The sequence below is a fragment of the Rhizobium changzhiense genome (genome assembly GCF_013087625.1).
Taxonomy (GTDB): Bacteria; Pseudomonadota; Alphaproteobacteria; order Rhizobiales; family Rhizobiaceae; genus Rhizobium; species Rhizobium sophorae.
Genome location: NZ_JABFCQ010000006.1, coordinates 1 through 57,068, shown reverse-complemented (window position 1 = coordinate 57,068; position 57,068 = coordinate 1). Strand labels below are relative to the sequence as shown.

General features: G+C 60.7%; 51 protein-coding genes (1 of these 51 running past the window's edge). 24 read left to right on the top strand and 27 right to left on the bottom strand.

Annotated elements, in window-relative coordinates:
• The 5 genes from G9X68_RS25610 to G9X68_RS25590 form a co-directional block, all read right to left on the bottom strand.
• Window positions 1-1,044 carry the 5' portion of a PLP-dependent transferase gene (locus G9X68_RS25610; protein WP_171604780.1) on the bottom strand. 129 nt of this gene lie to the left of the window's left edge, so only the first 1,044 of its 1,173 coding nucleotides appear in the window; it begins with the start codon at window positions 1,042-1,044; the stop codon falls past the left edge of the window.
• Window positions 1,041-1,763 carry a FadR/GntR family transcriptional regulator gene (locus tag G9X68_RS25605; protein WP_171604779.1) on the bottom strand — a complete coding sequence of 241 codons (723 nt, stop codon included), beginning with the start codon at window positions 1,761-1,763 and terminating at the stop codon, window positions 1,041-1,043. The genes G9X68_RS25610 and G9X68_RS25605 overlap by 4 nt, the downstream gene beginning before the upstream one ends.
• A 278-nt stretch (window positions 1,764-2,041) precedes the next feature.
• Window positions 2,042-3,700, bottom strand: coding sequence for an ABC transporter permease (locus G9X68_RS25600; protein ID WP_171604778.1), 1,659 nt, complete (start codon window positions 3,698-3,700; stop codon window positions 2,042-2,044).
• A gap of 52 nt (window positions 3,701-3,752) precedes the next feature.
• Window positions 3,753-4,748, bottom strand: a complete 996-nt coding sequence (locus G9X68_RS25595; RefSeq protein ID WP_171605067.1) for a Fe(3+) ABC transporter substrate-binding protein — start codon at window positions 4,746-4,748, stop codon at window positions 3,753-3,755.
• 162 nt (window positions 4,749-4,910) lie between these two features.
• A complete protein-coding gene (locus tag G9X68_RS25590; protein ID WP_171604777.1) occupies window positions 4,911-5,942 on the bottom strand; it encodes an ABC transporter ATP-binding protein in 1,032 nt (343 codons plus the stop codon).
• Between the two features lie 324 nt (window positions 5,943-6,266).
• Here G9X68_RS25590 and G9X68_RS25585 point away from each other — a divergent pair, with 324 nt between their 5' ends.
• A complete protein-coding gene (locus tag G9X68_RS25585; protein ID WP_171604776.1) occupies window positions 6,267-6,545 on the top strand; it encodes a hypothetical protein in 279 nt (92 codons plus the stop codon).
• A 366-nt stretch (window positions 6,546-6,911) separates the two neighbouring features.
• Entirely contained in the window at window positions 6,912-8,537 is a 1,626-nt protein-coding gene (locus tag G9X68_RS25580; protein WP_171604775.1) for a carboxylesterase/lipase family protein, read from the top strand.
• Window positions 8,538-8,609: 72 nt separating this feature from the next.
• Here the strand turns inward: G9X68_RS25580 and G9X68_RS25575 are convergent, their stop codons facing one another.
• Entirely contained in the window at window positions 8,610-9,440 is an 831-nt protein-coding gene (locus G9X68_RS25575; RefSeq protein ID WP_171604774.1) for an SDR family oxidoreductase, read from the bottom strand.
• 111 nt (window positions 9,441-9,551) lie between these two features.
• Here G9X68_RS25575 and G9X68_RS25570 point away from each other — a divergent pair, with 111 nt between their 5' ends.
• Complete coding sequence (locus G9X68_RS25570) at window positions 9,552-10,457, top strand: LysR family transcriptional regulator (protein WP_171604773.1); 906 nt, start codon at window positions 9,552-9,554, stop codon at window positions 10,455-10,457.
• 36 nt (window positions 10,458-10,493) lie between these two features.
• Here the strand turns inward: G9X68_RS25570 and G9X68_RS25565 are convergent, their stop codons facing one another.
• Window positions 10,494-11,384: a LysR substrate-binding domain-containing protein gene (locus tag G9X68_RS25565; RefSeq protein WP_171604772.1), complete on the bottom strand. Its 891-nt coding sequence runs from the start codon at window positions 11,382-11,384 to the stop codon at window positions 10,494-10,496.
• Window positions 11,385-11,686: 302 nt separating this feature from the next.
• Here G9X68_RS25565 and G9X68_RS25560 point away from each other — a divergent pair, with 302 nt between their 5' ends.
• Window positions 11,687-12,262: a hypothetical protein gene (locus tag G9X68_RS25560; protein ID WP_171604771.1), complete on the top strand. Its 576-nt coding sequence runs from the start codon at window positions 11,687-11,689 to the stop codon at window positions 12,260-12,262.
• A gap of 56 nt (window positions 12,263-12,318) precedes the next feature.
• Here G9X68_RS25560 and G9X68_RS25555 read toward each other — a convergent pair whose 3' ends face one another.
• Entirely contained in the window at window positions 12,319-13,134 is an 816-nt protein-coding gene (locus G9X68_RS25555; RefSeq protein ID WP_171604770.1) for an endonuclease/exonuclease/phosphatase family protein, read from the bottom strand.
• Window positions 13,135-13,229: 95 nt separating this feature from the next.
• Window positions 13,230-14,693, bottom strand: coding sequence for a phospholipase D-like domain-containing protein (locus tag G9X68_RS25550; protein WP_171604769.1), 1,464 nt, complete (start codon window positions 14,691-14,693; stop codon window positions 13,230-13,232).
• A gap of 194 nt (window positions 14,694-14,887) precedes the next feature.
• Here G9X68_RS25550 and G9X68_RS25545 point away from each other — a divergent pair, with 194 nt between their 5' ends.
• The 4 genes from G9X68_RS25545 (at window position 14,888) to G9X68_RS25530 (ending at window position 19,308) form a co-directional block, all read left to right on the top strand.
• On the top strand, window positions 14,888-15,529 hold the full coding sequence (locus G9X68_RS25545; protein ID WP_171604768.1) for a UdgX family uracil-DNA binding protein: 642 nt from the start codon (window positions 14,888-14,890) through the stop codon (window positions 15,527-15,529).
• 142 nt (window positions 15,530-15,671) lie between these two features.
• Window positions 15,672-15,926, top strand: a complete 255-nt coding sequence (locus tag G9X68_RS25540) for a DUF2934 domain-containing protein (RefSeq protein WP_171604767.1) — start codon at window positions 15,672-15,674, stop codon at window positions 15,924-15,926.
• A 316-nt stretch (window positions 15,927-16,242) separates the two neighbouring features.
• The gene (locus tag G9X68_RS25535; RefSeq protein WP_164986495.1) at window positions 16,243-16,416 is read left to right on the top strand and encodes a hypothetical protein; all 174 of its coding nucleotides are present in this window, start codon (window positions 16,243-16,245) and stop codon (window positions 16,414-16,416) included.
• A gap of 174 nt (window positions 16,417-16,590) precedes the next feature.
• Entirely contained in the window at window positions 16,591-19,308 is a 2,718-nt protein-coding gene (locus G9X68_RS25530; protein ID WP_171604766.1) for a response regulator, read from the top strand.
• A 31-nt stretch (window positions 19,309-19,339) separates the two neighbouring features.
• Here G9X68_RS25530 and G9X68_RS25525 read toward each other — a convergent pair whose 3' ends face one another.
• On the bottom strand, window positions 19,340-19,717 hold the full coding sequence (locus G9X68_RS25525; RefSeq protein WP_171604765.1) for a hypothetical protein: 378 nt from the start codon (window positions 19,715-19,717) through the stop codon (window positions 19,340-19,342).
• 174 nt (window positions 19,718-19,891) lie between these two features.
• Between G9X68_RS25525 and G9X68_RS25520 the strand changes: the two genes are divergently transcribed.
• Genes G9X68_RS25520 through G9X68_RS25510 form a run of 3 tightly spaced genes read left to right on the top strand, consistent with a single transcriptional unit; the run spans window position 19,892 to window position 21,285 of the window.
• Window positions 19,892-20,206: a plasmid stabilization protein gene (locus tag G9X68_RS25520; RefSeq protein ID WP_171604764.1), complete on the top strand. Its 315-nt coding sequence runs from the start codon at window positions 19,892-19,894 to the stop codon at window positions 20,204-20,206.
• A 51-nt stretch (window positions 20,207-20,257) separates the two neighbouring features.
• The gene (locus G9X68_RS25515) at window positions 20,258-20,548 is read left to right on the top strand and encodes a DUF3175 domain-containing protein (protein WP_171604763.1); all 291 of its coding nucleotides are present in this window, start codon (window positions 20,258-20,260) and stop codon (window positions 20,546-20,548) included.
• 5 nt (window positions 20,549-20,553) lie between these two features.
• The gene (locus G9X68_RS25510; protein WP_171604762.1) at window positions 20,554-21,285 is read left to right on the top strand and encodes a glutathione S-transferase; all 732 of its coding nucleotides are present in this window, start codon (window positions 20,554-20,556) and stop codon (window positions 21,283-21,285) included.
• A gap of 85 nt (window positions 21,286-21,370) precedes the next feature.
• Here the strand turns inward: G9X68_RS25510 and ligD are convergent, their stop codons facing one another.
• The 6 genes from ligD to G9X68_RS25480 all read right to left on the bottom strand — a co-directional run bounded on the left by ligD (window position 21,371) and on the right by G9X68_RS25480 (window position 28,335).
• Entirely contained in the window at window positions 21,371-22,249 is an 879-nt protein-coding gene (ligD, locus tag G9X68_RS25505) for a non-homologous end-joining DNA ligase (protein ID WP_171604761.1), read from the bottom strand.
• Window positions 22,246-23,253: a DNA topoisomerase IB gene (locus G9X68_RS25500; protein WP_171604760.1), complete on the bottom strand. Its 1,008-nt coding sequence runs from the start codon at window positions 23,251-23,253 to the stop codon at window positions 22,246-22,248. The genes ligD and G9X68_RS25500 overlap by 4 nt, the downstream gene beginning before the upstream one ends.
• 15 nt (window positions 23,254-23,268) lie before the next feature.
• Entirely contained in the window at window positions 23,269-25,425 is a 2,157-nt protein-coding gene (gene glgX / locus G9X68_RS25495; RefSeq protein ID WP_171604759.1) for a glycogen debranching protein GlgX, read from the bottom strand.
• 104 nt (window positions 25,426-25,529) lie between these two features.
• Complete coding sequence (locus G9X68_RS25490) at window positions 25,530-26,324, bottom strand: SDR family NAD(P)-dependent oxidoreductase (RefSeq protein ID WP_171604758.1); 795 nt, start codon at window positions 26,322-26,324, stop codon at window positions 25,530-25,532.
• 179 nt (window positions 26,325-26,503) lie between these two features.
• Window positions 26,504-27,718, bottom strand: a complete 1,215-nt coding sequence (locus G9X68_RS25485) for an MFS transporter (RefSeq protein ID WP_171604757.1) — start codon at window positions 27,716-27,718, stop codon at window positions 26,504-26,506.
• Window positions 27,719-27,852: 134 nt separating this feature from the next.
• Window positions 27,853-28,335 carry a GNAT family N-acetyltransferase gene (locus G9X68_RS25480; RefSeq protein WP_171604756.1) on the bottom strand — a complete coding sequence of 161 codons (483 nt, stop codon included), beginning with the start codon at window positions 28,333-28,335 and terminating at the stop codon, window positions 27,853-27,855.
• A 277-nt stretch (window positions 28,336-28,612) separates the two neighbouring features.
• Here G9X68_RS25480 and G9X68_RS25475 point away from each other — a divergent pair, with 277 nt between their 5' ends.
• Window positions 28,613-29,551 carry a transglutaminase-like domain-containing protein gene (locus G9X68_RS25475; RefSeq protein WP_206679869.1) on the top strand — a complete coding sequence of 313 codons (939 nt, stop codon included), beginning with the start codon at window positions 28,613-28,615 and terminating at the stop codon, window positions 29,549-29,551.
• A 196-nt stretch (window positions 29,552-29,747) separates the two neighbouring features.
• Here G9X68_RS25475 and pcaF read toward each other — a convergent pair whose 3' ends face one another.
• From pcaF to G9X68_RS25460, 3 genes are read right to left on the bottom strand one after another with little or no spacing between them, the layout of a single operon-like run.
• On the bottom strand, window positions 29,748-30,953 hold the full coding sequence (gene pcaF, locus G9X68_RS25470; RefSeq protein ID WP_171604755.1) for a 3-oxoadipyl-CoA thiolase: 1,206 nt from the start codon (window positions 30,951-30,953) through the stop codon (window positions 29,748-29,750).
• A 9-nt stretch (window positions 30,954-30,962) separates the two neighbouring features.
• A complete protein-coding gene (locus G9X68_RS25465; RefSeq protein WP_171604754.1) occupies window positions 30,963-31,667 on the bottom strand; it encodes a 3-oxoacid CoA-transferase subunit B in 705 nt (234 codons plus the stop codon).
• The gene (locus G9X68_RS25460; protein WP_171604753.1) at window positions 31,664-32,371 is read right to left on the bottom strand and encodes a 3-oxoacid CoA-transferase subunit A; all 708 of its coding nucleotides are present in this window, start codon (window positions 32,369-32,371) and stop codon (window positions 31,664-31,666) included. The genes G9X68_RS25465 and G9X68_RS25460 overlap by 4 nt, the downstream gene beginning before the upstream one ends.
• A 158-nt stretch (window positions 32,372-32,529) precedes the next feature.
• Between G9X68_RS25460 and G9X68_RS25455 the strand changes: the two genes are divergently transcribed.
• Window positions 32,530-33,288, top strand: coding sequence for an IclR family transcriptional regulator (locus tag G9X68_RS25455; RefSeq protein WP_171604752.1), 759 nt, complete (start codon window positions 32,530-32,532; stop codon window positions 33,286-33,288).
• A 105-nt stretch (window positions 33,289-33,393) separates the two neighbouring features.
• Here G9X68_RS25455 and G9X68_RS25450 read toward each other — a convergent pair whose 3' ends face one another.
• A complete protein-coding gene (locus G9X68_RS25450; RefSeq protein ID WP_171604751.1) occupies window positions 33,394-34,938 on the bottom strand; it encodes an acid phosphatase in 1,545 nt (514 codons plus the stop codon).
• A gap of 198 nt (window positions 34,939-35,136) precedes the next feature.
• Between G9X68_RS25450 and G9X68_RS25445 the strand changes: the two genes are divergently transcribed.
• The 9 genes from G9X68_RS25445 (at window position 35,137) to G9X68_RS25410 (ending at window position 45,472) form a co-directional block, all read left to right on the top strand.
• Window positions 35,137-36,426: a cytochrome-c peroxidase gene (locus G9X68_RS25445; protein WP_171604750.1), complete on the top strand. Its 1,290-nt coding sequence runs from the start codon at window positions 35,137-35,139 to the stop codon at window positions 36,424-36,426.
• A 122-nt stretch (window positions 36,427-36,548) separates the two neighbouring features.
• On the top strand, window positions 36,549-36,674 hold the full coding sequence (locus tag G9X68_RS32225) for a hypothetical protein (RefSeq protein WP_280526522.1): 126 nt from the start codon (window positions 36,549-36,551) through the stop codon (window positions 36,672-36,674).
• A 156-nt stretch (window positions 36,675-36,830) separates the two neighbouring features.
• Entirely contained in the window at window positions 36,831-37,757 is a 927-nt protein-coding gene (locus G9X68_RS25440) for an ArsR/SmtB family transcription factor (RefSeq protein WP_011655028.1), read from the top strand.
• A 210-nt stretch (window positions 37,758-37,967) separates the two neighbouring features.
• A complete protein-coding gene (gene arfA, locus G9X68_RS25435; protein WP_171604749.1) occupies window positions 37,968-39,476 on the top strand; it encodes an arabinosylfuranosidase ArfA in 1,509 nt (502 codons plus the stop codon).
• Between the two features lie 312 nt (window positions 39,477-39,788).
• Window positions 39,789-41,693: an ABC transporter substrate-binding protein gene (locus tag G9X68_RS25430; protein ID WP_171604748.1), complete on the top strand. Its 1,905-nt coding sequence runs from the start codon at window positions 39,789-39,791 to the stop codon at window positions 41,691-41,693.
• Between the two features lie 113 nt (window positions 41,694-41,806).
• Window positions 41,807-42,811, top strand: coding sequence for an ABC transporter permease (locus tag G9X68_RS25425; protein ID WP_020053050.1), 1,005 nt, complete (start codon window positions 41,807-41,809; stop codon window positions 42,809-42,811).
• A gap of 3 nt (window positions 42,812-42,814) precedes the next feature.
• Complete coding sequence (locus G9X68_RS25420; protein ID WP_020053049.1) at window positions 42,815-43,672, top strand: ABC transporter permease; 858 nt, start codon at window positions 42,815-42,817, stop codon at window positions 43,670-43,672.
• A 1-nt stretch (window position 43,673) separates the two neighbouring features.
• Window positions 43,674-44,663 carry an ABC transporter ATP-binding protein gene (locus G9X68_RS25415; protein ID WP_171604747.1) on the top strand — a complete coding sequence of 330 codons (990 nt, stop codon included), beginning with the start codon at window positions 43,674-43,676 and terminating at the stop codon, window positions 44,661-44,663.
• A complete protein-coding gene (locus tag G9X68_RS25410) occupies window positions 44,660-45,472 on the top strand; it encodes an ABC transporter ATP-binding protein (RefSeq protein WP_130671085.1) in 813 nt (270 codons plus the stop codon). The genes G9X68_RS25415 and G9X68_RS25410 overlap by 4 nt, the downstream gene beginning before the upstream one ends.
• Window positions 45,473-45,788: 316 nt before the next feature.
• Here G9X68_RS25410 and G9X68_RS25405 read toward each other — a convergent pair whose 3' ends face one another.
• The 7 genes from G9X68_RS25405 to G9X68_RS25375 all read right to left on the bottom strand — a co-directional run bounded on the left by G9X68_RS25405 (window position 45,789) and on the right by G9X68_RS25375 (window position 54,925).
• Window positions 45,789-48,533, bottom strand: a complete 2,745-nt coding sequence (locus G9X68_RS25405) for a protein NO VEIN domain-containing protein (RefSeq protein WP_171604746.1) — start codon at window positions 48,531-48,533, stop codon at window positions 45,789-45,791.
• A gap of 521 nt (window positions 48,534-49,054) precedes the next feature.
• A complete protein-coding gene (locus G9X68_RS25400; protein WP_171604745.1) occupies window positions 49,055-50,908 on the bottom strand; it encodes an ATP-binding protein in 1,854 nt (617 codons plus the stop codon).
• Between the two features lie 29 nt (window positions 50,909-50,937).
• Window positions 50,938-52,254, bottom strand: coding sequence for a hypothetical protein (locus tag G9X68_RS25395; protein WP_206679868.1), 1,317 nt, complete (start codon window positions 52,252-52,254; stop codon window positions 50,938-50,940).
• A 37-nt stretch (window positions 52,255-52,291) separates the two neighbouring features.
• A complete protein-coding gene (locus G9X68_RS25390; RefSeq protein ID WP_171604743.1) occupies window positions 52,292-52,996 on the bottom strand; it encodes an ImmA/IrrE family metallo-endopeptidase in 705 nt (234 codons plus the stop codon).
• Window positions 52,977-53,357 carry a hypothetical protein gene (locus tag G9X68_RS25385; RefSeq protein ID WP_171604742.1) on the bottom strand — a complete coding sequence of 127 codons (381 nt, stop codon included), beginning with the start codon at window positions 53,355-53,357 and terminating at the stop codon, window positions 52,977-52,979. Before G9X68_RS25385 ends, G9X68_RS25390 begins: the two co-directional genes overlap by 20 nt.
• The gene (locus G9X68_RS25380) at window positions 53,347-53,937 is read right to left on the bottom strand and encodes a sigma factor (RefSeq protein ID WP_171604741.1); all 591 of its coding nucleotides are present in this window, start codon (window positions 53,935-53,937) and stop codon (window positions 53,347-53,349) included. The genes G9X68_RS25385 and G9X68_RS25380 overlap by 11 nt, the downstream gene beginning before the upstream one ends.
• 7 nt (window positions 53,938-53,944) lie before the next feature.
• Window positions 53,945-54,925: a DNA methyltransferase gene (locus G9X68_RS25375; protein WP_171604740.1), complete on the bottom strand. Its 981-nt coding sequence runs from the start codon at window positions 54,923-54,925 to the stop codon at window positions 53,945-53,947.
• Window positions 54,926-55,640: 715 nt separating this feature from the next.
• On the opposite strand from G9X68_RS25375, the gene G9X68_RS25370 reads away from it, so the two are divergent.
• Window positions 55,641-55,940, top strand: coding sequence for a hypothetical protein (locus G9X68_RS25370; RefSeq protein ID WP_171604739.1), 300 nt, complete (start codon window positions 55,641-55,643; stop codon window positions 55,938-55,940).
• Between the two features lie 237 nt (window positions 55,941-56,177).
• A complete protein-coding gene (locus tag G9X68_RS25365; RefSeq protein WP_171604738.1) occupies window positions 56,178-56,612 on the top strand; it encodes a hypothetical protein in 435 nt (144 codons plus the stop codon).
• The last annotated feature ends 456 nt before the right edge of the window (window positions 56,613-57,068 follow it).

The following is a 57,068-nucleotide window of genomic DNA, read 5'->3' as shown; positions in this document are numbered from 1 at the left end:
CTTCTGCTGAAGCACCACCTCGCCCGGTACGATCAGGCTTTCATGTCCACCCCAGCTTACGCCCAGTTTGAAGAGCTTGAGGTGATCGGCGAAGGCGCGGATATCGACGCCTTCGCGGAATATGAACGAAAACAGGCCCGAGGTGCCGTTGAGGCCGGCGGGCAGGCGGTTGGCGAGCCCCGGATGGCAGACTGTCTCCACCACATCGAGCTTCTGCAGGCGCCTGGCGATTTCGAGAGCGGATGCCTCATGGGCCCGCATGCGCAGCGGCAGCGTGCGCAACCCGCGGATCAGGAGCCAGGCGTCGAACGGCGAAAGCTTGCCGCCGAGATAAGGATAGGCCTCTGCCTTGACGCGCGCAATCATCGCCTTCGAGCCCGCGATGACGCCCGCCACCACATCGCTGTGGCCACCGAGATATTTCGAGGCCGAATGAATGACGAGGTCGACGCCGAGCGTCAGCGGCCGCTGGAAGAACGGGCTTGCCCAGCTATTGTCGATCATCGAGACGACGCCATGTTGTCTGGCGAGTGCTGCGAGCGCGCCGACATCATGCGCTTCCATCACCCAACTCGTCGGGCTTTCCATGTAGAACAGCTTGGCGCCGGGCAGCGCCTGGGCGACCGCTTCCTCGTCGCGCCCGTCGACATAGGACACCTCGATCTTCATCCGCTTCAGGATGGTGCCGAACAGCCGGAACGCATCGGGATAGACATGTTTGACAGCGACGATGCGGTCGCCCGGTTCGACGAAGCTTAAGACCGCCGACGAGATCGCCGCCATGCCGCTGGCAAAACCCAGCGCATCCTCGGCACCTTCGAGCTTGGCGAGCATTTCCTCGAAGGCACGTACCGTCGGGTTCAGCCCGCGCGTGTAGATCGGCCGCACCTTCTCGCCGCGGTAGGAGGCGATCATGTCGTCATAATCGGAAAAGGTGAAAAGCGACGTCTGGAAAATCGGCGGCACGACGGCGTCGGCGAAGTTGCCTTCGTCATGCGCGGTGATGAGGGAAGCAAGATCGAACGGTTCTGCGCCGTTGCTCATTTGGACATTTCCTTGATGTCTTCCTCGACGATATCGAGAATTTTCAATGTTTCGGCGCGCGCCGCCTCGGGATCCCCGGCAGCGATCGCGTCGAAAAGGGTGCGGTGAAAGGGAAAGGACCGGCGCGCGAAATCCTGCCGGTCGAACGGATGCTCCCAGAAGCGCTCGAAGGTCTCGCGCATCTGTTCGAGAAGCTGGCGAAACAGCGGATTGTGAGTGGCGTCGTAGACGGCGAGATGAAAGGCCAGATCCTCCGGCCCGGAGGTGCCTTTCTCCAAGTGCACCCGCTCCATAGCATCCAGCTTTTCCTCGATGACGACGAGATCCGTGTTCGTGCGTCGCCGCGCCGCAACCATGCCCGCTTCGCATTCGATGCCGCGGCGAACCTCCAGCGTCTGCAGCAGCACGTCGCGCAGATGAACCGTGTCGAACGACAGCGGCATATGGATCGTTGCCCTGGAAACCGGCTTCAGCAGATAGGTGCCGCTGCCCTTGCGCGTCTCGATGACGCCGAGCGCCTGGAAATGGCGGATCGCCTCGCGAATGGTCGAGCGGCCGACGGCAAGGGCTGCCATCAGCTCGCGCTCGGCCGGCAGCCGATCGCCCGCCTTCAACCTGGCTTCCTCAACATAATCCGCCAGCGCATCGGTCACCTGACGCGCGCGGTCCATGACCGGAAGCGGCCGGATCACCGGCCTGTCGCTACGATTTGCCTTCATGGTTCCCCATTTTCTTATCAGGCAGCCGACCTCTGAATTGGTCTGACATCTTAGCATTTCGCATAGGGCGGAAAACGTCAAGTCGGCAACGTCCATTTTTGGTCCCGCTCCTCCACGACGTCCCTTGGCCCCTCCAAAATGGCCTCTCTCCTGGTGCCGGTGTTACGATTTACAGAGGTCAAGCAGCCATTCGGCCACGACCTTGCCATGGCGATCGATGTGTCGCTTTGCGTTGTTTAATGGAGGTCGCGGAGCCGGCATTCCCATCGGCATGCCTGCTAGCGGATACGTCCGATCCGCGACAGCAAAATGGCCGGCAGGATGCCGATCAGCACGATGGCGAGCGCTGCAATCGAGGCTTCCTCGTAAGTGCCTCTGGCAGCCTCTCCATAAAGATGAGTTGCGAAAGTCTCGACATTGAGTGGCCGCAGGAGGAGCGTCGCCGGCAGCTCCTTTACACAATCGACGAAGACCAGTAGCGCGGCAGCTGAGATTGCCGCCTTTGAAAGCGGCAAATGCACGTACCGCAGGGTGCCTGCGGTGGACTGCCCCAGCGAACGTGACGCATGATCAAGCGACAGGGAAATGCGCGATAGACCGGCTTCCATGCTGCCGGCGGAGATCGCCAGAAACCGCACGATGAGCGCATATATGACGGCAGCACCCGATCCCATCAGGAGCAGACCAGTGGACACATCAAACAAGGAAAGCGCGGTGCGGTCGATAAACTGGTCGAGCCCGCCAAGGATGATCAGCACGCCGATGGCGACCACGGTGCCGGGAGCCGCATAGCCAATCGTGGAACAGCGCAGGAGCCAGGAGGACGGCTGGCCCGGCCGCAGGCGGGTCGCGTAGACGGCGAGAAGGCCAAGGATGACGGTCGTGATTGTCGCCAGGGTGGCGATAACGATCGTATTCACGGCCTCATCGATGATCCGTGGGGATATGCCAGCGAACCGATAGCGTTTTGCCGCTTCGATCAACAGATAGAGCGCGGGCGCGGCGAAGCCTAGGATGACCGGCAGAAGACCGCCGAGAAACAGCAGTACGCCTTTTCCCAAGGATACCCGCCGCGGTTGGAAACTTCGCATCCGGCGCACATCGATCGAGTAGCCCTGCTTGCGTCGCGCCCATCGCTCAACCGCAACAATTGCGACGACGATGAGAAGAAGGGCAAGGGCGATCTGCGACGCTCCCGATAAATCGGAGCGGGTGATCCAGGTCGTATAGATGGAAACGGTGATCGTTCGGACACCGAGGAATTCGGCGGCGCCTATATCGTTCAACGTTTCCATCAGTGCAAGGCTGATACCCACGGCAACAGCGGGGCGCGCGAGCGGCAGAGCGACCCGCCAGAAGACCGCGCGGCGAGATGTGCCGAGCGTGCGTGCCGCGTCGACGAGATTGCCGGATTGCGTGAGGAACATCGCGCGCGTGGGGATGTAGACATAGGGGTAGAGCACGATTCCGAGAAGCAGGATGCAGCCAGCCGTGGAACGGACGTCCGGAAGGCGAAACTGGCGCGGGGTCTCGTAGCCTAGCAACCAGCGCACGGCATCCTGCACGGGACCGATCGGATGCATTATATCCAGATAGGCATAGGCAACGATGTAGGTCGGAACGGCAAGCGGCAGAAGCAGCATCCACTCCAGAGCATGCCTGCCGGGAAAATCATAGGCGGTCACCAGCCATGCCGTCGTCGTGCCAACCACAGCAGTGATGACGCCGACCCCCGCAAGGAGAATGACGGTGTCGACAAGCGCGACGGGAAGGATGGTCGAGAAAAGATGTCCCCAAAGACCCGCCGAACCCTTCGAGGCTTCGATGAGCAAACCCCCGATCGGCAACATGGCAATGAGGGCGATAGTGGCGGCAATCGTCAGCCATGCGCTGCCAGGGCGCTTTGCAGAACGGGCGGGCGCCGAGCTCGGAAACATCACTTGGTCCGTTTTCGGGGGAAGGCGCCTGTCAGCGGCGCCTTCCCTGTCCTTAGTTGTCGAAGCCGACCTTGTCTACGAGTTCACTCGCCTGCTTGCGATGGCTGACGATCTCGGACAAGGGCTTGCTGTCGATCTTTAGTTCGCCAAAGGATGCGATGATCGGATCGGCCGCGACGCCTGCCTTCACGGGATATTCGTAATTGGCCTCAGCATAGATCTTCTGTGCTTCGTCAGAGACGAGATATTCGAGAAGTTTGACGGCTTCAGCCTTGTTCGGTGAATGCTTGGCGATTGCCGCGCCGCTGATATTCACCTGCGTCCCGCCGTTCTTGAAGGTCGGCAGGATGACCTTGATGGCGTCGCCCCACTTGACCTGCTCTTCACCACCCTTGCCGGACCGCATCAGGCCGACATAATAGGAGTTGGCGATACCGATATCGCAAATGCCGCCGAGGATATCCTTGGCCGAATCGCGATCGCCGCCGGCTGCCTTACGGGCGAGATTGGCCTTGACACTTGTCAGCCATTTCTCGGTTTCTTCCGCGCCGTAATGAGCGATGTAGTCAGCAAACAGTGCCGTATTATAAGGGTGTTGACCCGAGCGTATGCAGACCTTGCCCTTCCACTTGGGATCGGCAAGCTCCTCGTAGTCGAATGTGCTAATGTCAATGTCCTTGGCCGCGTAGAGCACACGCGCGCGCATCGAAAGTGCAAACCAGTTGCCCTTGGGATCACGCAGCTGTTCCGGGATTGCCGAATTCAGAACAGGCGATTCGACCGGTTGCGTTACGCCTTTGTCGACCAGATCGACAAGGTTGCCGGCATCGACGGCCATCAGGATGTCAGCCGGGGAGCTGGCGCCCTCGGAGGCGACACGCTCTGCCAGGCCATCCTTCAGGAAAATCGTATTGATCTTCGTCCCGGTCGATTTGGTGAACGCCTCCAGAAGAGGTGCGATCAGAGCCGGCTCTCTCGTCGTGTAAAGGTTGATTTCTGCGGCCGCAGCGATGCAAGGCGACATCAGCGCCGAAGCAGCAAGCAGCATGGATGCGAGGATAGAGCGCGAATTCATTATGTCCCTCCGAATGAATGCGCATCCCTTGAGCAGTTCATGACCCTGAAAGTCAAGTTTTCCCTGGAGCTTGATGCCGAATATCACGGAAACTTGATGAGGAGGTCAGCAGCATGGGCCAGCGCAGGTCAGCTGTCAAAAGGCCAACAGCCGCTCGGGGAGGATTGATATCTGAATATTCTCTGCGTCGACCGGGAGCCGCTCCAAAGCTCTCGCCTTAAGCGGCACATCGAGGCCATCAACCTTCAACGTTATCTGCTCGAATTCGCCATGCAAAACACGGTCCTCGATACGAGCGGCAATTCCCGAGCCGGGGGACAGCGAAATCGCATGCGGGCGGATATAAACGGTCACGGAGCTTGCGGGCGGACGATCAAGCGCATAGGCGAAGTTACCGATCGCGGTCTCGATCCATCCGCCACGGTAAACGCCGGGAACTTTGCTGGACGCGCAAAAGAACTCTGCCGCGTAAGGATTCGTTGGACGGTCGTGCAGATCATAGGCGGAACCGGACTGGACGATTTCACCTGCCCGCATCAGAACCACCTGATCACCGACGGAAAGTGCTTCCTGGGGATCATGCGTCACGATGATCACGGTCGTGCCGAGTGCCCTCAAGAGGCTCAAGGTGTCGCTGCGTACCTTTCCACGCAGGCCCTGATCCAGATTGGAAAAAGGTTCGTCCATCAGGACGATACTCGGCCGAGGCGCCAGAGCCCGGGCTAGTGCGACACGCTGCTGTTCACCGCCCGAAAGGGTGTGCGGATAGCGATGCGTTAGATGTTCGATTCCGACCTTGCTGATCATCTCCTCTGCTCGCGCGGTTGCTTCGCCTTTCGGATGTCGCTTGAGACCAAAGAGGATATTGGCTCGTACAGTCAGGTGCGGGAAGAGAGCATAGTCCTGAAAGACGAATCCGACGCCACGCGCCTCCGGTTCGACGAAAGTGGTCGAACTGGCGACCTCGCGGCCTTCGAGGAGGATGCGGCCGGATTCCGGTATCTCGACACCGGCAATCATGCGCAGGAGCGTAGACTTGCCGCAACCGGAATGGCCCACGAGCGAAACCGCATCTCCGCGCCGAATATGAAGAGAAAGATCCTGCACGGCTGCAGTGATACCAAAGCGACGGGTAACATTTTCCAGCCGTACTGCGATTGCGTTCATTTCAGCTTTCATGCTCGCCGGTGGCTTCCAGTGCAAGTCCTGAAACACCCCTAGAACATACCGAGGCAGGTCGGGACAAGCGCAATCTGTTCCGCAAGCACGGCAAGCTATTTGCCGTTTCAAAGTTGCGGCAAAAACTTCTCGCCGGCATCTTTCCACCCGTCGCCACAGATGACCGTTCCGGAATACCGCGCCAATCGCAACGGCCGCGATCACCTTAAGTGCCGTCACGCCGGAGATTGCACCTTGTCTCGCTTTTCCGAGATACGCAGTGGAACCGGCTCTCTCTTCAATTGTTCCTCTCGATCAGCAGGGAGCTTTCAAATGACCTACGTCGCATCGCCAAGCTACGACCGTAACGACGCCAGCCGCGCTTCGAACCTCCGTCAGTGTCTCGATACCGCCAGACACCACCTCGATGAGACTTCGCACAACTCGGAAACCGAGAAAATCGAAACGCTCGTGGCTTCCGCCATCAAGGCGGGTTGGGAAGAGGATGAAGTGCGCGAGGCACTGAGCGCCGGCGACGAGCAGGGAAGCAAGATACAGGAGCGCAAACCACCCGTCCCAACGATTGGGGTGGTCCCTTCGTCATCTTTCTGACCAGTGGCAGACGCTAACGCGGTCCGGGCAAGCGGCGCCATGTATCTCGCCGCCTAATCACCTGGGCGGATAGTTGGCCAATCGCTACCACTTTGGCGCCGAGTGGTGTTCCGTCGGGCGTGCTCAAGACGCTCGACGTCCGGCAGGACCAAAGCGCGCAGAAGCGGCCCGCGCGTTGGATCTCCTGGCTCATTGGAGGCCGGTCGGCAAGAAGACCCGTTCAAACCCTCCGGTGTGATCCTCTCTCCAGCAAACCATGACTGTGGCCTGACAATCATCGGTGCCGACCTAGTTAGTCACCGACGGCCGGGGATGGCGGCCGTCGGGCTTTTGAAAACTCGAAATCAACGACAAGAGGATCAGTTGATGAAAAGGACGTTCTTATATTATTGCGCTTTGATATCCGCGCTGTCGGCGATGACACCTTCCATCGTCGGCACGCCCGCTCTCGCCGAAGAGTTTGTTGCTTCGCAGAGCAAGACGGTTGTTGAAACCAACAAGGGCAGTCTCGTCGGCGCACTCGACGATGGCATCTACAGCTATCTTGGCGTCCCCTATGCACATGCCGACCGCTTCATGCCGGCGGAAGAGGTCGCGCCCTGGAAAGGCATCCGTCCCGCAGTCACTTATGGCGAGAATTGCTTCATCCCCCGCATGAAGGAAGTGGCCGGCGACGAACTCTTCAATCCGCACCGCTATCTGCCGATGAGCGAAGCTTGCCAGTTCCTGAACATCTGGACGCCAGCGATCAAGGACGGAAAGAAACGGCCGGTCATGGTTTGGATCCATGGGGGCGGCTTCACCAATGGCTCCGGCATCGAACTGACCTCTTATGACGGCCATAATCTGAGCAAGGATGGCGATGTCGTCGTCGTCACCCTCAACCACCGGCTCAACGTGCTCGGCTTCCTCGATCTTTCCGCCTATGGCGAGAAGTTCAAACGGTCGGGCAATGCCAGCGTCACAGATCTCGTCGCTGCGCTGAAATGGGTCCACGACAACGCCGAGGCCTTCGGCGGCGACCCCGGCAACGTGACGATTTTCGGCCAGTCCGGCGGTGGCTACAAGGTGCGCGCCCTGATGGGGACGCCGTCAGCGAAGGGCCTCTTCCAGAAGGCCATCGTCCAGAGCGGCTCGCGGACCGATTCCGTCATCGATCAAGCGTCTTCGCGCAAGGTGGCCGAACTGACGCTCGCCAATCTCGGTCTCAAGGCCAGCGACATCGACAAGCTTGCCGACGCAGACTATTACGATCTCCTTGCGGCGGCCGACAAGGCCGTCAAGGAGGCGACCGCCCAGGGCGCGAAGGACGCCCGCTATGCGCCCGTTCAGGACGGCGACTACATTCCAGCGAACCCTGTCGGGACACAGTGGGTCGACCAGGCCAAGGACATTCCGCTGATGGTCGGCAACACCCTCAACGAGTTCGAGACGGTGATCAATCACAAGGCGGGCGAGCTGCTTGCCGACAACAAGAACGGCTGGGACGATGCGAAGGCTCAGGCCAAGCTGAAGGAGCGCTTCGCCGACAAATCCGACGCGGTCGGCAAGGCATTCATGGCCGCCTACCCCGAGAAAAAGATCGCCGACGCCTATTTCCTCGACCTGCGCTTCCGGCCGGGCGCCATCCGTGATCTCGACCTGAAGGCGAAGCAGAACGGGGCTCCGGTCTACTCCTACATGTTCGCCTACGAGTCACCGGTCCTGGATGGGATTGCCATGGCCTGGCATTGTGCGGAACTGCCCTACGTGTTTGCGAACGCCGCCTTGGTCAAGACGTCGACCGGCGGGGGCAGCGACGCTCTTACGCTTTCCAAAAAGGTGAGCCAGGCCTGGGTCAACTTCGCGCGCAACGGCAAGCCGAGCGCCGAGGGCTTGCCCGACTGGCCGGCCTACACAACCGACAAACCAGCGACCATGGTCCTCGACAAGCAACCCCGCGTGGCGGTCGATCTCGATCGCAAGCTGCTGCAGGCAGCCGGCGCCCTTTAACGCCAATTGGACATACGGCGCCGGCTGACATAGACCCGGCCGGCGCCGGCAGCGGCATTTGCTGGCCGTGCGTCAGCCATCGACATCCGTGGAGATCGTCACCTCCTTGAAGGCGTCGAGCTCAGCCAACCGCTGGACCAGCGCCTTGCGGATCGAGGCATAGCTGCCGGCGCCGAGCGCCAGCCGCTTCGGAGCCGAGTGCTGTTCGGCAGCCTCGATCATCGCCTGCGCCATCTTGACGGGGTCACCCTTGGCTTCGAACGTGCCGTCGGCGATGGCGCGGCGGATTTCGCCGGCCGGCGTCGCGTCATAGGCTTCCATCGGTTGCGGCGCGACCAGGCCGCGCCCAAAATCGGTCCGCGCCGGACCTGGCTCGGCAATGATGAACTCGATGCCGAAGGGAGCGACCTCCTGCGAAACGGCTTCGATGAAGCCTTCGATGCCCCATTTGGTCGCGTGGTAGAGGCTGAAATTCGGATAGGCGATCTGCCCGCCTTCCGAAGACACCTGCAGGATGCGGCCGCCGCCCTGCGCCCGCATATGCGGCAGCGCTGCCCGGATCACCTGGATCGAGCCGATCAGGTTGGTATCGATCTGATGGCGGATCTGTTCGTCGCTCACCTCTTCTGCAGCACCGAACAGGCCGTAGCCGGCATTGCTGACGACAACGTCGATCCGGCCCATCGCTGCAAAAGCGGCATCGACGACCGAGCGCACCGCCCCATCATTGCTGACGTCAAGCGTCGCGATCCAGAGGTTCTCGCCGTACTGCGACTTCAAGTCGCTTAGCGCTTCCGGTCTGCGCACTGTCGCCGCGACGCGATCGCCGCGCGCCAGCAGTTTTTCGGTCATGATGCGCCCGAAACCGGAGGAGGCGCCCGTTATCATCCATGTCCTTGTCATTGTCTTACCCTTTTCACGCCGCGGATTTGCGGCTGCTCTTGAAGGTAAAGATAGATAAGCCTATTCCTGCTTCCATCCGTCGAATACTGCATGAGTTGGTGAATTTTAGCCATGAATTACAAGCCGACCCTTGCCGATCTGAGAGCCTTATCTGCCATCGTCACTCATCGCAGCTTCCGCAAGGCCGCCGACGAGTTGGGCCTGTCGCCTTCGACGCTCAGCCATATGATGCGTTCGCTCGAAGCAAATATGGGCATTCGGCTTCTCAACCGGACGACCCGCAGCGTCGCGGCGACGGAAGCCGGCGAGCGCCTCGTCACCCGTCTGACGCCACTGTTCAGGGATTTCGATCTGGCGCTCGAGGAGGTCAACGAATTCCGCGGCCATCCCAGTGGCACATTGCGGATCAATACCAGCGAGATCGCCGCGCGGGTGCTGCTCGATGCCGCTGTCCCGACCTTTCTCACCCGCTATCCCGATATGTCGCTCGATCTCGTCACCGACAATCGGCTCGTCGATGTCGTTGCCGACGGTTTCGATGCCGGCATAAGACTTCGCGAGGCGGTGCCGCTCGATATGATCGCGGTGGAATTCGGCGGCGATACCCGTTTTGTCGCCGTCGCTTCGCCGGCCTATCTCGCAGCGCATCCGGCGCCGCAGACACCGGACGAATTAAACACCCACGCCTGCATCCGCTTCCGGCTGCCAAGCGGCAAGCTCTTCCGCTGGGAGTTCGAAAAACACGGCCACGAGCTTGCCGTCGACGTTCCGGGCGTGCTGACGCTCGACCATGTCGAGCTGATGGCGCAGGCAGCGGCAAAGGGGCTCGGCATCGCCTATGTCTCGGATCGCACTGCCCGGCCGTTTCTCGAAAGCGGCGCGCTCGTCACCGTGCTTGACGACTGGTGTCCCGCCATTCCGGGCCTCTGTCTCTATTATCCCGGCCACCGTCACGTGCCGCAGGGTTTGCGGGCTTTCATCACGGTGCTGACCGAGGTCGAGCGTCACGGTCGATAGGCCGCCTTGGCCGAGTTCTGCCGATATCGGCGGCCTTCAGAATGTTTCGATCCGGGAGCTGATCCAGCGAACAAAGAGTGAGGCAGGCGGGGCGAGCCGCTCAAAGCTGCGCGCGACCAGCCAGTAGGCGCCGTGGGCAACGGCAAGGTCGGACAGGCGAAGCAACCGGCCCGCCCTGATCTCTTCCTCGGCAAAGATATCGTCCATCAGCGCTATGCCCTGCCCGCGCAGGACCGCCTGCATGACCAGCCCGCCATCGGCATAGACCGGCCCCCGGGCGGTTTCCGGCATGGCGATGCCTGCCGCCTCGAACCAGCGGAACCAGACGTCGCGGGTCTCCTCATGCAACAGCGTATGACGAAGCATGTCTTCGGGGCGGACGATCGCTTGCCCTGCATTGAGCAGCGCAGGCGCTGCGACCGGCACCATCCTGACATCGGCGAGATGTCCGCTCTCCGTCCTCGGCCAGGCGGTCACGCTGGCGCTGTGGCGGATGGCGATCTCGGCCTGGCCGCTGCGGAACTCGGCGAGGCGCGGATCGGAGTCGATCGTCACCTCGATGTCGGGATGCCTCTCGCGAAATTCCGGCAGGCGGGGAACCAGCCAGCACGCCGCGAAGGAGGGTTCCGCGCTGATCGTCACCGTTGCCGTTGCCGGCCGGCTGCGGATTTCTTCCAGGCATTCGTCGATCCGGTCGAAGGATGACGTCAGGATCGCCAGCAGCTTGTTGCCCGAGGTGGTCAGATGGACGCCGCGATGGCGGCGCTCGAAGAGCGCTTCGCCCAGCAACGTCTCCAGCTCGCGGATCTGCCGGCTGACGGCGGCCTGCGAGATGAACAGCTCCTGCGCCGCCAGCGTGAAGTTTTCGAGACGGCCGGCGACCTCGAAACTCCGCAAAGCCGTCAATGGCAAGCGTCCGCGCTTCATCCATAACCTCAAGTCATTCGAAACCAACGATAAGCTCGTTTGAACGTGTGGGGCAAGAGGCGGCATATGATCACAAAGGAGAGATTTCGATGCGTAAGCGGATATTCGGGACCATCTTGGACGTCATCCGGCTAGTGACGTTTCAGCCGCGGCCGACCGAGAGTCGCAGACGGCATCCTTTTCGGTTCTAAGAATTTTCAGATGCCCGCGCTGACAAACGCTTGCGACGACACAAGCGTCCGTTGTGCCTTCGAGCATGCGATGAGATGCTCCAGCATGAGGCATACCCCTGGGACAAAAGCATGCGCGACAACCTGAAAAGCAGAGATTTTCACCGACATATGCGCTCGCTGCTAGCTTCGCGATTTCGGGAGCTCGGCTGGGAATCCCAGAACGCGGGCAAGTGCAGGTTTACCCGGGGCGGAAGGGCTTGTTGGCTACAAGTATCCCAATATTCGAACAGCATTATGGGCGCCAAATTCACGATCAACATGACAGAGAGCTCCGGCCCCACCGGAGACACAAGAATACTTCGCCGCCTCAACGAGGCGGATCGAACAGTTGGCAAAGCTCTGGAAGAAAGCATCATTGCGCGCCTACCCAGGCCCGATCCCGACCCCGAGATCGAAGTCGTCGGAGACAACGGCCAACCTGTCTTGGTCAAGCTCGGCGATCTGGCGCGAGCAAATCCACGACAATGGGACGCTCCCTCCGATGTCTGGCTGCCTTATTTCGGCAAGAACGATCTTGACGACTGGGCTGCGTTTCTCTTGCCCCGCCTTGAGCGACTAACCGCACCTTCCTCATCGGAAAAGACCGATCCGCAATTGTGGGCTCAGCGGTTTCGCCGTCTCGCGCGTCTGTTCCGCTCGAAGTGAGAGGCGCTCGGCGACTGCTCGAGCCGCTCCGACGACTTCTCTATCGACGTCGTTTTCTAACCGCCGACCGGTTCCAGATCGATCAGCGCCTTGATCGGCAGGTGGTCGGAGGCGATGCGCGCCAGCGGCGTATCATGCGCTTCCACCTCCGAGATGATCCCCTTGCGGTTGGCGATGATCCGGTCGAGCGCGAGAAGCGGCAGGCCGGCGGGAAAGCTCGGGACGGCGGGCGGCAGCGGTCCGAAGGCCGATTGGAAGGTGTTGAGCGAAGAACGGTCGCCAAGCCGCCATTCGTTGAGGTCGCCGAGCAGGATGGTCGGCATCTCGTGCCGGTTGTTGATCAATTCGACCAGCGTGCGGGCCTGCTGGGCCCTGTTGTGGCGCAGCAGGCCGAAATGCGCGGCGATGATGCGCAGCACCCCGCCCTTCTCGAGTTCGATCTCGGCAACCAGCGCGCCGCGCGGCTCCAGTCCCGGCAGCTTGACCTGATGCACGTCATGCACCAGCCCCTTCTTGAAGAGCACGACATTGCCGTGCCAGCCATGCGCCTTCGCCATGCCGGCAACCGGCACCGCGATCAGTCCCGTCTCCCGCTCCAGCCGCCCGAGATCGAGAATGCCCGTGCGCTCGCCGAAGCGCGTGTCGGCCTCCTGCAGCGCGATCACGTCGGCGCCGATTTCGTGGATCACCCGGCTGGTGCGCTCCGGATCGAAGCGTCGGTCGGTGCCGATGCATTTGTGCACGTTATAGGAGGCGATCAGCGTCCCGGCGCTGCGCGGCCTTGTCTCCGTATAGGCGGGGTCGAGCCGCTTTTTCCTGCTCCTGATCGAGGCGAGAATGCTGGCGGGAAGGCTGTCTTTTCTGGCGTGCATCGGCAGGCGCACTTGTTCCGTTGATCGAAAAGGCTACTCACTCCGCAGTATAGGCGGCCGAGCGGAACTTGCCATGTCCGATCACAAAAAATCCTTCAGAGATAGGGCGAACCCAGCCATAGCACCTTCTCGAGCAGCCGTACCGCGAAGGGTCGCGCGCGCAGGCTCTCGAGCGTCACCGGCGTTGCCGTTTTCAAGGTTTCCTCGATGTGCTCGTCGATCTCGGCGGCAAAGCCCTCGTTCAGCACTTCGAGATCGACCTCGAAATTCAGCCGCAGAGAACGGGGGTCGAGATTGGAGGAGCCGACATAGGCCCAGGTGCCGTCGATCGTCAGCAGCTTCGAATGACTGAAGCTGCCGGTGGAGCGCCAGATGCGGCAGTAGTTCTTGAGGATCTGATCGAATTGCGCCGTCATCGCCCGGTCGACCAGAACGAGGTTATTGACCGCGGGCACGACGATATCGACTTCGACGCCGCGCCGCGCCGCCGTCACCAGGGCGCTGATGAGTTCGCGGTCCGGCAGGAAATAGGGCGACATGATGCGGATCGATTGGCGCGCCACGGAAAACGCGCCCATCAGCATTTTATGGTTGGTCTCGACGCTGCGGTCCGGGCCGGAGGCGACGACGCGCATCAGGATGGGATCGCCGGGGCTGCGCTGCGGCGGTTCGATGCGCCAGGGCTCGTCGTTCAACAACTCCTGCGTGGAGAAGCGCCAGTCTTCGGCGGCGAGGTCGAAAAGATCGGCCACGACAGGGCCGGTGACGCTGAAATGCGTGTCGTGGGCAAAGCTCTCGCCCGTCGCCTCCTCGCTGAAGCCCGCCCTGATGTTCATCCCGCCCGTCAGCGCAATTTTCCCGTCGACGATCAGGATCTTGCGGTGGGTGCGCAGATTGGCATAGGGCAGCCGCAAGCCCATGATGACATTGCCGTTGAAGACAGCGACCGTGACGCCACCTTCCTTTAGATGGCCAAGAATGCTCGGCACCGAATAGCGTGCACCGACCGCATCGATCAGCACCCGGACCTCCACACCACGCCTGACCGCCGCGATCAGCGCATCGGCGATGCGAAGGCCGACCGCATCGCGGTCGAAGATATAGGTTTCGAGCAGGATGCTGCGCGTCGCCTCGTCGATGGCGGTCTTCATCGCCGCATAGGCCTCGTCGCCGGTCTCCAGCATGTCGATCGTATTGCCTGATGTCAGCGGATTGCGCGTCACGCGGTCGCCCAGCGTCTGCAGCGCGGCAAAGCGGCGGCCGAACTGGCTGATCACCGTCTCGGCCTCGGCGTCGAAGGTCTCCAATTCGTCGAATTCGGCCGCAAGCAGCAGTGCGTCGCGCCGCACGCTCAGCGATTTGCGGCGGATGCGGTTGATGCCGGCAATTGCATAGAGCAGCGCGCCGATGATCGGAGACAGGATGATGACGCCGACCCAGCCGATCGCGGCACGCACCTCCTCCTTGGTCATGGCGGCATGGATCGCCGCCGCCGCCCCCATGGCGATCGAAACGACAAAGAGGATATGCGGCCAGTAGGTGGACAGGAGATAGAACATCGCTGGCAAATATAGCCGCGAAACGGAGGCGTTCAATCGCGCCGCCCTTCTCTCATGACGCGAAATTTTTCACCGTGGTCATTTTGCCGGCCCGGGGATCGATGGCGAAAAGCTCCGGAATGCGCCCGCACATTCCCGAACGGGAACAATGCCGGCACAGATCGATTGATCCCGGGGAGATGAGGATCGCCAGCATGACCATAGCCGCAAACGTCGGTCCCGCCTTGGCGCGCGAAGTCGCGAACGCGACAAGCATTGGCGAACTCCGGCATCAGGCCGAAGGCTGCACCCGTTGTGATCTCTACAGGAATGCCACGCAAATCGTCTTCGGCGAAGGCCCTGTCAAAACCGAGATCGTCCTTGTCGGCGAGCAGCCGGGCGATCAGGAGGATGTGAGCGGCAGACCTTTTGTCGGTCCCGCCGGCCGCCTGCTCGATCGCTGCCTGGAAGAAGCCGGTCTCGACCGCCAGCGCTGTTATGTCACCAATGCCGTCAAACACTTCAAGTTCACGCAGCGCGGCAAACGGCGGCTGCATGCAAAACCGAATGCCGGCGAGATCAAGCGCTGCGCCTGGTGGCTCGGCGCAGAGATCAATATCCTGCAGCCGAAGCTCGTCGTGACGCTCGGCGCAAGCGCGCTTTATGCGCTGCTCGGGCCGAAGGTGAAGCTGACGCCGGAGCGCGGCCACATCCTCTATCCGGCAAACCGTCCGCCTGTCCTGGTCACCATCCACCCCTCCTATCTCTTGCGCATTCGCGACGAGGCGGACCAGCGCCGGCAGCGCCGGGATTTCGTGTCAGATCTGCACAAGGCGGCGGCGTATCGGTCCCAGTGAAGGCCGATTCTCAACCCTAATATGCTGCGATGCGAAATATTTCCGGTTGCGGCGCGATTTCGCTTGAAAGAGTTCCGCTCCTCTGGAACCATCCGAAGAGTATCGCGTTCGAACGACGGCATCATGTGACTGGAGATCAGCGATGGCAGAAACTCGGGAAGAGTGGATCAAAAAACGTGCATATACCCTCTGGGAAGAAGAGGGTTATCCGACAGGGCGAGATTCCATCCATTGGGAACAGGCACGACACGAGCGCGACGCGCTTGAGGGCTCGGCTGCGTCTTCCGACGGCAAAGAGGTCAAGCCCAAGGCGAAGCGCACTGCGACGGGTGCCAAGACGAATGGCGTGGTCACGCCGGCGCCGAAGCGGACCGCGAGCCGCAAGACCGCGTCCTGAACACTAGAATACTGCGCATCTCGATTAAAAAGGGCGTCGTCTCGACGCCCTTGGTCCTTTGTTGTCATATGCCTGAATTGGTTGTGCGATATTGAATTGCAGGGGTGGGCTTCCATGCGGGGGTGAACAGAGGCCGGATGACACTGCAAGCTTTGAGGCTTCCAAAAAAAATTGAGCCTTGCCCCGATAACGGGGAACAAGAGGATACGATGACTGTTTATGGCCGAACGGGAAAGTTGCCATGAACGACGGTCACACCGAAATCCTCCTTTTTACCGGCAAACGCGCTTCGACTGCGATCGTGTGAGAGATGGAGATGTCGCTCCTGCTCATCGCCGCCCTGCTCTACCTCGGTCTCGCGCTCGGGTTCATCCTTGTCGTCGACAATCTCGTCGGGCTGGTCTTCCGCGATCCGCGCGCGCCGGTGCAGCTGGTCTCCGTCTACATCGGTCGCGCCTTTGCCGCATCGCAGAAACTCTATCGAAAATAACAGTCCGCAGGCGCTCTCCGCAGACTGCTAAAGTGTTGAACGCCCGGCAGTTAAGGATATTTCGACCGCGCCCTTTCCCTCCTATCGCAAGCCTCTATGTTGACGGTTTGGAAGGGCTGAAGCCCGAGACGACCGATCACACCGGTGCGGCGGACGACAAGGAAGCGATTTTGAATGGGAAGCGTCGGGAACGGCTGGCCGAGAGGCGGCGGCGAAATCGGCGAATTGATACGGCATCCGGCTTTCCACGCCGTCGGCCTCGGTCCGGTCGAAAGCTGGCCCGCGTCTCTCAAGCATATCGCCGAAATGGTGTTGAATTCGCGCCAGGCCAAATTCGTTGCCTGGGGCCCGGATCTCGCTTTTCTCTATAATGACGCCTATGTGCCGATTTTCCCCGAACGGCATCCCGATGCCCTCGGACGACCCTTCCGTGAGGTTTGGGCGGACATCTGGGAACAATTCTCACCGATCATCGCCAGCACGCTGGAAGGCAGTGCGCAGCTCTTCAAAGAGCTGCTCATCCCGATGCGCCGCGACGGCCGCACCGAGGACACCTGGTTCACCTTCTCATACACCCCCCTGCGCGACGATGACGGCAGGGTCGCCGGCATCCTCTGTGCGGCCCTTGATGTCACCGACCAGGTGTCGGCCAAGCGCGGCGAACAGATCGCACTGGAAGAACTGCGTGCAAAATCGGAGGCGCTTGCGGTCGTCAACCGGGCGGGGGCCACGATCACCGTCGAGCCCAGTGTCGAACGCCTCACCCAGATTGTCGTCGATGCCGGCGTGACGCTGACCGGCGCGGAATTCGGCGCCTTCTTCTACAATGTCGATGATGGTGAGGGCGGCAGCTACATGCTCTATGCGCTCTCCGGTGTCGATCGGAGGAACTTCGAGAAATTCCCGATGCCGCGCAATACCAAGGTCTTCGCGCCGACCTTCAACGGCGAAGGTATCGTGCGCTCCGACGACATCCTGCTCGACCCGCGCTACGGGCAGAATGCGCCGCATGCAGGCATGCCGAAGGGGCATCTTCCGGTCAGGAGCTATCTTGCCGTACCGGTGAAATCCCGCGACGGCAGCGTCATCGGCGGCTTGTTCTTCGGTCACGGCCAGCCCGGCCGTTTTTCCCAAGCGGCCGAGGCGAGCCTCGTCAGCCTCGCCGGCCAATCGGCCGTCGCAATCGACAATATCCGGCTCTTCCGTGCCGCCAAAGTCGAAATCGACCAGCGCCGCGACATGGAAGATCAGTTGCGGAAACTCAATGAAATGCTCGAGGTCCGCGTCGCGGCCGAGATTGCCGAACGCCAGCAGGCCGAAGCAGCACTCCAGCAGTCGCAGAAGATGGAATCGATCGGCAAGCTTACCGGCGGCGTTGCCCATGACTTCAACAATCTGCTGCAGGTGATCTCAGGCAATCTGCAGCTTCTCGGCAAGGACGTGGCAGATAGCGGCCGGGGTAAGGAACGCATTTCCAACGCGCTTGCCGCCGTCGAACGCGGCTCGCGGCTGGCAAGCCAGTTGCTCGCCTTCGGCCGCCGCCAGCCGCTGGAACCGAAGGTCATCAACATCGGCCGTCTCGTCACCGGCATGGACGACATGCTGCGCCGCGCGCTCGGCGAGGAGATCGAAGTCGAGACCATGGTCTCCGGCGGCCTCTGGAACACCTTCGCCGATCCGATCCAGATCGAAAACGCACTGCTCAACCTGGCGATCAACTCCCGCGACGCGATGGATGGCGCCGGCAAGCTGACGATCGAGGTCGGCAACGCCTTCCTCGACGATTCCTACAGCCGCACCCATCCTGAAGTCACCGCCGGGCAATATGTCGTGCTCGCCGTGACCGATACCGGCGCCGGCATGACACAGGAGGTGATGGAGCAGGCCTTCGAGCCCTTCTTCTCGACGAAACCGGAAGGCAAGGGCACCGGTCTCGGCCTGTCGATGGTCTATGGCTTCGTCAAGCAATCCGGCGGCCACGTGAAGATCTACAGCGAGATCGGCGAAGGCACGACCGTCAAGCTCTACCTGACCCGCTCGTTCCGAAGCGAGGATCGCGTCACGGCCGCCGACAACGTGCCGGCCGCCGGGGGCACGGAAACCATTCTTGTCGCCGAGGACGACGAGGGCGTGCGCGCCACCGTTGTCGAGATGCTGTCGGATCTCGGCTACTACGTGTTGAAGGCCAAGGATGCGCAAAGCGCGCTCACCGTGATCGAAAGCGGCGCCCATATCGACCTGCTCTTTACCGATGTCGTCATGCCAGGGCCGTTGCGGAGCCCGGAGCTTGCGCGCATGGCGCGCGAGCGTCTGCCTGATATCGCCGTGCTCTATACATCGGGCTATACCGAAAATTCGATCGTCCATGGCGGCCGGCTCGATCCCGGCCTCGAACTGCTCTCCAAGCCCTATACGCGCGAGGAACTCGCCCGCAAAATCCGCCACGTGCTTGCCAACCGGACGCAACGCCGCCAAGGGGCGAGCGATGCCGCAGTGGCCCCTGCCAAACACCCCGAGATCGCCCGCGAAAAGCTGAAGCTGCTGCTTGTGGAAGACGACGCCTTCATCCGCATGGATACTGCCGAGATTCTGCAGGATCTCGGCTATGACGTCATCGAAGCTGATAGCGGCGAAAGGGGCGTGGAAATCCTCGGACACACCATCGTCGACATCATCGTCGCCGATGTCGGCCTGCCCGGCATGTCGGGTCAGGTCTTTGCCGCCAAGGCCCGCGAGGCCTTTCCGTCGGTCGGCCTGGTCTTTGCCACCGGCAATAGCAGCCTGCCGCATGCAAACCGTCTCCCCGGTTCGGTGCTGCTGTCGAAACCTTTCAGCAGCACGGCGCTCGACCAGGCGGTCAAGAACGCCGTCCGGCAGCGGCCTGGCGCCTAGGCATCTCTGTTTCTTTGCCGCAACTTCTGCTTTACGCGTCGGCGCCGTCGAACTCGGGATATTTGCGCATCAGATCCACCTCGCTGGTGCAGCTGTCGTCGCGCGCCGTCAGTTCGATCGAGAGCGTGTCGGCCGGATCGAGCCGGCCATCATCGTGGTGGCTGCCGCCATCGTGACGGCTGCCGCCATCGTGATAGACGGGAATGCGCGCACCGCTCTGACTGACCAGCACGGCATCCCGCTCGAAGCCCCTCTGCAACAGCCAGTCACGCGGCGCCATCAGACGAATGTCGACCTCGTAGGAACGTCCCTTCCCTTGCTTGAGGCTGACGGTATAGGTGACCGGCGATACCTGGCCGTTCACGTCGATCGCGCCGTTTCCATCGGCTTTGACGATGTGTTTTTCCATGTTCTCGGCTCCTTCTTATGTGCAGCTCATGTAAGCTTCTCCCAAAGCTTCTCCCATTCGAAACCTGGTAAAATCGGCTTTTGTTCCGAATCTGGGCCTTGCGGACCACGACCGCGGCCGGAACTTTTGGGCGCCGTGCCGGTTCAATTCCTTTGCAAACCAGAGGAGGCTGAGATGCCGAAAGGTGACAAATCCGACTATACCGACAAGCAGAAGCGCAAGGCCGAGCACATCGAGGAAAGCTACGAGGATCGCGGCGTCTCCGAGAAGGAAGCCGAACGGCGTGCCTGGGCGACGGTCAACAAGGAAAGCGGCGGCGGCAACAAATCCGGTTCCGGCCGCGGCAAGAAGGATACGCATGAATCTTCCGAAAAAGGCGGCCGCATCGGCGGCGCGGCATCCGCCGCACGCTCGAAGGAGGAACGATCCGCTTCCGCGAAGAAGGCCGCTGCGACGCGCAAGCGCAACGAACACCACAGCCACCATTAACGGCAGATGCGGCAAGCGGGGCTTCCACCAGCCGCACAGGGAGTTTGACCCATGGCCAAATCGAAGAAGCAATGGTCGCAGGACGTCACCGAACACAGCGATGCAATGGACTTGAAGGAAGGCGTGTTCAAATCGGACGATCCGAAGAAGATTGCCCGCTCCGTCAAGCACTCCGCCGAGGAGAGCGATCGCCGCAAGTCTAGCCCTTATCGCGCCGCCATGTCGATGCTGACCTTCTACATCAACCGCGCCGGCGACCAGCTGACGAAAAAGCGGCGCGGCACCCTTGAAAAAGCCAAGGACGAATTGCGAAAAGACTTCGGCCGTCAACCGAAGGATTGAGAGCGATGGCATACGAACTTTATTATTGGGACGGCATTCAAGGCCGCGGCGAATTCGTGCGGTTGGCGCTGGAAGAAGCCGGCGCCGACTATATCGATATCACCCGCCAGTCCGGCCGTGGGCGTGGTACCGGCGCCATGATCGACATCATGGAGAGCGAAAGCGAACCGCACATTCCTTTCGCGCCGCCCTTCCTGAAGGATGGCGACCTCATCATCCCCCATGTCGCCAACATATTATTTTACCTCGGTCCGAAGCTCGGCCTTGCGCCTGAAGACGAAGGCCTTCGCCACGTCGTCAACGGCCTGCAGCTGACCGTCACCGATTTCGTCGCCGAAGTGCACGATACGCACCACCCGATCGACATGTCGCTCTATTACGAGGACCAGAAGCTAGAAGCAAAAGCCCGCGCGGCCGCTTTCATCCGCGACCGCATCCCGAAATTCCTCGGCTATTTCGAACGGGTGCTGCGGCAGAACCCGAAAGGCGCCAATCATATGGTCGGCGATGCGCTCACCTATGTCGACCTCTCGCTCTTCCAGGTGATCGAGGGCCTGACCTATGCCTTTCCGAAAGCCATGGCGAGCCGCAAGGCGGAATATCCCGGCCTCGTGGCTCTGCATGATGCGGTGGCTAAGCGGCCGAACATTGCCCGCTATCTCGCCTCCCCCCGCCGCCTCGCCTTCAACGAGGAAGGAATTTTCAGGCATTATCCTGAGCTGGACGGTGCGAGCTGAGACGAGCCAATTCCAGGAAAAGTGCGAAGCAAAAGGATAGAGCGGCTCTGCGGTTCCGTTAAAGCCGAACCGCTCTAAAAGCCGTTCATTCGAGCGGCACCGCCGCATCGAAGAAATTCCCCCACGGGTCTCTCGGCTGAGTCTCCAACCGTAGCGGCACGTTTCCGAGCGTGAAAGCGGCGGGACCGCTCACCTCGTTCAATTCCGACCAATCCAGCGGCATCGAAACCGGCGCACCCGATCGCGCTCGCGTCGAATAGGCCGCGACTGCCGTGTTGCCGCGGCCGTTGCGGAGATAGTCGATGTAGATATGCCCCCCGCGTTTTGCCTTCGTCGCGGTTGCCAGATATTTCTCCGGCGCGTCGGCCGACATGCTTTCGGCCAGTGAATGGGCGAAATCCTTCACCTCCGCCCAGCCGGCCTTCGGCGCAAGCGGCGTTACTACATGCAGCCCCTTGCCGCCCGAGGTCTTGACGAAGGCAGCTAGGCCGCGGGCTTCCAGCCGCGTCTTCAATTCAAGCGCTGCTGAAATCACAGCGCTCCAGGCCACGTCCTCGCCGGGATCGAGGTCCATGGTGATCATGTCGGGTCTTTCCCAATCGTCGGTCGTGGCACCCCAGGGATGAATTTCGAGCACGGCCGACTGCACCAGCGCCACGAGACCGTTGAAATCGCCGATGCGCAACAAGTTTTCGCCGTCCGCATCCTGCGGATCGGCGATCTCCTCGATATGCGGATTCATGCCCTTCCAGGCATGTTTCTGGAAAAACCGCTGGTGGCTTTTTATCCCGTCCGGCAGTCGCAGCAATGCCAGCGGCCGATTGACGACATAGGGCGCCATTAATGGCCAGACCGCTGCGTAATAATCCGCCAGCGCCCGCTTGGTCACGCCCTCATCCGGCCAGTAGAGCCGGTCGGGATGCGTCAAAGATACGTCCGATGTCGGCGGATTTCTGGGGCTCATTCTTCGATCTCGCGTGTCAGGAAATCAAGTAGCCTGTTTTCCTCGGCCCGCAAGCCCCGCAGCGGCTCGTTGCCGCTCTCGATCAGCGGATGATCGTTGCCGGCGAGCGCGATGATCGCGGGATGGATATAGCTCGAACGCGAGATCGCCGGTGTGTTGTGCAGCGCCTCGGCCGCGGCTTCCGACATCTGCTTTACCGTCGGCCGACCGCCGCCGGTAATCGTCTCGCGTGCCGCCCCGAAGGCCGCCAGCGATCCGGCCCAGGTGCGGAAGGTTTTCGCCGAAATGGGAATGCCCGATATCTCGGCGAGATAGGCGTTCAACCGACCGGAATCGATTGGCTTCAGCGCCCCGCTTTCATCCTTCCAGACGAAGAGCTGGCGGCCGGGCAAGTCCGCTATCTCTTCCAGGATCTTTTGCAGCCGGGGATGCTTGAGGCTGCGCTGGACGCGCTTTCCGCCTTTGGCGCGGAATTTCAGCTCTATCTGCCCGTCGACAATCTTCAGATGCCGCTTCAGCAGCGTCGTTGCGCCATAGGTGCCGTTTTCCCTGACATAGGCCTGGTTGCCGACGCGTAAGTGCGCCTCGTCGAGCAGCGTCGTCAAAGCCGCAAGCACGCCGTTGACATCCTCCGCACCGGTGTCGAGGTGGCGCAGAACGGTGCGGCGTATCTTAGGTAATGCCCGGCCGAACTCGATCAGCTGATGGAATTTCCCCGCGCTTCGGAAGGATTGCCATTCCTTATGGTAGCGGTACTGCTTACGCCCGCGCGCGTCAAAGCCCGTCGCCTGCAGATGGCCGTTGTCGTAGAGGCAGATCCAGACATTCTCATAGGCCGGCGGCAGGCCGAGCGCGCCGATGCGCGCCCGCTGCAATTGGTCGGCAAGCGTTGTGCCGTCAGGCATGACATAGCTGAAACCCTTGCCCTTCCTTCGCCTGCGGATGCCTGGTTCGGTATCGCTGACATAGACAAGGCCAAGTTCGGTGATCGTTTCGGCATTCATGCTGTTGAGGACCTGCTACTTGCTGCGGCGGCCGAACTGGAACCACCGTCGGCGCTCGGCCTTGGTCGCGTCCTTCGGCGGCTCGGTCTGCCCCTTCGGTGCGAAGACCGCCGCGCTCTGGGCATAGACGATGACGGGGTTCTCCGGCTCGTGCACCTCGAAGGCACCCGTCTCCGTCCCCGTGTCGAGAATTCTCGACCACTGTTTCAGCCCATTCACGACAGGCAGGTGAAACTCGCAATCGCCGCCGGCATTGAAGATGAGGAAGAGGTCGTCCATCGTCTCGGTGTCTGGTGCATTCACACTCCTCGAGACATAGACCCCTAGCACCTGCAATCCGTCGTCGTTCCAGGCCCCATCGTCCATGAAATTGCCGTCCGGCTTGTACCAGGCGATCTCTATGCGGCCGTCCTCGGCGGTCTCGCCGGTCAGGAACCGCTCCTGCCGCAAGACGGGATGGGCCTTGCGGAAGGCGACGGCCTGCCGGCAGAAATCGAGGAAGGGATCGTCGAGCCCCGCCCAATCCGTCCAGCCGATCTCGTTGTCCTGGCAATAAGCGTTATTGTTGCCGCCCTGGCTGTTGCCCACCTCATCGCCGGCAAGGATCATCGGGACGCCCTGGGAAAGCATCAGCGTCGCCATCATGTTGCGGCGCCGCCGCGCCCGAAGCCTCTTGATGTCTTCGTTATCAGTCACTCCTTCGGCACCCATATTGTCCGAATGATTGTCCGAATGTCCGTCCCTGTTTTCCTCGCCGTTCGCGTCATTGTGCTTGTCGTTGAAGGAAACGGTGTCCATCAGCGTGAAGCCGTCATGGGCCGACAGCAGATTGATGGATGATGTCGCACCACGATCCGAGTGGTTGAACTGTATCGCCGAGCCGGTGATGCGCTGCGAAATCTCCGACACCATACCGCCGTCGCCCTTCCAAAAGCGGCGCACGTCGTCACGAAACTTGTCGTTCCACTCACGGAAAGGATGCGGAAAGCCGCCAACCTGATAGCCGCCATCGCCGACGTCCCAGGGCTCGGCGATCAGCTTGACACCGGCGAGGATCGGATCCTGGCGGATGGCGCCGAAGAAAAGCCCCTGCCGGTCGAATTCCATATCCTGGCGGCCGAGCGTGCTGGCAAGGTCGAAGCGGAAGCCGTCGATATGCATGACGCCGACCCAATAGCGCAGGCTGTCGAGGACCATACGCATCACCATAGGATTGGCGGCATTCAGGGTGTTACCGGTGCCTGTTGTATCGAAGGTGTGGCGAGGATCGTCGGGTGAGAGGGTATAATAGCTCGCATTGTCGAGCCCGCGGAAGGAGAGCGTCGGGCCTTTCTCGCTGCCTTCGGCGGTGTGATTGTAGACGACGTCCATGATGACTTCGATGCCGGCGGCATGGAACTTCTTCACCATGGTCTTGATCTCGGTGATCTTGTCGCCGGACATGTAGCGCGATTGCGGCGCAAAGAAGCCGAGCGTCTGGTAGCCCCAGTAATTGCTGAGGTTGTTTTCCAGGAGATAGCGATCGTCGAGGAAATACTGGATCGGCAAGAGCTCGATCGCCGAGATGCCGAGCTTGACGAGATGGTCGATGATCGGATCGCTGCACATGCCGAGAAAGGTGCCGCGCAGCCGGTCTGGCACATTCGGATGGGTCATCGTCAGGCCGCGCACATGCGCCTCGTAGATGATGGTGTCGGGCCAGGGACGGCGGATCGCCTCTTCACCCGCCCAGTCGAAGTCCGGATCCTGCACCACGCCCTTGACCATGAATGGCGCGCTGTCGCGTTCGTCGAAGGAAAGGTCGTCCTCGCCGATCTGATAACCGAACAGCGCGTCATCCCATTTCAATTCGCCCGTCACCTGTTTGGCATAGGGGTCGAGCAGAAGCTTGTTGGCGTTGAAGCGATGGCCGGCGTTAGGGTCGTAGGGCCCATGGGCGCGATAACCGTAGACGGTGCCCGGTCCGATGCCGGCGATATAACCCGACCAGATGTCGCCCTCGCGTTTCGGCAGCGGCAACCTGGCGATTTCATCTTTTCCGTCCGGTGAGAAGAGGCAGAGCTCTATCTGTTCCGCATGGGCCGAGAAGACAGCGAAATGCGTGCCGGAACCCGTATACTCCGCCCCCAGCTCCGGCTTGAGGAAGTCGAGTTCCGAAAATGAAAAGCTCATGGTGCCCCGCTTGCTGAAAAGACCAAGCGGGAAACGTCACGGCGGTTCGAAAGTTCCCTCGATTAAAAGGGAAAGCGAAGGATGTTGCTCGCCGACGGATGCTTTTACGGCATCAATTGGCCGCCATTGACCTCGATGATCTGGCCGGTGATGTAGCCCGAAAGCGTCGGCGAGGCGAGGAAAAGATAGGCCCCGACACAATCCTCGGAGGTGCCGACGAAACCCATGGGGATCGACTTGCGCTGCAGTTCCATCTGCTCGTCATTGGTATAACGCTCGTGGAAAGGCGTGGCGATGACACCTGGCGCCACCGCATTGACACGGATCCTGTCGGCGACGAATTCCTTGGCGTGGCCGCGGGTGATGGTCGAGACGAAGCCCTTGGACGCCGCATAGAGGATCGCACCATTGCCGCCGCCGTTGCGCGCGGCGATCGAGGTGGTGTTGATAATGAAGCCACCCTGCTTCTTCAGCCAGGGATGCGCCGCGCGCGTCGCCGCCAGCACCGAGCGGGCGTTGAGGTCCATGACCGCGGCATAATGCGCGTCGGTATATTCCGAGGTCGGCTTGCGCCCCAGCATGCCGCCGGCATTGTTGATCAGCCCGTCGAGATGGCCGAAGGTCTTCGCCGTCTCCTCGACGACACGCTCGGTCTCGCCTTCCCTCGAGACGTCGCCCTGGATCAGATGCACCGTGCCGCCGGCAGCCCGGAGCTCCTCGGCAAGCTTCTCCGCCGGTTCGCGGCTGGCATTGTAATGCACGCCGACCTTGGCGCCCTGGGCGGCAAAGGCGCGGGCGAGCGCCGCGCCGATCCCGGTCGAGGCGCCGGTGATCAGCACGGCCTTGCCGGACAGGTCCGGCAGCTTGATGGATGCGAGCGATTGCGCAAGTTCGACCATGGCGACGATTGCCTCCCGAAAAACCAAGGACATAGGTGATGAAACGAATAGGAGAAGTCTTATCAGGGTAAATCGACGAAGGGCAATGCACGAAAGCGGGAGATTTGCGTCGCTCATGCAAGCGGCCATCGTCACCGATGGCCGCCTGAGGTTGCCTGCAAGAACCGAAAAGGGTCTCGTTACGGAGCCACGCCAAAGGCCGGCTGCGGCTTTTGGCGGGCGAGAGGCGGAAATGCCAGCGCTATTGCCGCAGCTCCCAAACCGACCATCGCAGAGCCGATGAACAGCCAGGAATAATTGGCGAATGTGTCGAAGATCCAGCCGCCGACCAGAGGGCCGAAGGCCATGCCGAGGCTTGATAGCATCGTCGCTGCGCCCAAGACCGTACCGATGATGCGTTGACCGAAATATTCCCGCGCCAGCAGCGCATAAAGCGGCATCACGCCGCCATAGGCGCTGCCGAAGACGATGGCGAGCGCATAGAAATCGGTCAGCTCGCTGACGAGGAGATAGGTCGCGAGTGCGGCTGCCTGCACCAGCAGGCCGGCGACCAGCACCGGCTTTACGCCGATCCTGTCGGCGAGGCTGCCATAGAGTAGTCGGCCGCCGAGCCCCGCCAGACCCTCAACGCTGTAGATGCTCACCGCCGCCATCGGTGCGATGCCGCAGATCGTCGCATAGTTCACCATGTGGAAGATCGGGCCTGAATGGGCCGCACAGCAAGCAAAGAAGGTAAGGCCGAGCACGATGAATTGCGGCGACCGGAAGACTTTCGACAGCTGCGGCCTGGCGCCTTCCGCGGCAAATCCGGTGTCGGCATCTGCGGTCTCGGCAGGCGGACGCCTGACCAGCAGCGCAGCTGGCACCAGCAGCACCCAGGCAGCAATGCCGATGATCAACATGGCCGGCCGCCAGTCATAGGCGGAGATCAGCCAGCGCGCGAAGGGCGAGATCGTCATCGGCGCGACCCCCATGCCGGCGGAGACGAGCGACACGGCAAGGCCGCGGTGCTGGTCGAACCAGGCGGTCGTCGCCGCGATCATCGGCGCGAAGAAGGCGCTGGCGGCCAGTCCGACCAAGACACCGTACGTCAGTTGGAATTGCAGCAGGGTCTCGGCCCGGCTCGCCAGCACCAGCGCCAGGCCGAGCAGCACCGAGCCTATCAGCACGACCGCGCGCGGGCCGAAGCGGTCGCTTGCCGCCCCCCAGAAGAAGCCGCCGAAACCCATGACGATGAAGTTCAGCGTCATCGCGCTCGCTATGCCGACATGCGACCAGCCGGTCGCCGTTGCAATCGGCTCCTGAAAGATCGCCAGCGAGAACATCGCGCCGATTGCCACGCATGACATCAGAGCGCCGACGGCAACGATGACCCAACGATAGGAAACACCCATGGCTTCATAACCTCCATGCCGACAGAGTGATCGCGACGCATGCGGCAAGCATCCGCGCCCGCGATCTTAAGACGTTTGAACCGCCGCGAATTCGACAGCGCATTCACATCTTTTTTCGCCGCACGATGTGGTCGCTAAAGCGTGCGAAACATCACCAATGCGTCGACGTAACCCTGCGTCGGATGAAGGAAGACACCAGGAAGCCGGCCGACGATCTCGAAGCCGAGAGATTGCCACAGCAGAACCGCGCGTTCATTGCTGCTGACGACGAAATTGAACTGCATCGCCCGAAAGCCGCGCAAGCGGGCGTGCTCCAGGGAATGCTCATGCATCAGCCGCGCGACGCCGCGGCCGCTCGCTGCGGCGTCGGTCATGTAGCCGCAATTGCAGACATGCCGGCCACCGCCTGCCTGATTGGCCTTGATGTAATATGTGCCGAGGATCACGCCATCCTCTTCGGCGACGAAGGTCTCGCGGTCCGCTCCCATCCAGTAGGCAAGCGCATCGGTTTCCGAGAGATCGCGATCGAGCGCATAGGTCTCGCCGGCGCGGATCGTCGGGCCGATGATCCTCCAGATAGCGCCTTGATCGTCATATTCCGCGGGTCGGATCAGCATGCCGGGTTTTTATCGAAGCAGAGCGCAGCACGCAACGCTGCGCGCGCTCAAAGTCTTTCGAGCGCGGCTGATTATATCGTGCCGGTCACCGATGCACGCTGTCGACAGCGAAGACGCGCGGTCTCCACAAGCTCCAATGCCATTGTGCCGGCGATGCGGCCTGAGATGCAGAGCGAAGGGGCGAATAGGGCGCAAATGTCAGCAACCAGGATCAAGCACCCCCTCAGACCCTATGGCAGAAACAGGCGTACTGGCAGTTGACCCGCAGGAGGTTCTCATGAACGACACGATCCTTTCCGCCCTTTGCACAGACAATGACGGCGCTCAGCGTCGCAAGCATGAACATTATACAAGGCATTCTGCCTTTAGCGCGCCCGGCCGCCATTCCGCGCTCCTCGACATGCTGCCGTCCGATCCGGGCGGCGTTGCGCGCACGGCGCAGGCTTTGCTGATCTACGAGCACGCCGCAGAACCATTCTATGGTTACAGGGTTCCCGAGGCGCGGCGCGGCGAAAGCCATATCCGCCCGATGGAGAAGATGCTGGATGCGTTGCTGGCACTTGACGACCGTCCGCTCTCCCTCGTCCGGCCGCCCGAGAAGCGTCTGGTTGGCATCTGCCGCCATTACATGTTACTTTCCGTCGCAATCCTTCGCCAGCACGGAGTTCCCGCCCGAGGCCGCGGAGGCTTCGGCGCCTACTTCAATCCAGGCAAGTTCGAAGATCATTGGGTCTGTGAATACTGGAAAGCGGGTGATGGGCGCTGGGCCCTGCTGGACAGTCAGCTCGACGAGGTTTTCATCCGAAATCTCGAAATTGGTTTCGACATCCATGACGTCCCGCGCGCCCAATTCTTGACCGCGTCCGAGGCTTGGCGCAGATGCCGCAGCGGAGAACTCGATCCAAACCTGTTCGGCATCGAGTTTGAGCAGCTTCGTGGTCTGTGGTTCGTTGCCGGCAACCTGATCCGAGATCTCGCCACCATCAACGGTCGCGAAGTCCTGCCATGGGACGTTTGGGGAGCACAGCCCGCATCAAATGCAACGCTTTCGCATTCCGAACTGGATTTCTTTGACGAGTTAGCTCTGCTTACCGCCGATCCGGATGCAAATTTCGACGCGTTGAGCCGGCGTTTTTCCGAAGATACGAAACTGCGGCTCCCCCAAACCGTCTTCAACTCATTGCGGCGGCGTCAGGAAAGAGTGTTCGAGGGCTGAGGCGCTACACGGATTATCGGCCCTTGCAGACCCGGTCGGAAAGGCACCTGCTTTCCTACTGCCCATGGCGCATCGGCGCGCAACCGGCATCGATTTTCCGATGACGGGATTTTGCGTCTGATATGATGTGTGCGGCTCTGTAGCACCTTGATCTGGAGACCGGGCGCCTCTCAATATCTGGCGCCCAGTTTTGCGCTCAAACCCTCTCGAGCGCGATCGCAATCCCCTGCCCGACACCGATGCACATGGTCGACAGCGAATAACGTCCGCCGGTTTCGGCAAGCTCGAGTGCCGCCGTGCCGGTGATGCGGGCGCCCGACATGCCCAAGGGATGGCCGAGCGCGATCGCGCCGCCATTGCGGTTTACCCGTTGATCGTCATCGGCTATCCCGAGTTCCCGTAGCACCGCCAGCCCCTGGCTGGCAAAGGCCTCGTTGAGCTCGATGACGTCGAACTGGTCCTGTGTCATGCCGAGCCGCGCCATCAGCTTGCGCGAGGCCGGGATCGGTCCGATGCCCATCACCCTTGGCGGAACGGCGGCGGCAGCACCACCGAGAACGCGGGCGATCGGAGTCAGGCCGTATTTGCGCGCCGCCGCCTCGGAGGCGACGATCAGTGCCGCCGCGCCGTCATTGACGCCGGAGGCATTGCCCGCCGTCACCGTGCCGCCTTCCTTCTTGAAAGGTGTCGCGAGTTTCGCCAGCGTTTCGATCGTCGTTACGCGCGGATGCTCGTCCTTGTCGACGACAACAGGATCGCCCTTGCGCTGCGGGATCACCACCGGGGTGATCTCCTTCGCCAGCCGTCCGTTTGCCTGGGCTGCTGCCGCCTTCGCCTGGCTTCGCACCGCGAAGGCATCCTGGTCTTCGCGGCTGACATGATAGTCCTCCGCGACATTCTCGCCGGTCTCCGGCATGGAATCGACGCCGTACTGCTTCTTCATCAGCGGGTTGACGAAGCGCCAGCCGATCGTCGTGTCGTGAATTTCCGCTGCCCGTGAAAAGGCCGTCTCGGCCTTCGGCATGACGAATGGGGCGCGTGACATGCTCTCGACGCCGCCCGCGATCGTCAGCTCCGCCTCGCCGGAGCGAATGGCGCGCGCCGCCGTGATCACCGCATCCATGCCGGAACCGCAGAGCCGGTTGATCGTCGTGCCGGGTACCGCGATCGGCAGGCCGGCCAGCAGCGCCGACATGCGCGCGACGTTGCGATTGTCCTCGCCCGCCTGGTTGGCGCAGCCGAAGATCACGTCGTCGACCGCTTCCCAGTCGACGGCGCCGTTGCGCGTCATCAGCGCCTTCAAAGGGATAGCGCCGAGATCGTCGGCGCGCACTTGGGAAAGCGCGCCGGCGAAACGGCCGATCGGCGTCCTGATATAGTCGCAGATAAAGGCTTCGGTCATGGCTTTTCCTCAGAGTTGCGGGACGACGAGGTCGGCAACCGGCCCCTCGACATGCAGCGGCGCGCCGGTCATCGCCTGCAATTCTTCTTGCGACATCGCGGCCAGCTTCTCGCGCAGGACGAAGCGTCCCTTGACGATGTCGATGACGGCATGGCTGGTATAGACGCGGGTGATGCAGGCGACGCCGGTCAGCGGGAAGGTGCATTTCGCGACCAGCTTCGGCTCGCCTGTTTTGGTGACGTGCTCGGTAATGACGCAGACCTGCTTGGCACCGTGCACCAGGTCCATGGCGCCGCCGACGGCCGGCACGCCCTTGCTGCCCACCCGCCAGTTGGCAAGGTCGCCGCTCTGCGCCACCTGATAGGCGCCGAGGATCGCGACGTCGAGATGGCCGCCGCGCACCATGGCGAAGCTGTCGGCATGATGGAAGAAGGCAGCACCCGGCTTCAGCGTCACCGCTTTCTTGCCGGCATTGATCAGGTCCCAGTCCTCCTCGCCGGCGGCCGGCGGTTCGCCGAAATTCAAAATGCCGTTTTCCGTGTGGAAGATCGCCTGACGGCCGGGCGGCTGATAACGGGCGACCATTTCGGGAAAGCCGATGCCGAGGTTCACATAGGCGCCGTCGGCGATGTCCTGCGCGGCACGCCAGGCGATCTGCGCATTGGAAAGCTTGATGTCTTCCCGGGTGTTTATGGGGCTGATATCGATGGTCATACGTAGGCCACTCCGGCTCGAATGAGCTCTTCTTCCTGTTGAGGATTGGAAACGGCGACGACGCGGTCGACGAAAATACCAGGCGTCACCACATGCTCCGGATCGATGCCGCCGGCCGGCACGATCGATGAGACCTGGACGATGGTCTTCGCCGCCGCCATGCACATCAGCGGATTGAAGTTGCGGCCGGCCTTGTTGTAGGTGAGATTGCCCTGGATATCGCCGATTTCGGCCTTCACGATCGCGAAGTCGGCCTTCAGCCAGCGCTCCTGCACGTAATGACGGCCGTCGAATTCGGCGATGACTTTGCCGTTGGCCAGTTCGGTGCCGTAGGCGGTCGGCGTATAGAAAGCCGGGATGCCGGCCCCGCCGGCGCGGATGCGCTCGGCAAGCGTTCCCTGCGGCACCAGTTCGAGTTCGATTTCGCCGGCCAGATATTTATCTGTGAAGGCGCGCGGATCCGATGACCGCGGGAAAGAGCAGATCATCTTCCGCACCATGCCGGCATCGATCATCGCGGCGATACCGATACGCCCGTTGCCGGCATTGTTATTGATCACGGTGAGGTTCTTGGAGCCCTTGTCGATCAAGGCATGAATGAGCTCGATCGGCGCGCCCGAGCCACCAAAACCACCGATCATGACGGTCGCGCCATCACCGATCTCAGAGACGGCTTCCGCCGTGCTCCCGACTGTCTTGTCCATGCGGGATCTCTCCTTGGCTGTGCGGTCGGGAATTGGACCTCCCGTCCTCCAGCGTCAGGCATAAGGTGCAGCGGGTCGGACCACAAGCTATTTTGTGCGATATTTGACATTTGTTCATATATCGCACAAAATAACCAAATTCATTGGAGACTCGACCCATGCGCGAAACGGATTTCGTCAGCGGCTTTGCCCGCGGCCTGAAGGTCATCGAAGCTTTCGGCGAAACGCGGCGGCGGCTTTCGATCGCCGAGGCCTCGAAGCTGACCGAGCTCGACCGCGCCACCGTGCGGCGCTCGCTGCTGACGCTCGCCGAACTCGGTTATGCCGATTATGACGGCAAGTTCTTCACGCTGACGCCGAAGATCCTGCGGCTTGGCCATGCCTATCTCTCGGCGACGCCGCTGCCGGCGCTGCTGCAGCCTCATCTCGATCATCTCTCGGAAAAGGCCAGCCAGAGCGCCTCGGCCTCGGTGCTCGACGGCACAGACATCGTCTATATCGCCCGCGCCTCGCAGCGACGCGTCATGTCGATCAACCTCACCCCCGGCAGCCGCCTGCCCGCCTACTGCGCGTCGATGGGGCGCGTGCTGCTCGCAGCCCTTGGCGAGCGCGAGGCACGCGAGATCCTGACCCGCAGCGAACTGAAGCAAAACACGCCGAATACGAAGACGGATCCGGACGAACTGATCGCCGAACTCCGCCGCGTCCGCGCCGAGGGTTACGCCATCATCGATCAGGAGCTGGAGATCGGCCTCTGCTCCATTGCCGTACCCATCGACAACGACCGCGGCGAAACGGTTGCGGCGATCAACATCGGCGCGCCGGCCGCCCTCGTCCCGGCCGCGGAGATGAAGGAACGCTATCTGCCGCTGCTGAAGGAAATGCAGGCCGCATTGCGGCCGCTGCTGCGGCGGTGACGGGGTAAGCAGTTCCAGCAAAACTGCGCAGCGCTTTTGCGTCCGGAATGCGTAAAGGAAAGAGACAGAGCGGCCCCGGTCAGCGCCGGGGCCGCTCATCATCGGTCAATGCGTCAGGTCGAGCGCGGCCGTCAGGTCACCCATCGGCGGCCGGTCGTTATTGCGCAGCGCCTTGTCGCGGGCGATGACGCCGGGCAGCACCGGCAGATCGTAGCGCGCGGTGATGAAGCGGATGATCGACGTCGTGTCGTACTGGGTATGATCGACCATGCCGCCCTTGGCGAAGGGCGAGATGATGAAAGCCGGAATGCGGTTGCCCGGGCCCCAGCGATCGGCCTTCGGCGGCGCGACGTGATCCCAGAAACCGCCATTCTCGTCATAGGTGACGATGACGAGCATATGGCCCCATTGCGGGCTCTTTTCGAGATGGGAGACGATATCGGCAAGATGCTGGTCGCCGCTCGAGACATCGGCATAACCGCCATGTTCGTTGAGGTTGCCCTGCGGCTTGTAGAAGGAAACCGCCGGCAGCTTGCCATCGTCGATATCCTTGAGGAAGGCTTCGCCGCCAAGGCCGCCGTCTTTCAGATGCTCGGCGCGCGCCGGCGTGCCGGGCGCAAAATTGGCGAAATAGTTGAAAGGCTGGTGATGGAACTGGAAGTTCGGCACGGGGGTGGCATTCTTGCCGTCCAGGACTGCCTGCCAGGCGCCGCTATACCAGGCCCAGCTGACACCCTTCAGCGACAGGAGGTCGCCGATGGTGATTTCGTGCTGCGGCGGCAGCGTCGTTGCCGCCGCCGGATCGGCATAGGCCGGGTCGCCGTCCTTGGCCGGCGGATTGGCGCTTGGCTGATAGGGCGGCTGCATGGTGTTGACGGCGTAGAAATCAGGGGTCAGGTTGCCGTCGGAGACGAATTTCGGTGCGCCGTCCAGCGCCAACTTCGGGGCATTCTCCGCTACGGTCAGCGAAGTACCGTCCGCATCGACCTTGGCGATGGTGGGCTTGGCCGGGCTCTTGTCGGCGTCGGGATAATAGGGCGTGCAGGCGCAGATCAGCGCGAAGTGGTTGAGGAACGAACCGCCGAAGGCGCCCTGAAAGAAGTTGTCGGCAATCACGTATTTCTTGGCGACCTGCCACATCGGCAGGATGGAGCCGTCGTAATGGCCCATGACCAGGCTGCCGGAATCGGCCCAGGCGACGAACTTGTCATTCTTGCCGCCGTCGATCTGCATCTGCTCCTGGTAGAAGCGATGCCAGAGATCGCGGGTGATGACAGAAGGCGCCTGGGCGAAGCCGTTGGGATCGTCGATCGCGAAGGAGGCGTTGGCGAGATGGGCCGACTGTGCCTCGGTGACGGCAGGCGAGACACCCTTGGCGGTAAGCCCGCCCCAGGCCGGCGGCAATTCTGACAGCGGCTGGCCGTCGCGATCGAGCTGACGTGCGCGATCGGCAGTGACGTTCGAGAGCCCATCGGCGCCGGGAAAGCCACCGTAAAGATTATCGAAGCTGCGGTTTTCGGCATAGATGACGACGACATTGTCGATCTTGTCGTAACCGGCGGGCGCCGCATGGGCTGCCGTCGACACCGCAACCGGCACGATGGCCGATCCGGCGAGACAGATCGAATGGAGGAGTTTCAGTCTTTTCACGTGGGTACCTCATGGCTAGGGGGCGTTGGCTAGAGGGAGCGGAGAACGCTCGGGGGCACATCGACGCTATTGCGGCCTTCTATCAACTTTGTGACATCAGGGGTTGCCGTGATGCCGCAGGAGGATCGCCGTCATCAATTTGTTGCAAGCAGGTTCGATTATCACGGAAACCAGCGCCAACTTATTGGAATCCTTATCATGACGACGAAGATCATCTGGCTTGTGCGCTCCGGCCTGGCCGTCGGCATGGGTGCCATGGCGCTTGCTCTTGCCATTTTTCCCCTGCGGCAAAGCAGCGCGGCGACCGCCGCCGGCCTGCATCCTGGACCGATGTCGCGCACTCAGGCCTTCGCCCGGGCCGAAACGCTCGGCGCGCTCGGCCGCAAGATATTCTTCGATACCTCGCTGTCGGCCTCGGGGCTCCAGGCCTGCGCGTCCTGCCACGATCCCAGTCACGCCTTCGGCCCGGCATCGGCCATGCCGGTGGAAATGGGCGGCGAACATGGGGACCAGCCGGGGTTGCGCGCCGTTCCAACGCTACGCTATTTGCAATCGGTGCCTGCTTTCACCGAGCATTATTACGATTCCGAAGACGAGGGCGACGAAAGTGTCGACAATGGCCCGACGGGCGGCCTGACCTGGGACGGCCGGGTCGATCACGGCGCCGATCAGGCAAAAATCCCGCTGCTCTCGCCCTTCGAGATGGGCAACAAGGATGCGGCCGAGGTGGTGGCGAAGCTGCGCAAGGCCGCCTATGCCGGCGACATCAAGGCGGCCTTCGGCGAAACGGTGTTCGACAATCCTAAGGATGCCTTTGATGCCGCCGCTGAGGCGCTCGCCACCTTCGAACAGAGCGGCCCGGATTTCTATCCCTATTCCAGCCGCTACGATGCCTTTCTCGCCGGCAAGGCGACACTGACGGCACAGGAGCTGCACGGACGACAGCTGTTCGAGGATCCGGCCAAGGGCAACTGTTCGAGCTGTCATCTGAGCGAGCCCGCCAATGACGGCGAGCCGCCGCAATTTTCCGATTTCGGCTTCCTCGGGCTTGCCGCACCGCGCAACATGGCGATCCCAGCCAACAGCGATCCCAACTATCATGATCTCGGTCTTTGCGGCCCGCAGCGCACCGACTTTGCCGGACGCAGCGACTATTGCGGCCTGTTCCGCACCCCGACGCTGCGCAATGTCGCGCTGAAGCAGAGCTTCTTCCACAACGGCTATTTCCACTCGCTGCGCGACGTCGTCTCCTTCTATGCGACGCGCGACAGCGATCCCGGCCGTTGGTATCCAAAGAATCCAGACGGCACGGTCCGGAAATATGACGACCTGCCGCAGGTCTATTGGGACAATCTCAACCAGGATCCGCCTTTCGGCAGGAAGCCGGGCGACGCGCCTGCCCTCAACGACCCCGAGATCGACGACATCGTCGCCTTTCTCGGAACGCTGACGGATGCCGATTTGCAGCCGGAGGCGAGCGGGCATTGACCCGGGCCGGCGGACCACTCTTGTTGTGGACCTGCCAGGCTGAGGACGGAAACGCATCTCGGTCATCGCTGGAGAATATGCAATCGGTGATTTATATGCGTCATCGATGAATGGAGGTAGCGATGGCCAGCATAACGATCACGAATCTCGCCGATGCCATTCGCGCCCGCTTGCGATCGGTCGGGGGAATTGAGCTCGAAATTCCGCCCCGCCAGCCGATCCGAGACGCGCCGAACTTTGACGCGTAACGTTCCCGATACCAACGTCATATCGGAAGTCGGAAGGGCTTCACGTTCATTCATGGCGGCTTGAAACCAAGCCGCTATCTTACAAACAGTCGAAGCATTCCCACTTGATGTATCATAATTTCCGATATACATCATTCCATCGGAAATACTGGGGGAATGATGGAACGTTCGTTTTTGACGATTGCCGCCGGCGAGAATAATGATGCGATACGCGCGCTTTCGGCGCCGGCGCGGCTGGAGATGCTCAAGCTGCTTTGCGCCAAAGGGCCGATGAATATCAACGACATCGCGCGTGCTCTTTCGCTGCCTCAATCGACCGTCGCCACCGGGATCCAGATTTTGGAAGACGCCCGGCTTGTCGATTCCCAGCTGACGAAGGCGCGCAAGGGAAACCAGAAGATCTGCTCGGCGATCTACAGCGAAATTCTGATCAGCTTTGAGGAAAGTGCGGCCCAAAGGGCCAACAATATCATCGAAGTCGAAATGCCGGTCGGGCTCTACACCAGCTGTGACGTCCATGCGCCATGTGGTCTTTGCTCCACCGAGAGCGTCATCGGTCCCCTCGATGTCCCCGACTACTTTCTCGATCCGCAGCGCATGCAGGCCGGGCTCGTCTGGTTCGGCAGGGGCTATGTGGAATATAAATTCCCCAACAATGCCAAGGTGTTGAACAAGGATATCCGCGCCATCGAATTTTCGCTGGAGCTGTCGTCGGAAGTGCCGGGCACCAATCCGGACTGGCCGTCCGACATAACCCTCTGGGTCAATGGAATGGCGATCGGAACCTGGACGTCGCCCGGCGACTACGGCGACAAGCGCGGCGCCTTCACGCCGGCATGGTGGAAGCTCGAGGGCTCGCAATATGGGATGATGAAGACCTGGCGGATCTCCACGCGCGGAACCTTCATCGACGGTATAGCCGCCTCGAATGTCACGCTCAGCGATCTCGCCCTTGCCCAGCATTCCTCGATCCGGCTCCGGGTCGGCATCGCCGAGAATGCCGGCCATACCGGTGGCGTCAATATTTTCGGCCGCGGCTTCGGAAATCACGGACGCGATATCATCATGCGGCTGCATGTCTGAAAAATCAAAATCGGAAATCTTGATTTAAATATCGCGCTTCCTTCCAGTTTCGGCGGCCGATAAAATCATCCAAGTAACTGGAAATAGACAATTTTTCATGAAATCCATATTAGTATGATTAAAGTCGCAACTTGGTTGACAGAACAACATTCCTGATATCAAGTTAGAGGCAAGAAAACAAAATATTTGATATATAAACGGGAGGATCCGTTGAAGACGAACGTTGTGGTTCACCGCGATTTCCGCATCGCAACCATCGATTCCAGGCTTTACAGTTCATTTCTCGAGCATCTCGGCAGGGCGATCTACGGGGGCATTTATGAGCCCGGACACCCGACGGCCGATGAGGACGGATTCCGGCAGGATGTCCTCGATCTCGTCCGTGATCTCGACACGCCATACTGCCGCTATCCCGGCGGCAACTTCGTTTCGGCCTATAATTGGGAAGACGGCGTTGGCCCCCGTGAGGAACGACCGGTACGCCTCGACCTTGCCTGGCGCACCCGCGAAGCCAACCAGATCGGCGTCAATGAATTCGTCGACTGGTGCAAGAAGGCGAATACCAAGCCGATGCTTGCCGTCAATCTCGGATCACGCGGCCTGGATGCGGCCCGCAATTTCCTCGAATATTGCAATCATCCTGGCGGCACCTACTGGTCGGACCTGCGCCGCAAGCACGGATGGTCCAATCCGCACGATGTCAAATTGTGGTGCCTCGGCAACGAGATGGATGGTCCCTGGCAGGTCGGCCACAAGTCGGCCTATGAATATGGCCGGCTGGCGGATGAGACGGCGAAGGCCATGCGCGGCTTCGACAAGTCGCTCGAGCTCGTGGTCTGCGGCTCGTCCAATTCCGACATGAAGACCTATCCCGAGTGGGAAGCGCAAGTCCTTGAGCAGTGCTATGACAGCGCCGACCACATCTCGTTGCATATGTATTTTGCCAACCGCGAGAAAAATACGCTCAACTATCTCGCCCGCGCGACGAAGCTCGACCGCTATATCACCACGATCGGCGGCGTGATCGACTACATCAGGGCGAAAAAGCGCTCGAAGAAGACGATCGGCATTTCCTTCGACGAATGGAATGTCTGGTATCATTCCAACCAGCAGGACAAGGAGATCCTGGCGCGCGACGAATGGCCGGATGCGCCGCATCTCTTGGAAGATATCTACAATTTCGAGGACGTGCTGCAGGTCGGCGGCATCCTGAACACCTTCATCCGCCGCTCCGACCGCGTGCGCATCGCCTGCATCGCGCAGCTCGTCAACGTCATCGCCCCGATCATGACCGAGGACGGGGGTGCCGCCTGGCGCCAGACCATTTATTATCCGTTCTATTACGCCTCCAGATATGGCCGTGGAACGGCGCTGCAGCTGGTCGTCGATGGCCCGACCTATGACAGCGACGAGGAGAACGACGTCCCCTATCTCGACGTATCGGCCGTCCATTCCGAGGATGGCAGGACCCTGACCTTCTTTGCCGTCAACCGCCATCCGAGCACGGCGCTCGATCTCGATGTGCGGCTGGAAGGCTTCGGAAACGCCCGGGTGGTCGAGCAGGTGGAGATGACCCACGGCGATCTGGAAGCCGTCAATACGGCAGCGCGGCCGCAGACGGTCGCCCCCGTTAATGTCGAGAGTGGAAAGATCGAGGATGGGCGGTTGCGGGCGGCGCTGAAACCGTTCTCCTACAACGTCATCCGGCTGTCGGTGTGACAGCCACCGCCGGGTAGCCCATTCGGGCGCCCCCGGCTAGAACAGGATGATTTTAGGCCGAGGCGGCCTAAAATCTGAATCCTGTTCTAAATTAAAGAGTTAGAGCATGATGTCGTCCGAAAACCGCTGACACTTTTCGGCATCATGCTCTGGGATATTCGGCTCGCTGCGAGGAGGCAGGGAGCCGGAGGGATGGTTCACCGAGGTCCTGGACCTGACTGTTCAAGTCCTGAGGCTTCTGCGAACCGACAACCGCGACGTGCCCATGCGTGCCTTTGCGGCCGTGGCATGATCGCTTCAAGGGAGGAGTTCATGCAAAAGTGGAAGAGGTTTGCATTCGGCTTCGTGCTGGCCACGTTCGGCCTGACCGCAGTGGCCGGTGCCCAAGAATACACCTCCTTGCCGCGCAAGGAGACGCTCATCGTCGAAAATCCGGAAGGGACGATCAAAAATCCTGGCTGGTTCAACATCTGGGTCAATGGCGGCGGCGGCGTTTCGACCGGCCTGCAGCAGCTGACCATGGATACGCTCTGGTATATCGACCCCGAACAAGGGCTTGGCGGCGCGAGCTGGGACAATTCGCTCGCCGCCGACAAGCCGCAATATAATGCCGACTTCACCGAGATGACCGTGAAACTGCGCAAGGGGCTCTTCTGGAGCGACGGCGTCGAGTTCACGGCAGACGACGTGGTCTATACCGTGAAGACGCAGATGGATCACCCCGGCATGATCTGGAGTGCTGCCTTCTCGGTGCAGGTGGCAAGCGTCGAGGCGACCGACCCCTCGACGGTCGTGTTCAAGCTGAAGAAGCCCAATTCGCGCTTCCACGCTATCTTCACCGTTCGCTGGAACGGCGCCTGGATCATGCCCAAGCATGTCTTCGAGAAAGTCGAAGATCCGCTTCGTTATGATTTCGCCAATCCCGTTTCGCTCGGCGCCTACAAGCTCAAGTCCTACGACCCCCAGGGCAAGTGGTATACCTGGGAGAAGCGCGACGACTGGCAGCGCACCTCGCTTGCCCGCTTCGGCGAGCCGGCCCCGAAATACGTGACCTATACCGATCCCGGTCCGCCGGATAAACGCACCATCGCTCAGCTCGAGCACAATCTCGATATCATTCACGACAACACGCCGGAGGGCATGTTCACGCTGAAGGAAAAATCCAAGACGATCGAGACCTGGTTCCCGGGCTTCCCCTTCGCCCATCCGGACCCGACGCTTCCGGCGGTGATCTTCAATACCCAGAATCCGCCCTTCGACAATGCCGATGTGCGCTGGGCGCTGGCCCTGCTGATCGACATCAAGGCCGTGGATATGGCGAGCTATCGCGGGGCGGCGACGCTTTCGGCGCTCGGCGTGCCGCCGACGGCGGCCACGATGAAAGATTATCAGGCGCCGATGCAGGATTGGCTGAAGAATTTCGAGATCGATACCGGCAAGAGCAAGATCAAGCCTTATGACCCGACGGTCGGGCAACAGATCGCCGATATCCTGCGCAAGCAGCCGAAGTTCAAGGACCAGATCCCGACCGACCCGCAGGCAATCAGCGGTGCCTTCGGCTATGGCTGGTGGAAACCGGATCCGAAAGCTGCCGGCGAACTGCTGGAGAAGGCAGGCTTCAAGAAATCCGGCGGCAAATGGCTGACCCCTGATGGACAGCCCTTCAAGATCCGGATGACGGTGGAAGGCGACACGCGCTCGGTCTTCACCCGCGCCGGAACGCTGATCGCGCAGCAATGGGCGGCCTTCGGCATCGACGCCAAAGCCGTGCCGGCCGCGAAACTGTGGCAGACGGCGCTACAGCCCGGCGATTTCCAGGTGGCTATCGCCTGGAGCGTCGAAACCTGGGGCGGCGATCCCGACCTGTCGTTCTTCCTCGATAGCTGGCATTCGCAGTTCGTGGCCAAGAAGGGTGACAACCAGCCGCCGCGCAACTGGCAGCGCTGGAGCAATCCGGAGCTCGACAAGATCATCGAGAGCATCCGCGGCATCAGCGCCGACGATCCGAAGGGCATGGGGCTCGGCAAGGATTATCTGAAGCTGGTCGCCCGCGAAATGCCGACGATCCCGCTGATGTCGTATAACGTCTTCACCTCGATGGATACGACCTATTGGACCGGCTATCCGACGATATCAGATCCCTATACCGATCCGGTGCCGAATTGGGCGAACTCCAGGCTGATGATGGTCAAGCTGAAGCCGGCACAACCGAAATAATCCTCCCAACGCCGGCGCGAGTGTTGCGCGCCGGCCCCCTAATCGACGGGCATGTGGCATGTCCGTCGATCCTTTCCACTTGATGAAGGGAACCAGAGAGGAACCACCGCCCTATGACGTCCTATCTGATCTTTGTGCTGAAGCGGTTCGGTCAGTTTCTGCTTGTCGTATTTCTTGGCGTGACCATCACATTCTTCGTCACCCACCTGACCCCGATCGATCCGGTCGAAGAAAGCATAGGCGCCATCACCCAGATGGGGCAGTCCGATCCGAATGCGATCGAGCTGATGCGCCAGTCGCTTCGCGAGCTTTACGGCATGGAGGGCTCGATCTGGCAGCAATATCTGAATTTCTGGCTGCGGCTTGCGACCGGTGATCTCGGCCCCTCGCTCTCGGCTTTTCCCACGCCCGTTTCCACCATCATCCTGCGGTCCCTGCCCTGGACCATCGGGCTGATGACGGTGTCGACGCTGATTACCTTCGTGCTCGGCAATGCGATCGGCGCGCTCGCCGGCTATTACCGCAAGGACATGGTGCTGAAAGCCGTCAGCCTCGTCTTCATCGCCCTGCTTCCCATTCCCTATTACATTCTGGCATTCGTGCTGCTGATTGTGTTCGGCTATCTCTGGCCGGTGCTGCCGATCAATGGCGGCTACGAGATGAACGCCAATCTGGACCTCTCCTTTGCCCTCGTCTTCGATATCCTGAAACACTCGATCCTGCCGGCCTTGTCGCTGATCCTGGTCGGCGCCGGCAGCTGGCTGATCGGCATGCGTGCGCTCGTTTCCAACATCATCACCGAGGATTACGTCGTCTTCGCCGAGCTCGGCGGCGTTCCGAAGCGAAAGATCCTGCGTTCCTATATCGCGCGTAACGCCATGGTGCCGCAGTTCACCGGGCTTGCCATGTCGCTCGGCGCGATCTTCAACGGCACGGTCATTACCGAAATCGTCTTCGGCTATCCGGGCATCGGCAACCTGCTGATCGAAGCGGTGCATGCCGGTGATTACAGCCTGGTGCTCGGCCTCAGCGCATTGTCGATCGTCGGCGTCGCCGCCGCGGTGTTCATCATCGACATTCTGAGCCCGCTGATCGATCCCCGCATCAAGGTGGAATAGCGCATGTTTACGATCGTCCGCGACCTCGCGCGCCAGAATATGGAATTCCTCAGCGGCCTGCTGCTCTTTGCCGTCATCGTCGGATTGATAGTGGTGTCCTATTTCTCGCCTTACAGCGCGACCGACATCTATCTTCTGCCGCCCGATATGCCGCCGGACGGCGAGTATTGGCTCGGCACGACGTCGCGCGGCCAGGACGTTTTCTGGCAGCTGACGACCGCTCTGAGGAACACCCTGTTTTTCGGCATCGGCGTCGCCGTCATTTCACGCATCATCTCGTTGGTCGTCGGCCTTGTCGCCGGTTATGCCGGCGGCGCGGTCGACCGGGTGCTGATGGCCATCAACGACAGCGTCATGGTCATCCCGCAATTTCCGCTGCTGATCCTGTTCTATTTCGTGCTGAAGGACAGCATGACCTGGACGGCGCTGATCCTCATCATGGCCTCGCTCGGCTGGTCCTACGACGCACGCCTCATACGTTCGGTGGCGATCAGCCTGAAGACGAGATCCTTCACCACCCAGAGCGTCTATTCCGGCATGAGCATGCGCAAGATCCTCGTCGAGGAGCACCTGCCCTATGTTCTGCCGATCGTCTTCGCCACCACGATGAACAACATGATCTGGTCGATCGGCATGGAGATCACCCTGTCGGTGCTCGGCTTCACCGATATCGAGACGCCGACCATGGGCATGATGATCTATTGGGCCAATGCGCATTCGGCGCTGATATCAGGCATATGGTGGTGGGTGGCCGCCCCCGTCGCCGTCATCGTCGTCCTCTTCCTGGCGCTCTTCCTGCTGTCCATGTCGATGAACGAATACAATGATCCGCGCAGCCGGCTGAACCGGATGGGAAGTTAGTATGGATCCTTTGGTCGAAATTGAGAATCTGAAAGCCTATTACCGTGCCTTCCTCTATGGCGTCGATCGCGAGGTGCGCGCCGTCGACGATATCAGCCTGACGATCGCCCGCGGTGAGGTCTATGGCGTTGCCGGTGAATCGAGCAGCGGCAAGACGACCTTGATCAAGACCATCGCCGGCGCGATCCGGCCGCCGCTGAGGGTCGTGTCGGGGAAAGTGACATTCCATTTCGACGGCGGCACCCAGGATATCTACGCGATGAAGCCGGAAGACCGCCTGGCGCTGCGCTGGCGGCATCTGTCCTATATCATGCAGGGCTCGATGAATGTGCTCAATCCGGTGCGCCGGATCCGTCATTCCTTCACCGATTTCGCCTTTCGCCACATGAAGGTCGGCAAGAATGAGTTTTTCGAAAGGGTCGCCACCCATCTGCAGCGGCTGAAGCTCGATCCGCATCTGCTCGACGCCTATCCCCACGAACTGTCAGGCGGCATGCGCCAGCGCATGACCATTGCGCTGGCGACGATCCTGACGCCGGAATTCATCATCGCCGATGAACCGACGACCGCGCTCGACGTCATCGTTCAGCGCGACGTGCTGTCGATGATCCGCGAGATCCAGCGCGAGATGGGCTCGTCCTTCCTCTTCGTCACCCATGATATGGGAGTTCACGCGACGGTCTCCGACCGCATCGGCATTGTCTATGCCGGGCGTCTTGTCGAAGAAGCGCCGACCGCCAAACTCTTCAACAAACCGCTCCACCCCTATACGCAGCACCTCGTCGGCAGCCTGCCGCGCATCGGCGATGCGACGGCCCGCCCTTCGCTGGAGGGGCGCCCGCCGAACCTCGCCATGCCGCCGGAAGGCTGCCGGTTTCACCCGCGCTGTCCGAAGCGCATGGAGATCTGCTCGCAGAAGGTTCCGCCGCTCGTCACCGTCGAGCCGCAGCGACGGGTGGCGTGTTTTGCCGTTACGGGAGATCAGGTTTGAGCGCTCTTCTTAGCCTCTCGCATGTCACGAAAGTCTACCGGCAGGGCGGCATGCTCGGCCGGCGCCTGATCACGGCGGTCAAGGACGTCAGCTTCGAACTCGGAGCGGAGCCGGAGATCCTCTCGATCGTCGGCGAATCCGGCTCGGGCAAATCGACGATCGCGGCGATGATCCTCGGCCAGACCGAACCGACGGAAGGCGAGCTTCAATTCAGCGGCAGGACCGTCGCCATCCATAGCCGATCCGAACGCAAGGCTTTCATGAAGGAGGTCCAACCGGTTCTGCAGAACCCTTTCGAAGCCTTCAATCCGCTGAAACGTGTCGATCGTTATCTCTTCGAGACCGCCCGCAATTTTTCATTCTCGGGAAACCGGCCGGACCGAGAGCAGGCGGAGAAGATGGCGGACGCCGCCCTCGTCCATGTCGGCCTGACCCTTGAAGAAGTGAAAGGCCGGTTCCCCCACGAATTATCCGGCGGCCAGCTCCAGCGCGTCGCCATCGCCCGCGCGCTGATCCCGCAACCCCGCCTGCTGGTGGCCGATGAACCGGTCTCCATGGTCGACGCATCACTGCGCATGGCCATCGTCAATCTCTTTGGCCGCTTGAAAAACGAGCTCGGTCTTTCCATCGTCTACATCACCCACGACCTCGCCACCGCCTATTATATCAGCGATAACATCATCATCATGCGCAAGGGTGAAATCGTCGAGCGGGGACAGGCGCGAGCGGTGTTGGATGATCCGCAGCATGAGTATTCGCGGGCGCTGAAGGACGCGGTCCTGGCGGCGGATTTTAGCGCGGTGGTGTGAGTGCTGCGGGGGAGATGCAGCAGATGCCTGTGGTGGACGACGGCGGCGATCTCCTCGAGGTGGCGCCAACCGGATATGACTGTTTTCCGTCCTTGTTTCCCGTTTGATTTGTGGCCGCCTCTAGCACGCCTGCAAATCCGCCTCCAATTCTCTATGCCGAGCGTTGATTGCGATCTATGTGAGGCAATCATGTTTTTTGGCACCAGGTGGCAAACGGCATGGTCTGCAAATTCGCGGAAAAGTATCCGGCACGATCGCCGAACTGGTCCGGACCTTTGATCGGAAAGGCTCACGGAAAGACCTAGCCCTCTTCAGATCAGGAAGCGTCGGCATAGATCGTCTCTAAGCTGTCCGTATCGCCTGCGAGATCGACGATTTCGGCTGCATTGACCCAACCTCGATCGAAGGTGAACATGCGGGCCGCGCCGAAAGGATCACAAATCTTGAGAAGGCGCGCCCTTTGATCGTCGGCGGCATATTCGACAATATAGAGCCAATAGCGGCTTCCGAACCGCCGCGCATACTCTATCTGCGCCTTGGAAAGCGCCACCGGCCGATCCGACAATGCCGCCGACATCGCCTTGACCTCAATCCAGCGTTCGACTTTGCCGTCTTTACCGTCCTCAAAGAGATCGAAGCCCTCATTCCCGGCTTGCGTTCGGCGAAGCTGCGGCTCCTGCACCAGGATTCTCTCAATGCCTTTTTCTTCAAGAGCCATACGCTCTTCCATCGTCGTCCCGTCCGCATCCGACAAGCTGTTATTTGCCTGAAGCGCGACATATGAAATAAACTCACGGCGCCCTCCCTGCTGGGAATCCGGAGCGCCCGGTCCGGCAGTCCGTTCGGCGCCGTCCGATCGTCTGGTGCCGCTCGCCTCACCGCCCGTGCCCCCTTGATGAGCCCCGCCTGCACCAGACGAGCGCCCACCAGTATCATGTCCGGTGCCGGTGGAATTTCGAGCTTCGTCGCTGCGACCAGTGTCGCCACTCGGCGTGCGTCGCGCTTCCTCGCCTTCCGGCGCTTTCTCGACAGGCTGATCGATCTTCAAATGCATTCTAAGTTGCTCCAGATCCGTGACGCCAAGGCGCTTCAGCTCATCGAGCACATCAGGATCAATCCCTACTTCACGAGCAAGGGCTGCGATCGCCGGCGGCTTGAACGCCAGTCTGCTCTCAAGAACGGGGCTCCTCGGCCAATCGAGATCGTCGAACAGGATCTCGCAGGGTTGGCGCAATACCCCCTGCCGATCGCAAATCCAAGCAATCCGGTTCAACTTGCGAACGAAAGCGGCATCAAGCGTCGTTGACCGTAGATAGTGATAGTTCCACGTGTATGTGACACCAAGCACCGATTGCCCGCGTCGTTCAACTAACTCCATCAACGCCTCCCACAGCTGACGGGCGCGATCGCGGCGTTCGTCCTCCGGCAAGGAGGGGATCAGACTAAGAAGCCCATCCAAACCGGCAATATCGACGTCCTGAATCGGGTTCTCGCTCGAAAACCCTTCCCATCCGGCCGCGCGCCGCAAGGCGTGCCGATCGTCTGGCGAGAGGTTGCACTCGCATCGCACCGTGCGCAAATACCTGGTGGATCCGCAAGCCTCCAGCATCTCCCTGACTTTTTCGTTGTGAAGGCAATCGTAGGACCGGTCGACCATAAAGATCCCGCTGACGTCGCCGAGCAGGTTCGAAATCCGCTTAGAGCGGAGATAGATGCTCGTCGGATAGCAAACATATTTCTTGCCAGTTTGGCCCTGTATTGCTGCCACAATTGTCGCACCCTTCATCGCCTCCACCAATTTGGTGCGTTGCGCCGCAGAATCGGTATCGAAGGCCCGCAACATGCGAGCGATGTCGTCGCTGTAGTGGGAAAGATCCACTGACTCGCCCCGGTATTTGGGCAGGAGGTTGCGGATCACGTCCTCAACGGGATCCGGCCGCATCAATCCGAAACCTTGCAGAAACTTCAGGGTCTCCTCAGTGACGAGGCTTGCACGCACCGTCGGAAAATCTGTCTTCTCCTTGTCCGGCAAGAACGCCTGGATAACGCCGTGCTTCATGAAGGGAACCTGCCGGCCATCCTCCAAACGCAACAACGCCATTTCCCTTGCCCTTCCCCGCCAAAGCGCGGGCTGGCCTGCGAGAACGCCGTAAAACTGGCGCATCCATTCATCGGATTGCTCTTCCAGAAATTCGTCGCTGAGACGCGTTAAAACCGCTTCGATCGTGAGCTCGCCAATCTTGAGCTCCTGCATCAGAAATGATCGAAGTTGCGGCGCCCGGTCCGCGGTAACCTCCGGCGTCATCCAGTGAATATCGCTCTCGGTCGCAAGCAGCTTACCAAGCTGGTCGGCATTGAAGAGATCGCGCACGTCCTGGGCGCGGGCAAGCCTGACCGTCGTCGCACTCGCAAAATCAGCGGCCGCGGTCGGCAGAAGCGGCTCGTCCTTCAATGCCTGAACCATCTTGTCGAAGAGCGGGGCAAACAGCGTTCCTGCTAGTTTATGCCGCTCCAGCGGCAGAGATCTCAGCGCTGCGACATCGAGCAACCCCATATCCCGCAGCCGGACCAGAACCTCGATCAAGAGGTCGCCGGTCAATGTCGCCACCTTTGCGTTCCAGGCCCGATCAGTTGGTATATTATCGCGGCTTGGCGTGGTCTGGTACGGTCCCTGGATCAGAAAACCGGTATAGGTCGGAAGGACGGTCGGGAAGAACACGACAAGACGAGCGGCGTCGAGCGGCTGGATAACCCATTTGCCGTCCTGGTCGGCAACGAGGAATGCAATCTCGGCCAAACCCACATATTTCCCATCGTTTTCCACCGCCCTTGAGAACAGAAAATAGGTCTCTTCCTGGTCGCCGGCGTCGCCGGAGGACAGGAGCTTCACCGCCTGCATGAAATCTTCGGCAACCGAGTCACGCCGATATCGTCCGCTTCCCCTTCCCTCGATGGTCCAGGAGATTTCCTCGACATGTTTCAGGAACAACAGCGCTTCCGCACCCAGATCGGCAAGCCCTTCGGCGATTTCGTCGAAGGCATTTTCGTCATCGACGGCCAAGGGAAGAAGGATTACGGTCTCCTCCGGGTCCCGCGCACAAGGCGGAGCGGACTCCGGAAACACGTAACTGGTGATGGAGAAACTCTCCGAGCCGGAATGGATCTCAGGCTTTTCTGTGAAGGCATAGACCGACTTGAAGCCAATGCCGAAACGGCCGATTGCCGTATAATCCTTGGTGCTCGCATTGATCCCGCAGACGCCTCGGACATCGTCCGCACTGAATGGCGCGCCGAAATGTGAAGAGACTGTCGGCTGAGATGAAAGGTTACGGCCTTCGAACCATCCCAGTCGCCTCTGCGCCGCAGAGCGTCTTCGGCATTCTGTAAGAGCTCGTAGATGAAATGCGTGCGCTTGTCGTAGCGGTCTTCGAGCAGCATCTTGCCAATGCGTTTTATTCCCCGCCCGTACTCGATTTCGTTTTCTATCCGTAGCGCTTCGTAGTCCGTGGTCACGTCCATCTCCATGGCGTTCTTATTGCAAGCCGGTCGTCGAGCCAGCGTCGGCCGTCCCGAGGATAAGGCCTAATCGACCATGCGCAGTTGGCAGGGCGACGGGTCGATGGCGACCATGACCGGCCGCGTCAAATGCGTTAGCGAACAAAGAGCCTGACCCGGGGCAAGATTGGGAAGCGATCTCCACGTCGCTTCGTTGACACCGGGAACGACTTTTTTCAGCCTGTTGACCACGCCGCCGTCGGTCAGCTTGTGCAGGATCCAGTTGTTGACGAGGCCGAGCACCTCATCAGGCAAATGACTGGGAAGCTGCGTTACGAAGACCAGCCCGAGATAGCGTTTGCGGCCGCGCCGCGCGATGCGCGCAACTTGGTCGAAGAGATTGGGCATCTGCTTGATGCGTTGGGCCGAGAGAAACTCATGGGCCTCCTCGATGAAGATGTTTACGCGAGTCAGCGGCTTTCCCTCCGCCCCTTTCCGCACCTGTTCTTCGCGCTCCGCATAACGGTCGTCCTGGCGCGACTGGAGCAGCCGCAGGATCTGCGCAATGACGAGATTACGCAGATAGGGCGCATCCATGTCGCTGAGATCGACGATCGAGATGCGGCCAGGTTCCAACATGTCGTCAACCCTGATCCGCTCCTGCTGGCCGTTGGCGAAGACGCCCGCCGATTTCATCCGCCACAATCGCTTGGCAATCGCCTTCCACGAGCGTGAATCCTTTTCGATCTTGCGCGCATTCAGCGTCTGCAACAAAACGGTTTCATGATCACGAAAACCGTTCACCCGGCCCTTGAAGCCGTTGGCCCCGCCCTCGATCATGTCGATCGCTGCTGCGACAACATCAATCATCTTCTCAATGGTCATGCGCGGCCACCCCCGCTGGAGTTCGTCGATCTCCAGTGCCTCGGCGTGCTCTTCCGGCGTTGCCGGATATATTTTTTCGCGCTCCATCGTGATGCGGCAGATGTCGTACGCTTCCAGCAGGCGGCGCTCCTGTGGTTCGCTCAGATCAAGGACTTCCGCAAGCACGTAGGGGGACAGATCGTCAAAGGCGATCTTGAATTCGCGCTTGTCAGGATGTCGAGGATTTGCGGATGTGCGTCCAGAAAGATAAAAGAGCCGCGTCTTCGGCGCGCCGGCCTCCGATAACCCGCGCTTTTTCAGCGCCGCCAGCATGTGCGGATTTTGCGTGGGCTCGTTCATCGTCGTGTATTCGCCCTCGATATCGAAGACGACGACCGCATTGCCGGCACCTGCAAAATTCATGATACTGCCGGATACGGTAGTACTCTTGCCGCCGCCAGTCGTCCCGAGGATGGCGACGTGTTTATAGAGAACAGATTTCTTGGCCGCCGGCACCTCCACCGAGATCGAGCTGACGCTCCCCAAGAGGCCGAGCCGAACGGGCTTGTCTTCGGCGGCGACATCAAGCCCAAGCACCGCCTTGGTGTCCTCCTGACCCAGCAGGAAAACCGGGCTGTTCGGGCATGGACGCTTGAGAGGCGGAATGACCACTCCGTCGACTTTCTCGCCGAAGACCTCCACATGCGCGATGCCGTGATATTTGGGCGTCAGCACCGCACCATGGGCGGCAGCGACAACGAGCGTCGGCGCGTTGGCGCCAAGTGCGTCTGGCTCGGCGAAAGGTCCGGAACCGACGACACCCAGATATTGGGCTTCGACCGTATTCGTGCGCGGATGCATGCTGTCGATACGAACATAGGCCTCACGGCTTACATTGCCGATCTGATGTTCGGGAACAAGGATCGTGATCGTCCCATCCTCCGATCCCGGCCGGTCGAACATCGTGCGGGCAACCGATCCGCGATATCCCTCGGGCTCCTGATAGGCTCCGCCGTTTTCATTGGCGGTCCGTTCTAGGCGTTCGGAAGCGTCGGTTATCTTGTCGGCGGCGTTCATGGATGGATATCCTTCTCTGAAGTTGGAGGTCAGATCCGCGTATTGCGTTCGGCCAGGAAGCGGAACGGCGAGCCGCTGCGGGCAAGGGCAGCATGGACCTGGGCAGATAGGCCGCCTGGCTCGAACATGCTCTTGCAGGTGCGATCGGCGATATCGATCAGGTTCGGAAAGCCCCGAGCTTCCTGCAGGGCGCTGTCGGCCATGACGATCTGCGCCGCCTCGTGCACATGGTCTTCATGGGCATAGAAAACACGTCCGGGGCAAAGCGCCGAGGCCCGATAGACACCGAGCACGACCTTCGATCCGACGTCTTCCTGGAAATTGCGCACCGCCTGATAGAGACCGGAAGCCTTGTAATGCGGCCGCTCGTAACTGCTGCCAGCGACGTAGCCTTCGATGATGTCCTTGGTATTGCGCAGCACCGCATATTGAAGCGGCTGAAGGGCATTGGCGATCGTCACGACCGCTGCATCGCTGATCTCACTCGGGACAAAGATGACCTTCTTGTGCCCCAGCAAAAGTTGGCGGAGCATCTGGAGGCTGGCAAACGCCATCTCGTTGCGGCCAGAGCCGACGATGAGCTCGTGCGGCATCGGGCCTCCGTGGCCAAGTCGCCAAGGACTGACGGACCGCTCGCTCAGCATCGCCCTTTCAGCATATATCATCAATGCGCGGCAGAGCATGTCGCTGATGCTCACTAACTGACCATCGTCACCATATTCCGCCTGCGCACGCTCCCTTGCTTTGAGGCGGGCGCGGCGGGACAGGAAATCCAGCACCTCTTGTTCCGCATCGCCGTTCTTGCGCATGATGTCGTGGCGGTAAAGACGATGGCCGATGGTGCCACCATCCCCAGTGCCGATATAAGACGTAAGGCAAATGCCGATCTGGACGACCGTAACAGGCAAGGTCGTCACGGACACACGCGTTCCGTCGCAGGCTTCCACCAATCCGTTGAACAAGACATTGCGAATGGCGGCGGCAATATCATCCACCGTGAGACTGTACACTCCGCTTTCGACCGATCGGTCGGGAGCGGTCGGCAGAGCCTCCTCCAATTTCCGAAGAACCCGTGGGCCCATATCGTCTTCATATTTGGCCGCCATTTCGACCTCGCGCTCAAGGCGTGCCGTCAACTGGTCCATCCGTTCGCCGGACGTCCAGCTATCGAGATTCAAGGCCTCCTTGAACTCCGTTTCCAGCGATTGGGCGACCTCGACATCCTCGATAGGATCGATTGACGGCTCGGAGGCGAACGGGCCTGTTTCACCCGTGTCTTTCCCCTGCAGTACATCCTTGAACTCATCGAGCGCCATTGTGGCCTCCAAAGTATCTCTCGTGATCATGCCCAATCCTTCGCGCGACCATTGAGAATCTCGACAATTATTTTTCGCCGAAGAGACCGAGCACACCTCTGCTGGTTCCGGACGGCTGTAGAAGAGCCGCAATCTTCAACGCGATATCGGACGGCAGGCCGTAGCGTTCTCGCAGGACGCCGGGCGTTGTGTTAGCCAATGCCTTGACCTCCTTCCACGGAGCAATAAGCTCGATAGCGAGGTCGTCCGCATCGTCCTCGATCGCCGCGACCGACCGCCTGTGAAGAGGCTCGCGATCCATCGCGTGACGGAACGGGTCGATCGGGACATTGCGAAGAGCCGCCGAAAATCGTTCGCCAGGCGTTGGAGGACGGGTGCGATCAAGGACGGCCAGGACATCGGGACCAAAGGCCGTCACCGCATCTTCGCGCGGTTTCAGATAATGGAGTAGAAAATGCGCGACCTCATGCGCGATGGTCATGCGCTGCTGGTCTTCGGGATCGTCCCCGTCGACCAAGATCATGGCCTTTCCGGCATCGGCAATCAGACAGCCCCGCAGCGGGCGGCGCAGGCTGCTTGCCCAGGGATCGGCGCCGGCGTCGCCAAGAAGCTGTGATACGACTGAGGTGTCGAGGCCGTTCAGCCGCAGGATCGCGACAGGAAGGACCCGTGGCGCCGCCTTGCCAATATTGACAGGGCAGCCAAACCGAGCTCTACCGCCGGCCGCGCGCCAGAAGGCGTGAGCGATGGTCTCAGTTTTCCGGCTGGCCATCGTCGTCGTCCCCTATACGATCGCGCGCGGCAAGAAGCCGCCCCTGCTGGGCAAGGTCGTTCGGATGAGCCATTGCAAACCGCTCGGCAGCTTCCGCCGTGCGAAGAAACGATGTCAGGCGGTCCGGATCGATCATCAGCGCCGATGCGATTTCAGTTGCATCCTCAATCCAGTGTTCGTCGCGCGGGCGACGGCAAAGGCTAAGCTCGATCAATTGTTCGGGAGAGCTGCCAAGGGCAGTCTCGACATCCTCGTTCGGAAACGTCTTGCGCCACCGCTCGATCAGAGCAGCGAGGAGCGGAGCAGGGCCAGTGGCTGCGCGGCGGGCCGCGCGCTCCAGGAAACGATCATCAGAGTTCATCGCGCAACCTCTTCATTCGCAAGAGCATGCGATCTTTTGATTGTTTCACCACGCGCTCGATGTCGGTAGCGGACGGATTAAGTCCCATTGCCTCCGCAAAGGCGCTCGTCTGATTTTCTCCGTTCAGGATCAACGCCAGGACCTTCGCCTCTACGTCATTCGTCGCGAGCCTGCGGCCGTGAAGCTTCACGATGTGCCTTGCGTCGATCGCATCCTCGTCTCTGAAGACGTCTTTCGCGCGGGCGGCCCAAAACTCGACATCGGTCTGCGTATTTTTTTCCAAAAGCATTCTGCGCTTGCCGGACTTGCGCAGAAAATCGATGGCATCGGCCTGCGCGATGCGGCAAAGATAAGACCAGAGTGAACTTTTCTCGGTGTCGCAGCCCTCCGGATGGGTCACATAGATCATGATGGCATCCGAGGCGAGGTCATAGAGCTCATCCTCGTTGAGAGCTGCAAACCGCGCTTTGAGAAAACCTTTGAGTGGTTTCAGAGCCGCCACATAGAGGTCGCGCGACGCTGTCGGCCGGCCCGCACGCATCCGCTCGTGGATTTCGTTGAGCTCGTCCTTCAGATCCATCAAACCCCTACCGAGAATCCAGATGGGTCAGACGCTGACGGGCGAGCGTGACATATTTCGGGTTCAGCTCGATGCCGACTGATGGCAGCCCTCGGCTGGCTGCCACAGCCAAGGTCGTTCCCGAACCCGCGTAAGGATCGAGCACGACGCCCCCGTTCGGGCATCCGGCTGCAAGGCACCGTTCTACAAGCGCCTCGGGAAAAGGCGCGGCATGGCGATAACGTTTGAGCGCGTTCCGGGCGGGGATGTCCCAGACATCTTCCTGTCCTGCGAGCCCCCCTCGGTCGAAATAATAGCGACCCGTCTTTGTTAGTATGAAAATCGTCTCAGTGGTCGTCCACGGGCGATCGCGCACACTCGGCTCGGCAAGCGGTTTGGTCTTGCGCCAGATCACGCATGACCTCAGCACCCAACCGGAATTTTGCAAGGCAAGTGCGACCCGCCAAGGGACGCCCAGGAGAGATTTCTTTGGGACACCGAAGCCCGGACGATCGACAGCCCGATACTTCTGACGCGCGACACCACGCCAGGTCTGCTTCGGGTCACCACCGCGTGGCTGGCCCTTGCCAGAATAATAGGTGTCACCAAGCACGACAAAAGCTGTTCCGGAGGGCTTCAGGACACGCAAGGCCTCACTGAAAACCGATCTCAAAGCCTCTACATAAGCGTCGATCGTATCTTCCTGACCAGTCTGTCCTTCGACCCCGTAATCACGCTGCCAGTAATAGGGAGGGCTAGTCACGATACAGTCAATAAAGTTATCGGGCAGTCGCCCAACACCCGATAACGCATCGTCGTTGCTGACAATCCATGGCGTCGTTTTTGAGTGACCGTATCTCGCGTCCACCAGAGTGGTGGGATCGATCAGACTGAAATCAACCTCTTGGCGTCCTGTTATGCTTTTTAGGCGCGACCTGCCATCCGATGCGTCGTTTTTCTCGAAAAGGCTCCGGAGAACATCGCCGACCGAATTTAGCTTTGCTGTCACGACTCGCGTCCCTGCTCACGATTCACATCAATTAACATTACGCAAGAATAACGCGAAGTTAATTCTCGGGATACACGCCAAGCTTTGTTTGCATTTTGCACGAACAGATGAAAAACGGCAGCGCATCAGTCCCATTGATCCTATTGCGTCACCGCAATACCGCCTCGTCGCCCGTCCATTGTATTCTCGGACAACTGCGTGAAAGTTGTCGACCATATCCCATCGGAGGGGCTGTAACATCAACTCGGATTGGTTAAACGGCGACTCGCTCCGGCCGACTGTCTATGTGGGCTGATGCAGGCGCGTTCAAGGAAATGGCGATGGAATGCCGACACGCCCATCCTCGCCATCCCTCAGTGCAATGTGGCCATTCCACGACAAGCCCCGCGGTCGTTGTGACCCCGGAGCTCTTTGCGTCTGACCCAGGAAACGGGTCAGGCGGCCTGTACCTTGCAGGCCGTGCGTGCCTATTCGGGCAGCCAGTCGCCGCGGGTGGCGGAGAGATCCTCCACCAGCGGCCGGATCTGGTCGAGGTCGAGTTCGGCCGCCGCGGGTCCTCATCGCGGCGATGCAGCCCGTCAGATGTGGCGGCAGGTCGCCGATGAAGGTCAGCTGGATGCCGGGGCGTCGACGAGGATGGTTCTGCAAAGTTTCAATTGACCGTTTCCGATGGCGAGGCGACACTTGCAACCTGTAGCGAGGCAGGAGGAAAACGATGGACGACACAGAGCGCTGGCGCGATATGGCAAACGCACCGAGAGACGGCAGCCGGATCCTCGTTACGATTCGCCCGTCCGAACAGGGGCCGGCAGAAGTTGACCTCGCCTATTGGTCGAATGGCGATCAGTTCGGTGCAGAAGGCTGGCGGGCCTCTGATTCCTCGCCCGGACACATCATCGAATATGCCGAGCCGGAATTGAAGTGTTGGATGCCGATGCCCTCGGCCAATCGCACCTCGATGCCCTCCCCTTGGGAAGGCGACGATGACCAGGAGCTCCACGGATCAGGGATCTGAGAACGCGCACTGCCATGTTGCGATACGCGGCTGGTGGCAAATCCAGCGCAGAATGACCCGAGACCGCCCATTCAGCGGCGCCTTAAAGGCAGCCTAGCGAATGGCGTGTCCTCGCAACCGGCGACCGTTCCACTTCAACGGAGATGCCTTGCCCAATCGTGATTGGACATCGGCTGCGACCTGAGCGACGCTGTTTTGGGGAGGCGGACCATCTATTTTTCCGGATAGGAGGCCGAAATGGAACAGTACGCACTCGATCAGTTGAAAACCATCGCCAAGGTCAGCCCGACCTGCAAGCGCCTTGAAATGACCCGACGCGAACGGCTTGAACGCTGGGCTGAAAGTCTCGAATGCAGCCCCAGACCATTTCTCAAGACGCTGCACGAAACCGAATATCAGCCGATGACCGATCGGCTTGCTCTGAGAGATGACGGCACCCCGATCTCTGTCGCGTTCGCTGATCCCATTCTGCGCGCGGCAGGAATGGAAAATGACAGCTATGGAGAAGCCAAACGGTTCTTCGAACTCAGCGACGAGCAATTGCATGATCTTGTCTGCTTCTGCCATTTCGGTGAACGCGTCAGCGCGGCAGTCGTCGCTCGCCGTTTGCGGAAGATGTCAGGTTCCAAACCAGACGGGTTTTTCGCTCAGCTTCGTGCGTGGTTCGCCTGACTGAGACTAAAGGCCACCATCTGACGTGCTGGTCGGGGATGCATCGATCCCCGTCGGGTCGTTGCTCCTGCGGCATCGACCATCGCTGACATTTTGAGGGGCAGATTTCTGAAGCAGTTGGTTCCTGCTGGTCAGCAGGAACCAGGTTTTCTGCGCTGGCCGACCACGCCCCCTAGAGCCTTTCCGGGTTAGATTGAAGCATTCTGCCGGAGCAGGTTTTCGTCAGGGCAAAGGCGATTGGCGAAGGGCATACCCCTTGGTACGTCCGAGCCGATCGCCTTTGATCCTGGCGCAAAGATGCCCGGCCCACCGGCCGCACCGCTTCGCCATGGCGAAGCGATAGGTGCGCCCGGCGATTCTAAGTCTTGCAGATTTGCCAGGCAAATCTGCGGGAGGGTTGGCTGAAACGGGCCGGCTGATCGACCGGCCGGCTTGGCCGTAGAGCCGGGCTACGAC

Bases quoted from the DNA above. Each gene is read 5' to 3' on its own strand.
- G9X68_RS25365 (WP_171604738.1), top strand. From the start codon at position 56,178: ATGGAACAGTACGCACTCGATCAGTTGAAAACCATCGCCAAGGTCAGC.
- G9X68_RS32225 (WP_280526522.1), top strand. From the start codon at position 36,549: ATGGCCAGCATAACGATCACGAATCTCGCCGATGCCATTCGCGCCCGC.
- G9X68_RS25490 (WP_171604758.1), bottom strand. From the start codon at position 26,324: ATGGTCGAACTTGCGCAATCGCTCGCATCCATCAAGCTGCCGGACCTG.
- G9X68_RS25560 (WP_171604771.1), top strand. From the start codon at position 11,687: ATGCGCGACAACCTGAAAAGCAGAGATTTTCACCGACATATGCGCTCG.
- G9X68_RS25400 (WP_171604745.1), bottom strand. From the start codon at position 50,908: ATGAACGCCGCCGACAAGATAACCGACGCTTCCGAACGCCTAGAACGG.
- G9X68_RS25575 (WP_171604774.1), bottom strand. From the start codon at position 9,440: ATGACAAGGACATGGATGATAACGGGCGCCTCCTCCGGTTTCGGGCGC.
- pcaF (WP_171604755.1), bottom strand. From the start codon at position 30,953: ATGACCGAAGCCTTTATCTGCGACTATATCAGGACGCCGATCGGCCGT.
- G9X68_RS25465 (WP_171604754.1), bottom strand. From the start codon at position 31,667: ATGACCATCGATATCAGCCCCATAAACACCCGGGAAGACATCAAGCTT.
- G9X68_RS25455 (WP_171604752.1), top strand. From the start codon at position 32,530: ATGCGCGAAACGGATTTCGTCAGCGGCTTTGCCCGCGGCCTGAAGGTC.
- G9X68_RS25445 (WP_171604750.1), top strand. From the start codon at position 35,137: ATGACGACGAAGATCATCTGGCTTGTGCGCTCCGGCCTGGCCGTCGGC.
- G9X68_RS25425 (WP_020053050.1), top strand. From the start codon at position 41,807: ATGACGTCCTATCTGATCTTTGTGCTGAAGCGGTTCGGTCAGTTTCTG.
- G9X68_RS25510 (WP_171604762.1), top strand. From the start codon at position 20,554: ATGGCATACGAACTTTATTATTGGGACGGCATTCAAGGCCGCGGCGAA.
- G9X68_RS25485 (WP_171604757.1), bottom strand. From the start codon at position 27,718: ATGGGTGTTTCCTATCGTTGGGTCATCGTTGCCGTCGGCGCTCTGATG.
- G9X68_RS25525 (WP_171604765.1), bottom strand. From the start codon at position 19,717: ATGGAAAAACACATCGTCAAAGCCGATGGAAACGGCGCGATCGACGTG.
- G9X68_RS25390 (WP_171604743.1), bottom strand. From the start codon at position 52,996: ATGGCCAGCCGGAAAACTGAGACCATCGCTCACGCCTTCTGGCGCGCG.
- G9X68_RS25535 (WP_164986495.1), top strand. From the start codon at position 16,243: ATGTCGCTCCTGCTCATCGCCGCCCTGCTCTACCTCGGTCTCGCGCTC.
- glgX (WP_171604759.1), bottom strand. From the start codon at position 25,425: ATGAGCTTTTCATTTTCGGAACTCGACTTCCTCAAGCCGGAGCTGGGG.
- G9X68_RS25460 (WP_171604753.1), bottom strand. From the start codon at position 32,371: ATGGACAAGACAGTCGGGAGCACGGCGGAAGCCGTCTCTGAGATCGGT.
- G9X68_RS25550 (WP_171604769.1), bottom strand. From the start codon at position 14,693: ATGTTCTATCTCCTGTCCACCTACTGGCCGCATATCCTCTTTGTCGTT.
- G9X68_RS25475 (WP_206679869.1), top strand. From the start codon at position 28,613: ATGAACGACACGATCCTTTCCGCCCTTTGCACAGACAATGACGGCGCT.
- G9X68_RS25430 (WP_171604748.1), top strand. From the start codon at position 39,789: ATGCAAAAGTGGAAGAGGTTTGCATTCGGCTTCGTGCTGGCCACGTTC.
- G9X68_RS25590 (WP_171604777.1), bottom strand. From the start codon at position 5,942: ATGAACGCAATCGCAGTACGGCTGGAAAATGTTACCCGTCGCTTTGGT.
- G9X68_RS25530 (WP_171604766.1), top strand. From the start codon at position 16,591: ATGGGAAGCGTCGGGAACGGCTGGCCGAGAGGCGGCGGCGAAATCGGC.
- G9X68_RS25420 (WP_020053049.1), top strand. From the start codon at position 42,815: ATGTTTACGATCGTCCGCGACCTCGCGCGCCAGAATATGGAATTCCTC.
- G9X68_RS25395 (WP_206679868.1), bottom strand. From the start codon at position 52,254: ATGATCACGAGAGATACTTTGGAGGCCACAATGGCGCTCGATGAGTTC.
- G9X68_RS25380 (WP_171604741.1), bottom strand. From the start codon at position 53,937: ATGGATCTGAAGGACGAGCTCAACGAAATCCACGAGCGGATGCGTGCG.
- G9X68_RS25440 (WP_011655028.1), top strand. From the start codon at position 36,831: ATGATGGAACGTTCGTTTTTGACGATTGCCGCCGGCGAGAATAATGAT.
- G9X68_RS25515 (WP_171604763.1), top strand. From the start codon at position 20,258: ATGGCCAAATCGAAGAAGCAATGGTCGCAGGACGTCACCGAACACAGC.
- G9X68_RS25585 (WP_171604776.1), top strand. From the start codon at position 6,267: ATGACCTACGTCGCATCGCCAAGCTACGACCGTAACGACGCCAGCCGC.
- G9X68_RS25545 (WP_171604768.1), top strand. From the start codon at position 14,888: ATGACCATAGCCGCAAACGTCGGTCCCGCCTTGGCGCGCGAAGTCGCG.
- G9X68_RS25385 (WP_171604742.1), bottom strand. From the start codon at position 53,357: ATGAACTCTGATGATCGTTTCCTGGAGCGCGCGGCCCGCCGCGCAGCC.
- G9X68_RS25480 (WP_171604756.1), bottom strand. From the start codon at position 28,335: ATGCTGATCCGACCCGCGGAATATGACGATCAAGGCGCTATCTGGAGG.
- ligD (WP_171604761.1), bottom strand. From the start codon at position 22,249: ATGAGCCCCAGAAATCCGCCGACATCGGACGTATCTTTGACGCATCCC.
- G9X68_RS25500 (WP_171604760.1), bottom strand. From the start codon at position 23,253: ATGAATGCCGAAACGATCACCGAACTTGGCCTTGTCTATGTCAGCGAT.
- G9X68_RS25415 (WP_171604747.1), top strand. From the start codon at position 43,674: ATGGATCCTTTGGTCGAAATTGAGAATCTGAAAGCCTATTACCGTGCC.
- G9X68_RS25370 (WP_171604739.1), top strand. From the start codon at position 55,641: ATGGACGACACAGAGCGCTGGCGCGATATGGCAAACGCACCGAGAGAC.
- G9X68_RS25580 (WP_171604775.1), top strand. From the start codon at position 6,912: ATGAAAAGGACGTTCTTATATTATTGCGCTTTGATATCCGCGCTGTCG.
- G9X68_RS25605 (WP_171604779.1), bottom strand. From the start codon at position 1,763: ATGAAGGCAAATCGTAGCGACAGGCCGGTGATCCGGCCGCTTCCGGTC.
- G9X68_RS25600 (WP_171604778.1), bottom strand. From the start codon at position 3,700: ATGTTTCCGAGCTCGGCGCCCGCCCGTTCTGCAAAGCGCCCTGGCAGC.
- G9X68_RS25520 (WP_171604764.1), top strand. From the start codon at position 19,892: ATGCCGAAAGGTGACAAATCCGACTATACCGACAAGCAGAAGCGCAAG.
- G9X68_RS25565 (WP_171604772.1), bottom strand. From the start codon at position 11,384: ATGAAGCGCGGACGCTTGCCATTGACGGCTTTGCGGAGTTTCGAGGTC.
- G9X68_RS25540 (WP_171604767.1), top strand. From the start codon at position 15,672: ATGGCAGAAACTCGGGAAGAGTGGATCAAAAAACGTGCATATACCCTC.
- G9X68_RS25595 (WP_171605067.1), bottom strand. From the start codon at position 4,748: ATGCTGCTTGCTGCTTCGGCGCTGATGTCGCCTTGCATCGCTGCGGCC.
- G9X68_RS25570 (WP_171604773.1), top strand. From the start codon at position 9,552: ATGAATTACAAGCCGACCCTTGCCGATCTGAGAGCCTTATCTGCCATC.
- G9X68_RS25555 (WP_171604770.1), bottom strand. From the start codon at position 13,134: ATGCACGCCAGAAAAGACAGCCTTCCCGCCAGCATTCTCGCCTCGATC.